The organism is Amycolatopsis speibonae, from assembly GCF_042647925.1.
Classification (GTDB): Bacteria; Actinomycetota; Actinomycetes; order Mycobacteriales; family Pseudonocardiaceae; genus Amycolatopsis; species Amycolatopsis speibonae.
Window position 1 is genome coordinate 26,616 of sequence record NZ_JBHRWK010000102.1, and the last position, 55,509, is coordinate 82,124.

Sequence of the window (55,509 nt, forward strand, 5' to 3'; positions counted from 1 at the left end):
GTGACCCCACGGAAGAATGTGGTGCGCTTCGCAGTGCTTGGGCTTCCGATGACAGCCCGGGAGGGAACATCCTCGGTCTCGCAGGTTCAGGGCCCGCCGTTGTCCGGGGGTGACGGTGCGGGCCGCGCGGCCGATGTCGAGCGGTTCACTCTCCGAACCGAGCACCGCGGGGATGATCTTGGCGTCGCAGGCCAGCATCCGCGCGTGGCGTGCCGTGATCCGGGAGACCCCGTCCACACACGCCATCCCCAGTCCTGAAGTCAAGGTGTCCAGCGGGATGGTGACCACGATGGTGGTGCGGTCCCCCGACAGGGTCGGGGCCTTGTCGTTGGTCATCGCGTAGTGGATCGCGTCGAACAACGCGTCCCCATTGCGCTCACCAGGAGTGCGGGGGTCGCGGTTGCCGTCTTCGTCGACGGGTCTTCGCTGTCCCCAGGTCTCGAACAGCGCGTTCGCGCGAGCCCCGAACTCCGGATCCAGCAGCCCGGTCAACCGCCACCAGCCATCGTCGCGTTTCCGCAGGTGTACTTCGCGTGACGGCGGTGTCAGGTCCTCGTCCTTCGGCTCGTTCCCGTCCGGGTCGAGATGGGCCAGCAGATCCGCTCCGGCGTTGGTGATCTCCTGCGGACCGGCGTGGCGGGCCAGGTCCACCAGGATCTGTTCCGCTCCTGACCGGTCTTCTGCTGAGGCCCCGTCGGGGATCTTCTTCAGTACCGCGAGGATCGGGTCCAGCTGCTGGTGGCCGAGGTCACCCACGGCCGCCGCGGCCCCCGCGATCGGGGCCTTCGCGGGGACGGGGGCGCCATCCAGATTCCGGCCCACGTTCACCGCCACCGCCCGCGCCACGGTGTCACGCGCTTCCTTGGGACTGATGCGGGCGGTCTCGGCGAACCAACCCGCCGTCGACCCATGCCCGAACAACTCCATCGGACCCCGGGACTCGATCTCCACCAGGAACTGCCCCACCTCCGCCAACGCCTGACGCGCCACCGACATACGCTCGACCACACCGTGCGCGAGCTCCCGCGCACCAGCACGCCACAACTCCCGCGGCGGCTCGAGGATTCGCTGGCTGGACACCCCGCAAGAATATCACCAATCGAACACATGTGCGAATAGTGGATATTGCATTCGCCGACAAGTATTGAATAAGTTTCGTATTCTGGTGCAGGTCTGACCGGACGCTCATCAAGGTGACGACGGATTCGGCCGACCACGTCAGAACTGAGGGACTTCACAACTCCCGCAGGAGGTAGCGCTGCAGTTTCCCGCTCGCGTTGCGGGGCAGTTCCTCGATGAACCGCACGCGCCGCGGGTACTTGTACGGCGCGGCAGTCGCTTTCGCGTGCTCCTGAAGAACCTGGACGAAGTGCGGGCTCTGTTCGACCCCGGGCCGGGCCACGACGAACGCCGTCACCACCGAGCCACGATCCGGGTCCGGCGTGCCGATCACCGCGCATTCCTCGACGTCCGGATGAGCGAGCAGGACTTCCTCGACCTCGGGGGCGGCGATGTTGTAGCCCGACGAGATGATCATGTCGTCGCTGCGCGCGACGAACCGGAAATAGCCGTCGGCGTCGCGGACATAGGTGTCGCCGGTGAAGTTCCAGCCGTCGCGGACGTAGTCCTGCTGGCGCGGGTCTTCGAGGTAGCGGCAGCCTGTCGGTCCCTTCACGGCCAGGAATCCGGGCGTGCCATCGGGAACGGGCGAACCGTCGATGTCGAGGACGGCGGCCCGGTATCCGGGCACGACTTTTCCGGTCGTGCCGGGACGCGCGTCGTCGTCGGCGGCCGAGATGAAGACGTGCAGCATTTCGGTGCTGCCGAGCCCGTCGATGAGCGGCCGCCCGACGACGTCGCGGTAGTGCTCGGCCACGGGAGCGGGCAGCGACTCGCCCGCCGAGACCGCTCGGCGTACTTCGGCCAGCAGTCCTCCTTCGCCCGCGTTCAGGATCGCCCGGTACGCGGTCGGGGCGGTGAAGAGGACCGTGACACCTTTGCCGGCGACGATGGCGGCGAGTTCCGCCGGAGTCGCGCGTTCGACCAGCAGCGTGGCCGCCCCCGCCCGCAACGGGAAGACCAGCAGGCCGCCGAGGCCGAAAGTGAAGGCCAGCGGTGGCGTGCCGCAGAACAGGTCGTCCGACGTCGGCCGCACGACGTGCCGGGAGAACGTGTCGGCGATCGCGAGCAGATCGCGGTGGAAGTGCATCGTCGCCTTCGGGGACCCGGTCGTGCCGGAAGTGAAAGCGAGCAGGGCGACGTCGTCGGCCGCGGTCGGGACGTCGGCGAAGGTCGCCGGATGCCGCTCCGCGCGGGCGGCGAGGTCCGTTCCGTAGGACACGACGGGCAGATCCGGCGGGAGTTCGGCCAGGAGGCGTTCGTCGCAGACGGCGATCGCGGGCTTCGCTCGGCCGACGATCTTGTCGAGTTCGGCGCGCCGCAGCATCGGCATGGTCGTGACGGCGACCGCGCCCGTCTTGAGTACAGCCAGCCACGCCGCCGCGAGCCAGGGCGTGTTGGCGCCCCGCAGGAGCACGCGATCGCCGGGAACCACACCGAAATCGGTGACCAGGACATGGGCGACGCGGTTGGCGCGGGCCAGGACTTCGCCGTATGTCCACGTTTCGGCGGGGGACAGCAGGCATGGCCTGTCCGGGCCGAACCGGGCAACGGTCTGGTCGAGCAGCGCGGTCGCGGCGTTCAGCCTGTCGGGATACCGCAGGTCCGGCAGGTCGAACACGAGTTCCGGCCACTGCCCGGCGGGCGGCAGCCGGTCACGGCAGAACGGGTCGACGTGCGCGCTGGGGGAAAGCCTCATCGTCGCCGCTCCTCGGTCCGCCCGGGCCCCCTTCCGCGAAGGTAGCACTTGTTACGACCGTCGAGAAGACGCGATGTCCTGCCCGTGACGACGGCACCGGGCAGGACAGGGGCGAAGAGCGGCAGAATGTCCGCTGTGGACGACGAGCCGCCCGAACACGTGCGCTACGCCGCCTATCGCCGTGGGCTGGCGGGAGTGGCGGACGCCGGGGAAGCCGCGCTGATGCTCGAAGTGCTCGGCGATCCGGATCGGGTGATGGCGGAGGCGGCATCGCCGGTCACCTCGACGACAGGGCGGCCGTGCTGAAGCTCAGCTCACGACCTCGGTGACCGCTCGCCGCAAGGTGGCGCGCACGGTCCCGGCGTCGTCGAGGTTCCCGCCGTGCAGCGCGCCGTCGCGGAGGAGGACGAGGGTGCGGGCGGCGTGGTCGGGGTCGGCATGACCCGCGTCGCGCGCCAGGTCGCGAAGAACGCCGAAGAACCAGTCCCGGTGGTCGTCGATGACCTGGCGGACGCGGTGCGCGGGATCGGGGTACTCGGCGGCGGCGTTGAGGAACTGGCAGCCGCGGAAGTCGTCGTCGACCGTCCGGTCGCCGATGACGCCCAGTGCGGCGAGCAGTGCTTCGCGGGCGGGTTTCCCGCTGGTCACCGCGCCGACGCCGACGCGGATCCGCTCGCTCGTGGTGCTCAGATAGGCGGCGACGAGGTCGTCCTTGGTGGGGTAGTGGCGGTAGAACGTCGCCCTGGTCACGGCCGCCTCGGACACCAGGCGCTCCACGCCGACGGCATGGATGCCCTCGGCGTAGAAGAGCCGTGACGCGGTCTCGAGCAGCCGGACCTTCGGATGTACGTCGCGGTCGACAGTCGGCATCTTTCAACTATAGAGAAAGAACGGTCATTCCACCAGGTCGCCTTCGTCACGTTGCGGAAGGCATCCCGGGGCACCATGGTTGAGGGAGAAAGACTGATCGTTCTCTCTAGCTCTGAAGGAGCCACCATGAGCAACCAGAAACCCACCATCGTCCTGGTCCACGGTGCTTTCGCCGACTCGTCCAGCTGGAACGGTGTCGTCCCGAAGCTGCGTGAGCAGGGCTATCGGGTGCTGGCCGCTTCGAACCCGCTGCGCGGGATCGAATCCGACGCGGACTACGTCGCCGACGTCGTCAACGGAGTGGACGGCCCCGTGGTGCTGGCCGGGCACTCCTACGGCGGCGTGGTGATCAGCCGCGCGGCCACCACCGCGCCGAACGTCAAGGCGCTCGTCTACATCGCCGCTTTCCAGCCGGAGGCGGGGGAGAGCGTGTTCGACCTGTCCGGCCGGTTCGGGGGCGGCAAGCTCGGCCCGGACACCACGAACGTCCTGGCGTCCCAGGGCGAGCTGTCGATCAAGCCCGAGAACTTCTCGGACGTCTTCGCGGCCGACGTCCCCGCGGAGACCGCCGACGTCATGGCGGTCACCCAGCGCCCGGTCACCGAGCGCGCGCTCGCCACCCCGTTCGACGGCGAGCCGGCGTGGAAGAACTTGCCGTCCTGGGCGCTGATCGCCGAGCAGGACCACGCGATCCCCGCCGCCGCGCAGGCGTTCATGTCCGAGCGCGCCGGTTCGGAGGTCACCAGGATCGAGGCTTCGCACGCTGTCTCGGTCTCGCGGCCGGACGCCGTCGCGGAGGTCATCCTCGCGGCGGCCGCCAAGGTCGCCTGACACCGGCGGCCTGCGGGGCCGCTTGACAGGTGAAACCTTCACCGGAGAGACTGCAAAAGCGTTTTTGCAGTCTCTCCGGGGAGAACCATGTGAAGGTCTTGGTGCTGGATTCGAGCCCGCGTCGTGAAGGCAATTCCTGGGCGCTGGCCCAGGCACTCGCCAAGGGCGCGGAAGAAGCAGGTCACACGGTCGGCTTCGTCCGGCTCTCCGATTTCGTCGGGTCGCCGCTGGGGGACTGCCGCGACTGCCGGCTGAGCGATCGGTCCTGCGGTATCGCGGACGACTACGAGCGGCTGCTGTTCGACCACGTGCTCCCGGCGGACGCGATCGTCTACGCGACGCCACTGCACTGGTACGGCATGACCGGACGGCTCAAGTCCTTCTTCGACCGGCTTTTCTGTTACACCTCCGGCAGTTCGCCGCATACCGCCGAGGTCGTGCCGGGGCTGATGAACAAACGCGCCGCGGTGCTGATCTCCTGCGAGGAGAGCTACCGCGGCGCGACTCTCGGGCTCGAGGCCCAGTTCCAGGAGCTCGCCCGGTACCTGCGTCAGGACCTCGCCGGGATCGTGGTCGGCGTCGGCAACAGCCGGGGCGAGGTGGAGCGCGATCCCGCCCGGCCACTGGAGGCCGCGGCGGACCTCGGACGTAGGCTGGGCGACGCCCACGTCACCGACTATCGGCTGGACACCGACCGGCCGAACCGCGTTTGGGGACCGCCCGTGGAGGCCTGAGTGTCGCCGACCATCCGTGACGTCGCCGCCGCCGCGGGGGTCTCGATCACCACCGTCTCCCATGTGCTCAGCGGGCAGGGACGGATCTCCGACGAGACGAGGCAGCGTGTCGCGCGGGCGGCCGCCGAACTCGGTTACCAGGCCAGCGTGCACGCCCAGCAGCTGGTCACGCGGCGCAGCCGCACCCTGGCGATCCAGCTAGCCAACTCGGTCGACGCGAGCAGCGCCTGCGCGCTCGTTCCCAATTCGGACTACTTCCTCGAAGTCCTGAACGGGGCGGCCGAGGCCGCGTCGAAACGGTCGTACGCCCTGCTCCTGACTCCAGCGGACGCCGACCTCGACAGGCTGAACGCCTTCGCCGTCGACGGCGCGATCCTGGTGGATCCTCGCGGGGACGAGCCGTTCTTCGCGACGGGCTGGTGCCGTGACCGGCCGCTGGTGACCGTCGGACGCGCGATGGCGGCGCCGTGTCCCGTGCAGGTCGTCGTCGACAACGACCTGGTCGCGGCCGCCCGGCTGATGCTGGATCACTTGGCGGGCAACGGTTATGAACGGCCCGCGATGATCACCACCGACACCAGCCGCTCCTACGCGGCGGATCTGGTCGCGGGGTACACCGGCTGGACGGAAGACCGGGGACTGGAGCCGGTGGTGGTCGAGATCGACGAGCCGCCGACCACCGAAGGCACAGCGGAGGCGCTGGGCGACCTGCTCGACAGGCGGGTGTGCCCGGACGCCGTCTTCACGACGTCGGAGAACCTCGCCCTCGGCGTTCTCCACGAGGCTCGCCGCCGCCGGCTCGCGGTGCCCGGCGGGCTCGGGATCTGCAGCGCGGTGGACAGTGGTTCCCTCCGGCTCACGTCGCCGCAGGTGACCGGCATGTTCGTGCATCCGCGCGAAGTGGGTGCCCGCGCCGCCACGGCGTTGATGGACCTCGTCGAGGGCGTCGCCCCGGGTGGCGAGCCGCGCCGGATCGAGGTACCGGTGCGGCTGAACGCGCGCGAATCGACCAGCCGCTAGGAACTCCGGCACTCCGCGACCGGCGCGTCCCCGCCGTCGTCACCGGTGGTCGCGATGAAGCCGAAGGTCGTCGTCGCGCCGGCGGGCAGTACCGCGTTCCAGTCCACTTCGGACACTCGGACGCGGTCGCCGTCCTGTGCCAGGGAACCGTTCCACAGATTGGCGATCCGCGTTCCCGGCGGCAGGGTCCAGCTGACCTCCCAGCCGGTGAGCCGGGTGCCCAGGGAGTTCCGCACGGACACCCGGATCTCCGAGCCGCCCGGCCAGCGGTTGGCCACTTCGTAGCGCGCTTCGCACACCGGCTTCGCCACAGGAGTGCTCACGATCGGCGCCGCCACCGGTGCTTCGGATGTCTCGGGTGAGTCGCCGTCGAACAGGAGGATCCCCGCCAGGACACCACCCGCCACCACCACGCCGCCCGCGACGGCGAACGGCCACCGCGCACGACGGGTGGGCGCGGGAAGCCGTTTCGTGCCGGACAGGATCGCCGGGCGGCCGTCGGCGACGGCGCTGAGCATCCGTTCGGCCTCGGCCATGTCCGGCCGCTCCCCGGGATCCCGCCGGAGCAGCCGCAGCAGGACGTCCGTGAGCGGACCGGTGGTCCTCGGCGCGGTGATCTCGCCGCGGGCGACCCGTTTGAGGAGCGCGATCTGGTTGCCGTCGGTGCCGAACGGCGGCGCGCCCTCCAACGCCGTGTAGAGCGTGGAGCCGAGCGAGAACACGTCCGACGGATAGCCGGGGTCCTCGCCGTCCGCGACCTCGGGGGAGAGGAACGCCGGAGTGCCGACGACGAGGCCGCCGCCGGTCATGGTCCCCTCACCCGCGGCGTGGGACAGGCCGAAGTCGGCGATCTTCGCCCCGCCGTCCCCGGTGATCAGGACGTTGTTGGGCGTGACGTCCCGGTGCAGGATCCCGTCCTCGTGGGCCGCGGCCAGCGCCGACGCGAGCTGCGCGCCGAGTTCCGCCACCCTCCCCGCGGGGAGCGGGCCGTCGTCGGCGAGGAGTTCCGTCAGTGGCCGCGACGGCAGGAACTCCATGACCAGGAACGGGGTCCCGTCCTCCTCGGCGACGTCGTACACGGTAACGGCGTGCGGATGCTTGAGCCGCGCGGCGACCCGGGCCTCCCGCATCGCGCGCACGATCGAGCGGAACGGGGCGTCGCCCGGCGAGGTGTCCGGCAGCAACTGCTTGACCGCGACCGTCCGGTCGAGCCGCTCGTCCCGCGCCCGCCACACCACGCCCATCGCGCCCCGGCCGACCTTGCGCTCCAGCCGGTAACGTCCGGCGACGAGATCGCCTTCACGTGTCACGCCGCCCCCTGATCTCCTGGAGTGCACACGGATGCGCAGGCATTCCGGTTCACGGGGCCACTGTATCCGTTAGGGCCGCGGCACTTCCTCGACCGGCGCACCGGCCGCCGCGAGCCAGGCTTCGGCGAGCAGACGGTGACCGAGCGGGCTGGGATGGACACCGTCCGGGGCCAGCGTCGCCGCCCCGTGTTCGGCCGCCGCGCGTGGCATGAACAGATCCGCGCGGATCAGCCGCGCGCCGAACTCGGTCGCCACGTCGATCGCGGTTTCGATCCGGGGAGCGAGATCGACGGCCCATTCGTGCTGCTCCGGCTCCACCGGCAGCAGGAACGGGGTGATCACGTACAACTCGGCCGGGAGGTGCTGCCGCGCGCTGGCCAGCAGCCGGGAGTAGGCGGCGCGGAACTTCCCGATCGGGCTCGGCAGGCCGCGGTCGAAGGTTCGCCAGGTGTCGTTGATGCCGATCTTCACGGTCAGCACCGTGGGGCGCGCCGCGAGGACGTCGGTGGTCCAGCGGGCTTCCAGGTCGTAGATCCGGTTGCCGTTGAGGCCCCGGTTGAGCACCTCCGGCCCGTCGCCGAGGAGGTCCGCGACCTGGCGGACGTAGCCCTTGCCCAGTGCCGCCGGATCGGCGCGGTCGCGGCTGGAGTCGGTGATGGAGTCACCGGCGAACAGCAGCCTGTCGGCTTCGGTGAACCTCACGCGCCCGCCTCGATCAGCTTGCGCAGGGAATCGGCCTCGCCGGGGATCAGGTCGGGATCGTTGTCCGGGACGAACTCCAGCAGCGCGTCGAGCGGCCGCCCGGCCTTCGCGAGCAGCCCGAACGCCCGCGTCCACAACTCGGTCCTGGCGGTGAGCGGACGCCGCTCGTTGCTGGGCCACCACGAGAACACGTGCACCGCGCGCACCTGGTCGAGGACCAGTGCCAGCCCCGCCAGCGCCTGCTCGTCGGGCAGGTCCTGCGGTGGCTGCCAGTAGGTGCCGAGATTGTCGCGGCCGACCTCTTCGAGCAGCCGGACGGTCGATTCGGCGGTGTCGGTCAGCGTCCCGCCGTGGAACTCCAGCGCGACTTCCAGCCCGTGTTCGTTCGCGACGTCGGCGGCCTCGCGGAGACCGGTGACGACCTGCTCACGCTCGTCGGGGTCGACATCCTCGGAACCGGCCTTGCCCGCCCACACCCGGATCCGCGAGGCGCCGAGCCGGACGGCGGTGGCGGCGATGTCGCCGAACTTGCCTGCTTCCATCGGGGTGGCGCGGAAGTAGGACCCGTACGAATCGCAGGTCAGCCCGTGCCGTGCCATGGCTTCGAACGCACGATCCGCCGCCCAGTCGTCGCCGGGGCGGACATGGACGTCGGCGCCCCACTCGATCACCTGCAGTCCCGCGTTCGCGGCACGGTCGGCGACCTCGTCGGCGTCCAGCCGCCGCAGCGTCACCGAACACAGTCCCGGGCGGATCATTTTCCCTCCAACGGTTGAGTGCTTTCCCGCAGTACGACCTCGCCGGTGATCGGCTTGACACGGGGACTGTCCGCGCGGTGGTCGAGGATGAAGTCGAGGGCCTGTTCACCCATCGTCTCGATCGGGACGCGCACAGTGGACAGCGAAGGCCTTATGTCGCGCAACGTGATGATGTCGTCGAAGCCCGCGATCGCGATGTGCTCCGGTACGTCGAGGCCGTGATCGCGGCAGGCGGCCATCGCGCCGACGGCCATGACGTCGTTGACCGCGAAGACACAGCCTCGAAAGCCGTTCTCCAGCGCTCGCACCATCGCCGCGTAGCCGCCGTCGCGGGTGAACTCCGCGTGCAGGACGTGGTTCGCGGGCAGGGAGACGCCGTGGTGGGCGAGGCCGTCGCGGAATCCCAGGACGCGATCGCGCGAGGTCAGCAGTCCGGGCGGCCCGGCGAGCACGAGGAAGTCACGGTGCCCGAGTCCGGTGAGCCGTCCGGCCAGCGCCGCCGCCCCGGGCCCGTTCTCCAGCATGACGGTGTCGAAAGGCAGTTTCCGCTGCCCGATCACCACGACCCGGCCGTCGGCGGCCTCGAAGGCCTTGAGTTCCTTGGTCAGATTCCGTTGCAAGGCACTGTCTTCGTTGCGCGACCCGGCCAGGATGACCGCTCGCGCCCGTTGCCCGCGCAACGTCGTGACGTACTCGAGTTCCTTCTCCGGCCGGTTCTCGGTGCTCGCGATGGTGACCGTCAGCCCGTGCCGGGCGGCGACCCGCATGACGCCGGACGCGATCGAGGAGAAGTACGGGTCGACGATGTCGTGCACCAGCAGCCCGACGACGTTGCCGCGGCCGCGGGCCATCGCCTGCGCGGGCACGTTCGCCGTGTACTGCAACCGTTCCGCGGCCCGCAGCACCGATTCGCGCAGATTCCCGCTGACCTGCCTGGTCCCGCCGTTGAGCGCTCTCGACGCCGTCGCGAGCGACACTCCCGCCTCACGGGCGACGTCGGCCAGGGTGGCCGAACCCGCTGCGCGCTGCGGCATGGGTTCCTCCTCGGTGGTGCGGTGGGCTCACGCCGGCGTGGGCTGACGCCGGCGTGAGCCCGGCTCTGTTGTCGACCGCCTGGCTACGGAGCGCCGGGGCCGACGTCCGCGGTGGTGAGCGGCCGGTTGGTGATGGCGGCCGTCGAGTACTCGTCCGCCCCGACGTCACGCTTGCTGCCGCGAGCCTGACCGTCGATGTCCACCGTGACCGGTGCGCCTCCCAGGGTCGCCGCGTCGATCGCCGGGCTGCCCGCGGCGAGCCGCGAGACCCCGTCGGTGCCCTGCACGAGCTTCGGGTCGACCCGCTGGAAAGTGCCCGCCGGGATGTTCCCGTTGCCGCCCGAACCCCACAGGATGTTGCCGGACCACGTGAAGTTGCCCGTAGTGCTCATCGAGACCAGGTCGCCATTGCTGCCGACGAAGAGGTTGTCCGAGATCGTGCAGTCGCGCGGTTCGATCGTCCGTTTGGTCTCGCCGGAGAGCGTGCCGCTGTTGTTCAGCAGCGTGTTGTGCGCGATGAGCACGCGGTCCGCCGCGTCGTTGCCGCGCCGTGATTCCTTTGATTCACCCGGGAAGTGGTCCCGAACGGAGCCGCTGCCGACGACCAGCGCGCTGCTGGACAGTCCGGCGATGTAGTTGTTGAGGATCTTGTGGTCGTTGCCGTAGATCCGGATGCCTTCCTTGCCGCCGATGATGAAGTTGGATTCGACGACGGTCTTGTTCCCGTGGCGCAGCACGATGCCGCCCAGGCTGTTCCGGATGGTGTTGTTGCGGATGAAGTTGCCCGACGACTTGACCGAGATCGCCTCCGGGTCGCCGTTGGCGCGTTCGAACAGGTTGTACTCCACCGTGGCGCCGGCGGTGCTCAGCGCACGCGGGCTGACGCCGAGCCGGATCGGCTCGCCGCCGTTGTCGCCGGGGAAGGTGTGGTCGGAGAAGTAGTTCCGCAAGACGTGGACGCCCGTCGCCATCTTGTCTTCGTCCGCGCCCTCGATGCAGAGCATGACGCCGAGCGTCGTCTTGTGGTGGAAGTGGTTGCGGTCGACCTTGCTGTAGTCGGCGCGGACCATCACCCAGTGCAGGCCTTCGATGTCGGCCAGCTGGAAGTCGTTGCGGGTCAGGCGGATCCGGGAACAGTTCGGCGGGATCTCCAGCGTGGTGCTCTGCCGGAAATTGAACCCGCTGATCGTGACACCGGTGGAGTCGTCGAAGACGAAGCTCTGCTCGCCGTTGAGCGTCACACCGCCGCCGGTCTGGGCGACGATGGTGATCGGCTGATCCTTCGTGCCGCGCCTGCCGGTGATGGTGATCGGCTTGCCCGTGGGCACGGTGTAGGTGCCGTTGTTCACGGTGATGACCGCGCCCGCGGCGGCCGAGTTGATGGCGTTCTGGAGTTCTGTCAGCGAACTGACGTTCAGAGCGCACAGACCGTTCGGCCTGGCCGACGCCGTTCCGGCGGTGACCCAGGGGACGGTGACCATTGCGGCGCCGAGAGTGGCGCCGGTGAGGAACCTTCTGCGATCCATGATGCCTCCGTGCTCAATCGGTGGGGAGGGTTTCCGCGGCGGCGGGGCTGGTGAGGAACAGTTCGATCACCGGGACCGGGGTGTCCGGTTTCCGGATGGGGAGCTTGAGGGTGAGCGTGCCTTCCGGCTGCCCGCCCATCTGGGTGTTCTGCGCGGTTTGCCCGGGTTCCGTGTGCACCTGCCGGATTTCAGAGGCGTCGTCGAGCAACTGGGCGTAGCGCACGCGCCCGGCGAGCCCCGGCAGGTGGACGTGGTTCATCGGCCAGCTGAAGAGGTGCAGGTACAGCCGGTCCCCGCGCTGGGTGTAGCGGCCGTCGGCGGGGGCGGTGAACTCCGAGGGGCCGCACCCGCGGATGGAACGTTCGTGCCGGTCCATCCAGCGGCCGAGTTCGGCGAGCACCTCGTGCGCCCGCGGGTCGATCTCGCCCCGGCCGTTGGGCCCGACGTTGAGCAGCAGGTTGCCGTCCTTGGACACACCGTCGATCAGCATCCGGAGGAGTAGCTCCGGGCTCTTGTAGTCGAGGTTGTCGCGGTCGTAACCCCAGCTGCCGTTGAGCGTCTGGCACGCTTCCCACACCACCGGGACACCGTCGCGGGTCATCGGCCCGGACGGCTGGTACTGCTCCGGGGTGATGAAGTCGCCGGGGATGCCGGTGCGGTCGTTGATCAGGATGCCGGGCTGCAGTTCGCGGATCATCGCGAGCAGGGCGGGGGAGTCCCAGTCGTCCGGCCCCTTGCCGCCCCACCATTCCTTGCGACCCTGGTAGGAGAAGTCGAAGAACAGGTAGTCGATCTTGCCGAAGCGGGTGAGCAGTTCGCGGACCTGGCCGTGGAGGTAGAGCTGGTACTCGGCGATGTCGGCGTACTGGTGGGCCGCGATGTACTCCTGGTCGTCACGGCGGGGATGGGTGCCGTCGACGGGGAACGCGGGGTGATGCCAGTCGATCAGTGAGTGGTAGAAGCCGACCTTCAAGCCTTCTTCGCGGCACGCGTCGACGAACGGCTCGAGCAGATCCTGGCCGTACGGCGTGTTCGTCACCTTGAAGTCGGTGAGATCGCTGTCCCACAGGCAGAAACCGTCGTGGTGCTTGGTGGTCAGCACGACGTAGGTCATGCCCGCGGCCTTCGCGGCCCGTGCCCACGAACGAGGGTCGTACTTGTCCGGTTCGAAATGGTCGAAGTAGACCCGGTACTGCTCGTCGGTCAGCTTTTCGCGGTTCTGCACCCATTCGTGCCGGGCGGCCAGGGAATACAGTCCCCAGTGGACGAACATCCCGAACCGGTCGTGCGTGAACCAGGCGGTGGAACTCACTTCAGGATCGCTCCTTGAGAATGGTGTGGGTCAGCCCTTCAGCGCGCCCGAGGCGAGGCCGCGGACGAACGAACGCTGGAAGAACAGGAACGCGGCGACCGAGGGCAGCAGCGCCAGCAGCGACGCCGCCATGATCACGCCGGGCGTGACGTCCGCGTCGATGCGCAGTGTGCGCAGGGCCAGCGGCAGCGTGTAGGTCGAGGCGTCGGACGAGACCAGCATCGGCAGCAGGTACTGGTCCCAGATCATCGTGAAGCCGAAGACACCGATCACGCCGAGCGCGGGCTTGCACATCGGCAGGATGATCTGCGCGAAGATCCGAAGATCCCCGGCGCCGTCGATCCGGGCGGCCTCTTCGAGCTCGCGAGGGACGTCCTTCATGAACTCGGTCATCACCAGGATCGAGAACGCCCACGCGCCCAGCGGCACGATCATCCCGGCGAGGCTGCCGATCAGGTTGAGGTGCACCAAGGGAAGATCCGACAGGATCAGCGACAGCGGGATCGCGAGGATCTCCTCCGGCAGCATCAGCGTCGCCAGGATCGCGACCAGCACGAAGGTCATGAAGCGGAACTTCTTGCGCGCCAACGCGTAGCCGGCCAGCACCGAGATGACGACCTGCAGCAGCAGGCCGAAGCCGACCACCAGGAACGAGTTGAGCAGGTACAACCCGACACCCTTGTCGAACGCGATGCCGAAGTTCTCCAGGGTGGGGCTCGACGGGATGACGCTCAGCGCCGTCGGGTCGGACACGTCGCTGAACGAGCTGACCAGCAGCGCCAGGAGCGGACCCGCGAACACCACCAGCAGCAGGGCGTACACGACGTACTTCAGGATCCGTCCGCCCGGCGACTTGACGGCGTCGAGGCCGAGCGCCGAATCGTTGGCCGCGGTCATGCGTCTCGCCTCCGTCGAAGCACCTGGACGAACAGTGTCAGCACGAGCGTCGCGAGGAACAGCAGGACCGCTCCCGCCGCGCCGACGCCCAGCCGGTTCTGTTCCAGGCCGAGTTTGTAGATCAGGGTCATCGCCACCTCGGTCGAGCCGTTCGGCCCGCCGTTGGTCAGCAGGAACACCTCGGTGAACACGCGCAGGCCGCGGATCGCCGCGAGGACGAACAGGATCGAGAACACCGACCGCAGGCCCGGCAGCGTCACGTGGAGGATCTTGCGCCAGCGGCCGGCACCGTCCACAGTGGCCGCTTCGTAGAGCCCCCGGTCGATGCCCGCCAGGCCCGCGAGGAAGATCATCATGTCGTACGGCGCACCACGCCAGATCCCGGTGACGATGACCGAGACCATCGACGTGTCGGGATCGTTGATGAAGCCCGACGGCCCCAGCCCGACCATGCCGAGGATGGAGTTCAGCATCCCGTCCTCGGTCGGGTGATACATGATCCGCCAGAGTTCGGCGACCACCGCGATCGGCACGACCACCGGCAGGAACGCCGCCGACCGCAGGAACTTCAGCCGCTTGCTCTGGCCCTCCATCAGCAGGGCGAGCGCGAGGCCGATGACCATCGACCCTACGGTCTGCCCGATCGCGATCACGACGGTGTGCCAGATCGCGGAGTGGAACGCCTCGTCACCGAGGACGGTGCTGTAGTTCTCCCCGCCGACCCACTGGTTGCCCAGGTACGGCTGGACGTCCTGGAACGACATCGTCACCGCGGTGATCATCGGGATGAACTTGAAGTACACGAACAGGATCAGGGCGGGGGCCAGGAACAGCCACGGCGTCCACCACTTCCCGTCGCGGTCGCTGCGCCTGCGGGCCTTCGGCGCGGACGCCCGCTTGGCGGCGGGACGGTCCGCGCCGACGGCCGCCGGCTTGGCGTGATCTACGGTCATGAGGCGCTGATCCCCTGTTGCTGCAAGGTCGCGGTGAGCTTGGTGTCGAGTTTGGACAGTTCCGCCTTGGTGTCGAGCTTGCAGTCGGCGATGAGCGCGCTGACCGTGTCGGCGGTGTCCTGGCGGACCGGCGTCCAGTTCGGGATGGACGGTGCGTAGTGGCCCGACTTGGCGTAGATCTCGGCGTAGGTCTTCCACCGCGGGTCCGAGCGGACCTGGGTGATGTCGACGTTCTTGTTCACCGGGAGCTGCACGATGAAGGCCGATTCGCCCTCCATGCCGATCTTCTGGCCCTCGGCCGAGATCGCGAAGTCACCGAAAGCGTCCTGCCCGGCCTGGTTCGGGGAGCCGGCCATCATGAAGATCGACAGGCCCTCGGCCAGGACGTCGGCGTTCTTGGCGCCCTTCGGCATCGGGACGACCTCGTACTTGTCCTTGCCGAGCGACTTGTCGAAGCGCGGCAACAGGTACGGGCCGACGACGTACATCCCGGCCTTGCCCGCTTCGAAGGTCTCGTTGGTCGCGGGGGTCGGCATGGTGACCGAACCGGGCTGGATGGCGTTGTCCTTGCAGCCGAGGTCGCGGAAATACTGCACCGCGGCCACGGATTCCGGCGTGCTCATCGACGGCTTGTACTTGCCGCCGCCTGCCTCGGTGATGAAGTCGCCGCCCCCTGCCCACAGGAAGTTGGAGAAGTACCAGGAGGCGTAGCCCCGCTTGGTCGACAGCGTCGCGTTCAGTCCCGCGGTGTCGTTCTTCCCGTTGCCGTCGGGGTCGCCGGTGGTGAAGGCCTTGGCGAGGTCCGCCAGTTCGGCCCAGCTCTGCGGGACGCTCTTGCCGAGCTTCTCGCGCCAGTCCTTGCGGATCAGCAGCGCCGAAGCCTGCGCGCTGTAAGGCAGGCCGTACAGCTTGCCGTCCGGGGTCTGGTTCGACTTGAGCGCCTGCTCGGTGAGCTCCGAGGCGTGCTTGATCTTGCCCTGGTCGACCTCGCGGACGAGACCCTGGCTCTTCAACGTGCCGACCTGCGTGACGTCGTTCATCACGATGTCCGGCAGGTCGCGCTGGGCGGCGCGCTGGGCCAGCTTCGTTTCGAAGTCGTCGAAGATCGCGGTGACCTGCACCTTGAATCCCGTGGCCTTCTCGAAGGCTTCCGCGAGCCGTTTGGTGGCCTGCTCGCCGGCGCCGCCGGGGGTCGTCCGGGTCCACAGTTCCAAAGGTGCCTTGGTGTCCTGCGCGACGTTCGTTCCGGCGGGGCCTGCCGAGCAGCCCGAAATGACCAGCGCTGAGACGGTGAGTCCCACGCCGATCCACCGCGATTTACGCATCGCTTCTCCTGTTCACTGTGGACCACGCTGTCTACTCCGGAGGGACGGTAAGCGCTTTCCCGGGGTGCGGTCAATGGTCCGATGATTACGAATTTCAATCGGCCGGGTTTGCCTCTGTGTGGGACTGGCCGCGCGTGGACCGGGTTAAGCATCCGATGTATGGTCGCCGACGGAGGTAGGGATGACCGAGCTGCAACACCGGCCGACGGCACTTCTCGTGATGGAGGAACGCCGCCGCGACGACGTTTACCCCGAGGCGGTGCTGAAGGAGATCGGAACGCTGGTGGACCTGCGTGAGCCGCTCACCCGTGAGCGGCTGGCGGAGGACCCGGCGGCCCTGGAAGGCGTCGAAATCCTGCTGTCCGGCTGGGGCGCCCCGGTGCTGGATTCCGTCCTCTTGGGACACGCGCCGGACCTGCGTGCCGTGCTGGTCGCCGCCGGATCGGTCCGACCGCTGACCACACCCGAGTTCTGGGCGCGCGAGCTCCCGATCGTGTCCGCCGCGGCCGCGAACGCCGTCCCGGTCGCCGAGTTCACCCTGGCCCAGGTCCTCTTAGGACTCAAACAGGTGCACCGGATCTCCCGCGAGATCCGCGAGCGGAAGGCCTACCCGCCGGACCCGAGGGTCGCCGGGGCCTACCGTTCGAGGGTCGGCCTGCTCGGCCTCGGCGAGATCGGTGCTCTCGTCGCGTCGCATTTGCGCGGTTTCGACGTGGAAGTCCTGGCGAGCGACCCCGTCGTCGACGCGGCGCGGGCAGCCGAACTCGGCGTGCGGCTGGTCGGCCTGGACGAACTGTTCGCCACGTGCCCGGTGGTCAGCCTGCACGCGCCGCTGCTCCCGGAGACCGAGGGGCTGGTGAACGGGGAGCTGGTGGGCAGGATGGGCATCGGTGCGACCCTGATCAACACCGCCCGCGGCGCCGTGGTCGACGAGCCGTCGGTCATCCCCGTGCTGGGCGAGCGCCCGGATCTCACGGCGATCCTCGACGTCACCTGGCCGGAACCGCCCGCGCCGGACTCGCCGCTGTACACATTGCCGAACGTGGTGCTCACCCCGCATCTGGCCGGCGCGCTGGGCGCCGAGCGCGCGCGGATGGGCGAACTCGTCGCGGAGGAGCTGCGGCGGTTCGTGCTCGGGCAGCCGCTCCAGTACGCCGTCGCGCCGGACCGGGCCCACCTGCGGGCCTGACCTGGCGAGGTGACGCTCGCCTTCCGAGAGATCGGTCCCCGGACCGGCGTACCCGTGGCCCTGCTGCCCGCCTTGGGCAGCGAATCCGGCACTTGGGACGCTTTCGCCGGTCGCCTGGGTCGCCGTGTCGTGGCTGTCGACCTGCCAGGACACGGCGACAGCGCCCACGCGGAGAAGTACTCGCTCGGGGCGATGGTGCGTGACCGTCCGTTCGAACGGCTCCGCGTTTAGTCCTCTGAATGCGAATGTATAACGCCCTATACCGCGCGGTGTCGGCCAGATCGCGGTCGAGGTGACCAAGCGTGACCGGTGTGTGGAAATAGGGACACTCAACGTCTCTAGTTCCACACACCTCTCGCCTTGGGCAAGGTCCGGGTTTCAGAGGCGGCCGGGATCGGTCGCCAGCGTGGTGATGGCGCGCTGCGGGTCTTGGGTCAGCCGCCGGGTCTTGTGGTCGAGCAGTCCCCAGGTCGACTCGATCCGCGCGGCGAGGACACCATCGGAGCGCAAGAAACGCTGGTGGACGCGCCAGGTCTTCCCGGAGCCGAAATCGGGCTCGACGGAGATCGTGACCTCGTCGCCGAACCTGACCTCGCTCAGGTAGTTGATCCGCGCTTCGAGCAGTACCGGACCGAAGTCGCCATCTCAGTGGTGTCCGCTTTGGGCGGTCACGACGAAGTTCACGGTCTTCTCGTCGAGGATCTTGTGCGTCGGGTCGGCCAGGCCGATCCACACCTTGTGCGGACCCGGCGGCAGCGACTGGATGATGAGCGGTTCGCCGCTGCCGTCCGCCCAGTGCCACGCCGCGTCGTCGACGGTCACGTGGATGTGGCCGATCCGGGGCGAGACGGCGAGGGCGGCGGGGCCGTACACCGGGACGATCCGGAGGTTCTCCGCCCGGTAGCGCAGTACGACCAGGCCCATCGCGAGCTGTTCGGGCAAGGGCGCGTCCACGACCAGCGAAGGCTTCGGCTGAGAGGGCAAGGGCACTACGGGGGCGGGTGACCAGTCGGCGGCGACGGCGGCCGGGGGAGCGGATGCTGGTGCGGCGGGCAGGGGAGCACTGCAGGCGGCGGACAAGACGACGGTGGCCAGCGTGGCGGTGAGGGCGAATTTCCCAAGGGCGGGCATGGAAATCACGCTAGGTCGGGCGACGGGACCGCGGCGCCCGTCGGGCGACGTCATCGCTGTACGTCGTCGTGACACTTTCCGGTGATCAGCAGGTGAACCACGGCGATCCGGGGAATATCAGGGACAACGAGCAGGGGCGGAAGAAAAGGAGAACACGATGAAGTCTCGCCTCGCCGCTTTGGCGGCCACCGTCGCACTCTTGATCTCCGCGGGTGCCATCGCCGCGTCGCCGGCCTCCGCGGACCCGGTTCCCGGCAGCCCGAACAAGTTCTACGCGTCGTGTGCCGTCGATCTGTTGGGCGTCCCGGTGGGCTGCCTGGAGACCGACGAAGTGCACGCGACCCATATCTGTCAGTACGTGATGACCGGATTCGGGCTGGGGCTCGACTGTATCCAGCGCTGAACGGGGAACCGGGTGGGCGTCCCTGCTAGGCACCCACCCGGCTCCCCTTCCCGGTGCGGCTCACCGGTCACCGCGCCGCGAAGATCACGCCCCGGTCACCGAGGCGATCCACTGCCGGTGTGCGACGACATCGGTGTAGATCGTGTCGCCGGTGCCGCACGACGGGCTGTTGTGGCCCGCGCGGCTCGTGGCGCCGGCCAGCATGCCCTGGACGACCAGCGGTCCGCCGGAGTCGCCGTAGCAGGCGGTCTGGTAGTTCGTGCTGTAGACGCACAGCTCGGACTGCCCCTGGATGCCCTGGCAACGGCTGTCCGGGTCGATGCGGGTGTTGAGCTGCTTCAGGTTCGACGGCGGCCTCGGCTCACAACCGCGCTGCGGGCAGGTCTGACCCCAGCCGTACAGCGTGACCCCGGTCCCGGCCGCGGGCGAGCTGTCCGCGATCTGGATCGGGGCGTTCTGCACCGGCTGCGCGAGACGGATCAGCGCGATGTCGTACGGCCCGGCCTGCCCGCTGTAGTTCGGATGTTTGATCATGCGCGACGCCGAGGTCAGGACACCGCCGGACTGCCAGGTCTTCGAACCGATGCGCAGCCGCAGTGCCTGCTGCGGGATGCAGTGCGCCGCGGTCACCACCCACTGCGAGGAGATCAGCGAGCCACCGCAGCCGTGGCTGCCGTTGACCTGGAGCGAAGCGATCCACGGGAAGTCGCCGGACGCCTGTCCGCCGCCGACGATGGCGGGGCCGACCTGCCCGGGTTCCTGGGCGGCGGCCACCGGCGACGACACGGACAGTGCCGCCGCGCCCGCGACCAGCGGGATCAGGGCGGCGCGCAACAGGGTACGCAGTCTCATGGGTGAGTCCTCCTCGACGTTGAAGGGGATGTGTGCGGTTCACCTTCGCCGCGCCGGGTCTTCCGGAGAACTCCCGGCTTTGTATAACGTTCGTCTATGGAACTGGGGTTCCGGCAGCTGCGGGTGGTCCGCGCCATCGCCGAGACGGGGACGCTGTCCGCCGCCGCGGCCGTCCTCGGCCTGACCCAGCCCACCGTCACCGAGTGCCTGCGCCGGGCGGAACGCGTCGCCGGCGGCCCGCTGTTCCACCGGGACCGGAGCGGCGCGCGGATCACGCCGCTGGGGGAGCTGGTGCTGAGCCACGCCCGCGGTGTGCTGGACGAGCTGGCCCGGCTCGAGTCCGCTTTGGACAGAAACCGGTACGGCACGCTTCCCGATCCCGTGCGGGTCTGCGGCATCCCCGGGCAGCTGGTGGGAAACCTCGCCGTGGCCGTGCCGAGGATGCTGTGCACCGGCGTCGAGGTCCGGGGCGCCCTGAGTGTCCCGGCGGCGCTGGACCTGCTCGCCGACCATCGGCTCGAAGCGCTCGTCGTGGTCGACTTCCCGGGCCATGTCCACGATCCGCCGCCGGAGGTCGGGCGGGCGACGGTCGCGACGGAACCGCTGTTCGTGGCCGTCGCCGAGCATCACCGCCTCGCGGGCCGCTCCGAGATCGCGTTGGAGGAGCTGGCCGGCGAGCGCTGGCTGAGCGTCGCCGACACCGCGGACCTCGACGACACGGAGTTCACCGGCTACCTCGACGGCGTGTGCCGGGCGAGCGGGTTCACCCCCGCGATCCGTACTCTGCCGGCGAGTGTCTGCGCCCAGCTGTGCGAACTGGGCGAGGCCGTCCTGCCGATGGTGCCCGCCGCCCGGCGCCGCGGCGGGATCGAGATCATCCCGTTGCGCGGCACCCCGCTGCGCATGACGACGCGGCTGTACTGGCACGAGCGCGGGCCGTTGTCCGACGACGCCGTCCGCGTGCTGTGGGAAGAACTCGTGCGGGCGCAACACGCCGTCATGGAGATCCCGGACCGGTACCGCGCCTGGCTCGCCGACAATCCACAATGGACGACCACTGTGGACTCGTTCGAAGAGGCGAGGTCAGGTGCCGAGCCAGCCGGGGTTGGCCGCCGCCCACTCCGGCAGGCGATGCCGGATCGCGGCCAGCTCGGCGATGGCGTGCACAAGGCCGCTGCGGACAGTGGGGACGTCGACCGATGAGCCGTCGTGCCACAGCAGGAGATGCCGGGTCCGCAGCGGTACACCCCGCAGGGCCACCACGGAACCGGGCAGCGTGGACCCGGAGTCGAGGGACTGGGCCAGCGCCACCGCGCGGGGATCACGCCGGACGGTCTGCCGCAGCACCATCGGTTCCAGCTCCTGCACGGTGATCGTGCCGAGGCCCGCCCTGGCGCACTGGTCCGTCAGGTGATCGTGGAACTCGTCGTCCCCGCCCGCCACAGCCAGCCAGGCCGATCCGGCGAGCTCCGCCAGCGACACCTCACCGAGCCCGGCGGCGGGATGCTCCGGGGACACGATCACGAAGACCGGCTCCGTCCCGACGGGGAGCAGGTGGACGCCGTCCGGCGGGACGATCTCCTGACCGGGGTGGTCCACGTACAGTGCCAATTCCACCGTGCCGTCGAGAAGCGCGGAGAACAACGCGGTCCTGCTGGTCATCGCGAGCAGCTCGACCGGACGGCCGGGGGCGGCCGCGGCGACCACGCCGCTCAACGTCTCGGCGAAGACCGTGGGAAGCGCGCCGATCCGGAGCAGGCCCTCGGACGGCGCGCGGTGGAACCGGCGGATCGCCAGGTCGAGATCGTCCGCCGCGGCCAGGACCCGCCGCGCGTGGTTCAGGAGCACCTCGCCCAGCGCGGTGGGCCGCACGCCGTGCCGGTCCCGTTCGAACACCGTCCGTTCCAGTGCGCGCTCGACCCGGTGGAGCTGCGCGCTCAGCGCGGGCTGGGAGAGCCCGAGGGCGGTCGCGGCCTTCGCGATGCTGCCCGCCGACGCGATCGCGTCGAGGAGGCGCAGATGCCGGACGTCGATTTCCACCGGCCAAGTATGGCCGTCCCCGGGTCCGATCAGGGGGCTGATCACAGGTCGTCCTCGCTGATGATCGTGCGGAGTTTGTGCAGGGCGCGGTGCTGGGCGACCCGGACCAGACCGGGGCTCACCCGCAGGACCGCGCCCGTCTCGGGCGCCGACATGCCGACGGTGATCCGCAGCCGGATGATCTCCCGCTGGATGTCGGGCAGGGCGCTCATCAGCCGGGTCAGCCGGTCGTGGCCGTCGGCGGCGAGGGCGTGCCATTCGGGTTCGTCGGGCTCGGGTGCCGTTCGGTCGGGCGGGTCGGGCGTGGGTTCGGATCTGTCCCGCGCTCGCCGCCGGAAGGCGGCGGCGACCTTCCGGGCGGCGATCCCGAGGACGGCGGTGAGGAAGGAACCGCCGGTGGCCCGGGCAGTGGGAAGCGCGGTGAGCACGGCGAGGCAGGTCTCCTGCGCGACGTCCTCGGCGGCGACCACCCGCACGTCGGTCCCGCCCATCCGGCTCCGGCAGTAGCTCGCGACCACCGGCTGGACGATGTTCATCAACTCGTTCGTGGCCACCGGGTCGCCACGGCTGGCGCGGGGGACGAGGGATTCGAGATCCGCTGTCAGCGCGCCGTCGTCAGGGGGCGGAACCGCCCCCGGCGAAGTGAGGTCACCGGGGGCGGTCCAGGTCAGGCGAGTTCCCAAAGCGCGGGCACGTTCGGCGGTTCCCAGCCGGGCATGGAGGTGTGCGGCTGGATCACCCGGTAGTTGCTGCCGCCGTAGGTGGCTGTCGCGCCGGAGCCGTAGTAGGTGTACGGCGCCCAGGTGCCGCCCGGCGGGTTCGACGTCGTCGGACCGGTCGGGGTGGTGGTCGTGGTCGGCCTGGAGGTGCTGGTCGGCTGGCCGCCGCTGACGGTCAACCGCAGGCCGTAGACGCTCAGGATCTCCGAGATCGGCTGGAAGTAGGTCGTGCCGCCGGAGCTGCAGTTGCCGGAGCCACCGGAGGTGACGCCCTGCGCCTGGTCGCCGCTGATCCACGAACCGCCGGAGTCACCGGGCTCGGCGCAGGCGTTGGTCCGGGTCAGGCCGGTGATGGTGCCTTCGGGGTAGGTGACCGAGGCGTTCTTCTGCAGGATGGTGCCGCAGTGCCAGCCCGTGGTGGAACCGGAACGGCAGACCGAGCCGTTGAGCGCGGCTTCGGTCGAACCGGCCACCGGCACGGTGCCCGGGTAGCGGTTGACCAGCGCGCGCGGGGTGTTGCCCGCGTCGGCGCGGACCCAGGCGTAGTCGTTGCCGGGGAAGCTCGAACCGGCGACGCTCCCGCTCGGGTTCGACGTGCGGGTCCCGGCGGTGCCACAGTGGCCGGCGGTCACGAACCCGCCGTCGACCGCGAAGCCGATGGAGCAGCGGCCCGAGCCGAACGTGTAGGCGTTGCCGCCGATGATGTCGATCAGCGCGCGCGGCTGCTCGGTGCTGGCCTCGATCCGGACCAGATCGGCCTGCACGCCGGATTCGGCGGCCCAGGACTTCGCGGCGGCCTCGCCACCGGCGTTGGCCAGCACGACGACGGAGTTGGTGACGACGTCGGTGTACCAGCCGGGCACGGTCTTCGGTGCCTTCGTGGACTTGGCGTCCAGCCGTAGTTTCGCCGAGTCGAGGTCGGCGGCGCTGCGGGTGACGGTCTTCGCGGTCGCGCCCGCGGCGCGCACCAGGTCGGCCTGGGCGGCGTCGGTGACGGCCACGGTGAGCGTGGTCCCGGAGGCGTCCAGCCAGGACCCGGCGTACGACGTGCCGAGCTGCCTCTTCAGCGTGCTGTCGGCGATCGCGGCGCGCTGCTCGCCCGCGAGCCGGAGCTTCGCCTGCTCGGGGCTGATCTTCAGGTCGCGGGACAGCGCGGCCAGCATTTCGGACTGCGCCTGGTCACCGGAGGTGGCTTGCTGACCGGCACTCGCGCTGGGGGTGAGGGCGATGGCGGTGATCAAGCCTGCCCCGGTTATGGCCGCTGCTGTCGCGGCTAAGATCTTTCTGTTCATCTCAACGCTTTCCTCGAAACGGGCGGGGGAGGGGGATTCGTCCCCGACCGTACGAGGCGCATCACTCGACTGGTACATACCATTTGGGTCATATCGCCCGGCTTGAGCGCTGGGTGATATGTCGGCCGGTTGTCCTGATCCAGTACGTGATTCCGTTGTGGCGCAGCGGTTTCTGTCGTCGTCCAAAGAAGATTCGGACATTCGCGCGATTCGGCTCGTCGCGGTGTCCCTCGTCGTCAATACCGTACTTTTGAGGGGTATGGCAAAGGGATCCCCGGAACTTCTCACAGAATGAGGAAGTGCCCGTCGTACCGGAGGGGGCGCCGGCACGACGGGCACAGGTGGGGAGGACCTCAGCGAGCCGTGCAGCGGTAGCTCGCGGCCACCGCGGGATCACCGTGGCCCCGGTACCGCGAGACCTGCGGATACGGGCAGAGATCGCGGGCGAGGGTCTGGTCGCTGTTCGCCGCGGGCAGGGTCGCCGGTGCCTTGCCGTGTTCGACCCAGTCGACGAGCGCGCCCAGCGCGTTCGTCGGTGCGGCGCCCGCGCCGCCGAAGCAGTGCGCGACACCCGGCGCGAGGAACAGCCGGTAGAAGTCGTCGACCCGCCTCGGGCCGCCCAGCTCCCGCTCCACCTCGCGGCGGTACTGGAGCGTGCCGCCCGGCGGGATCAGCTGGTCGTCTGTGCCGACGAAGGTGATCAGCTTGCCACCCGCCCGGCGGAAGTCCGACAGATCGGGATCCGAGGTGCCGATGACGTCGTCGTACTCCCGCACCGACTGGCGGAACAGCTCGGCGTACTGGCGATAGGTGAGCTTCTCGGTGTCGAACCCGGGCTGCTTCTTCAGGAACGTCCGCACCCAGCCCGTGGCCACCGGGAACCCCGGAGCGGTCGTCACCGGGCCGAAGTCCGCGCCCTTGGGGAGACCGGCCCAGAGCCGTCGCCCGTGCTCGTCGGTCGGCCCGGCCCAGATCTTGCGCACGACCTCGGCGTCCGCCGCGGTGACGGTGACCTCTTTGTCGCCGCAGAGGACCTTCGTGCCGATGAGGGAACGCGGGTCGTAGCCGCATTCGTCCGGCCGGTCCACGATGCCGTCGGTGACCCCGTCCCTGCCGTCGCAGGCCTTGATCGCGGCCTGCTGGAAGGCGGTGAAGACACAGGTCGCGGGGAAGGTCTTCTCCTGGTTCATCACGACTCGCGGCCAGAGGGTCGCGACCGCGAACTCCGCCCAGTGCACGGCGGGCGCGTTCGCCAGGACACCGTCGAAGTCCTCGGGATACTCCTGCGCTTCGGAGTAGCCCTGACGGCCACCGGTCGAGCAGCCGTTCCAGTACGAGTGGCCGACGGCCCGCTGGTAGAACCTCTGGGTCACGTCCTTCCCGATGACAGCGGCCTCGTGCACGGACCGGGTCGCGAAGTTCGTCACCAGCGGTTTGTCGATCTCGCCCTGGGGGGTGAGCGCCCACGAGGTGTCGAGGAAGGTCAGGGGGACACCGGCGTCGGTCGTCACACCGCTGTAGCCGTCCTTGACCGCCTGGACGAGCGGGGCGCCGAAGTCACCGGCGGTGTAGGCGCTGCCGCCGACCGCCTGGAGCCTGCCCGTCCATCCGGTCTGAGGGAGCGCGACGGCGACCTTGACGCGGTCACCCGCCTTCCCGTGGGTCAGCGTGACGGTGATTTCGCAGTACGCGGGCACGCCGGTGATCGGGGCGGGCGCCGAGAACGGGGTGGGCGGGAACGTGACGGTCCCGCCCGGTTTCCGGGCCGCTTCCACCGCCTCGATCCGCGCGCCCGCGGGCGCCGGCACGGGGACCGCCGCGCACGACGACGGCGACGTCGCCGCCTCCGCGGGCGCCGTCTGCGTGACCGAGGTCAGCACCAGCGGCAGCAAAACGGCCAAGGGTGCCGCCGCCAGGAACATCTTCTTGCGTCTCATCACTTTCCTTTGTCGGTCATCCGAAAGAACAGCCTGGGACCGAAGCTAGGCCGATCGTGTCGACACGCCGTCTACATCCTGTGGACGTCGCGGGTACGTCCTAACTGGACCGTTTGGGTATCGTCGGCTGGGCGGGCCGATCGGCCTGGGGGAGGAATGCCGCACCATGCCGCTTTTCGGACGGGAAGCCGAGCTGAAGGACCTGGGCGAGCTCGTCGACGGGCCTGCTGCGAACTGCGGAGGCGTCCTCATCCAGGGAGAACCCGGCATCGGCAAGTCCGCCGTCGTGGCCGAGGCCGTCGCCGCGGCGACTGTCGGAGGGCTGCGGCTGCTGCGCACGACCGGTGTCGAGGCCGAACGGAACTTCGCCTACGCGGCCCTGCACCAGCTGCTCCATCCGGTGCGGGCCGGCGCGGACACCCTGCCCGCGCCACAGCGGTCCGCGCTCTGGACGGCGCTGGGGCTCGCCGAGGCGGCGGAGCCCAACCCCTACTTCGTCGGACTCGCCGCGCTGACGCTGCTTTCGGAGGAGGCGGCGGCCAAACCGTTGCTGATCGTCGCCGAAGACGTCCACTGGATGGACCGGGAGAGCGCCGACGTCCTCGCGTTCGTGGCGAGGCGGATCGACACCGAACCGATCGTCCTGATCGCGACCGTCCGGGACGGGGAGCCGTCACCGCTGCGCGACGCGGGACTGTCCTCAATGGACCTCGAACGGCTGCCCGGCGATGTCGCGGCCGAGCTGCTCGACTCCGTCGCTCCCCGGCTCACTTCCCCGGTCCGGTCCCGGCTGCTCGCCGAGGCCGCCGGGAATCCGCTGGCCCTGACCGAGCTGCCGTCGGCCGTGACCGAGGGGCCCGATCCCGTGCTGCCGCTGACCGAACGGCTCGAGCGCACGTTCGGCGCCCGGTTCACCGCCTTGCCGGAACCGGTTCGCACGACGTTGCTGGTGGCCGCGCTCAACGAGACCGGTTCGCTCACCGAGACCCTCGCGGCGGCGGCCGCGTTGCTGGGCGAAGACGTCGAGCCGTCGGCTCTGGCGCCCGCCGTCGAGGCCCGGTTGATCGACCTCGAACCCCGGACCGTTTCGTTCCGGCACCCGCTGATGCGCTCGGCGATCCCCGCGTCTGTGTCGTTCGAGGAGCGGCGGCGGGCTCACCTGAGCCTGGCCGAGACCGTGCGCGAGCAACCGGACCGCCGAGCCTGGCACCAGGCGGCCGCGGCGACCGGCGCGGACGAAGACGTGGCCGCCGAGCTGGAGAACGCCGCCGACCGTGCCCGGCACCGCGGCGGGGTGACGGCCGCCGTCGCCGCGCTGGAACAGGCGGCCCGGTTGAGCGCCGATCCGGAGCGGCGGGCGGACCGGTTGCTGCGCGCGGCCGAGCTGGCCGTCGAGTCCGGCGGACGAGAGACGGCGGAACGCCTCGTCCGGGACGCACGCGCGGGAGCGCTCACGCCACGGCAACGATCGACGGCGAGCTGGCTGCTCAGCGGGTTCGAAGACGGTGTCCGCGAGGATCTCTCCCGGGTCGCGGAATTGGCACGGCTGGCCGAGTCGGTCGCGGAAGAGGGGCACCCGGATCCGGCGATGCGCGTCCTGTGGGGTGCCGCCATGCGCTGCTTCTGGGCCGAACCCGGCTCGGACACGAGGCGGACGCTGCTGGCCGTCGCGGACGGTCTCCCGGTCGAGAACTCGGACCCGCGTCTGGTCGCCGTCGCCGCCTACGTGGCGCCGTTCGAACGGGCCGAGTCCGTGCTCGGCGAGCTGCGAGGCCTCGCAGCCACCACTGGAGCCGATCCCGAGGTCGACCGGTTTCTCGGCAGCGCGTCGTTGCAGGTCGGCGCGGTCGAACTGGCCGCCCGGTTCTCGGCCGCCGCGGCACCGGGACTGCGCGCGCAAGGCAGGCTCGGGTTGCTGCCACGGGCACTGGCTGTCCAGGCGTGGAGCCGGGTCCGGCTCGGCGACCTCGCCGCGGCCGTCCCGGTCGCGGCGGAGGCGGCGAAATTCGCCAAGGAGACCGGGCAGCCGTTCATGTACGGCCTCGCCACCGCGGTCCAGGCCGAGATCGCCGCGCTGCGGGGCGAGCACAAACAGGCGAAGGCGCTGGCCGACGAGGCCGAACGGACCGGACTGGCCGCGGGCGCCCGGCCGGTGCTGGCGACAGTGCAGCTCGCGCGGGGGATCACGGCGTCGAGCGAGGGCCGCTTCGACGACGCGTTCGCCGACCTGCGGCGCCTGTTCGACCCCGCCGATCCCGCATTCCAGCTGGCGCTGCGCGTCTACTTCGTCGCGGACCTCGCCGAGGTCGCGATCCGGGCGGGCCAGGTCGAAGCCCTGCGCGAGATCGTCGAGGAGATGGAGCGGCTGGCCCTGTCGACCCCGGCGCCCGCCTTGCACCTCGGACTGCGCTACGCCCGCGCGGTGCTCGACCCGAGCGGCGAACTGTTCGAGACCGCGTTGGGAGCGGGGCCGGACGGCTGGCCCGCCGAACGCGGGCGACTGCACCTGGCCTACGGCGAATGGCTGCGGCGGCAGCGGCGCGCCGTGGACTCGCGGGCGCATCTGCGCATCGCGCGGGAGACGTTCGACGCGCTCGGCATGACCGCGTGGGCCGAACGCGCGCGCCGGGAACTGCGGAGCGCGGGGGAGTCCAGCCCCCACCGCGGCCCGGACGCGCGCGAGAAGCTGACCCCGCACGAGCTGAGCATCGTGCAACTGGCCGCGGAGGGACTGACGAACCGGGAGATCGGGCAGCGGCTCTACCTGTCCCACCGGACGGTGGGGACACATCTGCACCGGATCTTCCCGAAACTCGGGGTGAGTGCGCGCGCGGAACTCGCGGGAGCGCTCAAGCAAAGCGGGTCGTGAGTGGCAAGTGTCGTTCTAACCCCACTTGCCACTCACGAGGCGTCAGGCGACGGTCGCGTCCAGCGTGACCTCGATGTTGGAACTCGCCCGCGGCGGTGTCGTGGTGCAGAGTCACCTCGGCGACCACCGCGAGGTCGTTCAGGGCCACCTTCTTGACGCCCGCGACGCCGCGGACGGCGCCGACGAAGCAGGACGCCCAGCCCGCGGCGAACAGCTGCTCGGGATTCGTGCCGTCGCCGGCGCCACCGAAGGACTTCGGCACGGCGAGGCCCGACGTCGAGCACGCCGTCGTCGGAGGTCGCCCGGCCGCCGTTGCGGCCTTCCGCGGTCGAAGTGGCGACGGCGGTGTACGTGGTTTCAGACATGCCGCAACCGTAGGAATCCGACCGGGGCCGCGGCACCCGTCGGACGACGTCATTCCTGTACGTCATGGGCGGACGACGTACGCCGACGACGTCGTCCGACGGTCGCGGCGGCCGCCCGGGCCCGCCTACCTTTCCGCTCATGTCCTCCCTGCCGCAGGAAGTCCGGTACCGCTTCACCGTGCTCGGCCCGCCCGGATTCACCAGTGGCGGCACCCGGCTGGACCTCGGCTCGCCGCAGCAGCAGGCCGTCTTGACGCTGTTGCTGGCCAACGCGGGCAGCTTCGTCCGGACCGGCGAGCTGATCGACGGACTCTGGGGCGAGCGGGCTCCCGCGACCGGCGAGGCGGTCATCCGGACCTACATCTCCCGCCTTCGACGGCTTCTCTCCTTGCAAGGGCTGGGATCGGCGATCATCTCGCGGTCCGGCGGCTACCGGCTGGATCCGGATTCCTTCGAAGTGGACGCCGTCGAATTCGCCGGGCTGATCGAGAGCGCGCGTCAGGCGCGCACCGTCGATGCGGCGGCGAAGCTGCTGGAACGGGCACTCGGTCTCTGGACCGGCACGGCGCTGGCCGGCGTCCCCGGCGAAGCGGCCGAGCACGAGCGCTCGCGGCTGGAACGGCTGAAGCTGACCGCCACCCAGGAGCTGCTCCGGCTGCGCCTGGAACTCGGGGAGCACGACGAGGTGGTGGCCGAGATCCCCCTGCTCATCGAACGGAACCGCCTCGAAGAACCGCTGTACGAGATCTACCTCCTCGCCCTCCATCGTGGCGGGCGGCGGGCCGAGGCACTCGAGCTCTACCGGTCGATCCACGACCTGTTCGACGAAGAGCTCGGGGTCCGTCCGGGGCCGAAACTGCGGGCGCTGCACGAGAAGGTGCTTCGCGCCGAGGACGAGCAGACGCCCGTACTCCGAGAATCGGACTCGCTGTTCGTCGGCAGGGAACGCGAACGCGCCGAATTCCGGCGGTTGCTGGCGAGAGACCCCGCCAAGGGCGTGGAGGTCCTGTTCTTCACCGGCGCCCCCGGTATCGGGAAGTCGACACTGCTGCGGAAGTTCGCCGACGACGCGGCCGCCATGGGCAAGCCCGTACGGCTGGTCGACGCGTTCGAAGACCTCGCCGAGCCGGCGGAAGTCTTCCGCCGCCTGCCCGAAGGCGCCACTGTCGTGATCGCGGGCCGGAACGGTCCGGACGCCATGCTGCTCGTCGATCCGGCCTGGTCGAGGAGGATCAGGCTCCGAAGGCTCGAAGCCTTGAGCGAAAACGAATCCGTGGAACTGCTGGAAGCACGCGACGTCGAACCGGACCTCCGGATGTCCATTGTGGACTTCGCGGTGGGCAATCCGTTCGCGCTCTCTCTGGCCGCCGAGGTCAGCAGGTCACCGCGAGCGGACGCGGCGCGCTACGTGATCGACACCGTCTACGCGCATCTGGCGGGAAATCCGCCGTCGGAGGCACATCGGTGGGCGCTGTACGTCTGCGCACAGGCAAGCCACACCACCGAAGACCTGCTCCGGTCCGTGCTGCCGGGAGGGCGGTCGTCGGAGCTGTTCGACTGGCTCCGCGACCACCCCTGCGTCGAAGCCGCCGCCGAGGGCCTGGTTCTCGGCGGCGTGCTCCGCGAGGTGCTCGACAGGCATCTCCGGTGGCGTGACCCGACGGGCCGCGCACGGATGCGCGGCCGGATCAGCCGGGTCACGACCGGCCGGTGATCAGGTGCGCAGCCACACCGCCGTGTCCGTCGGGAGCTCACCGTCGACAGGACCACTGGCCATCAGCACCTCGCGATGAGGCGGCAGCGGCACCGGCGCGTCGGCGAAGTTCAGCACGAAGATGAACCCCGGTTCCCGGGTGAACGCGAGGACGCCGTCGCCCAGTGACAGCCACTCCAGTTCTCCCGGGCCGAGCGCGGGAAGTCCGTCCCGCAGACGCAGACCGGCACGGTAGAGCCGGAGCATCGACGCCGGTTCGGCCGCCTGCGCTTCCGCCGTGCCGGAGCGCCATTCCGCGGGCTGGGGCAGCCAGGTCCCGCCGGTACCGAAGCCGAACGGCGGGGCGTCACCGGACCAGGGGAGCGGGACGCGGCAGCCGTCCCGGCCGGGGTCGGCGCCGTTCGTGCGGGCCCACACCGGATCCTGACGGAGCTCGTCGGGGATGTCCTCGATCTCCCACAAGCCGAGCTCTTCCCCTTGGTAGACATACAGACCGCCGGGCAGCGCCATGGTCAGCAGGGCCGCCGCCCGTGCCCGGCGAGTGCCCAGTTCCCGGTCGACAGGGGTGCCGTGCAGCCGGTCGGCGAACGCGAAGCCGGTGTCGCCTTCGCGTCCGTACCGGGTCACGTGCCGGGTGACATCGTGGTTCGACAGGACCCAGGCCGCGGGCGCGTCGACCTCCCCGTGCGCCACCAGCGTCCGCTCGATGACCTCCCGGAAGCGCGCGGAATCCCAGGGGCACACCAGGAAGTCGAAGTTGAACGCCGCGTGCAGCTCGTCGCGGCGGAGGTACCGTGCGGCCCGCGACAGGTCCGGCAGCCACATTTCGCCGACCAGTACCCGGTCTCCCGGATAGCTGTCGGCGATCTTGCGCCACGACCGGTAGATCTCGTGCAGCCCCTCCTGATCGGAGAACGGCGTTTCGTCGCCGGGGTCGACGTCGGGCAGTCGTGGATCCTTCACCAGTCCGTCGGCGACGTCGATGCGGAAACCGTCGACCCCGCGGTCGAACCAGAACCGCAGGACGTCCTCGAAGTCCGCACGGATGTCCTGGTTGTCCCAGTTGAAGTCCGGCTGGCGCGAGCTGTAGAGATGCAGGAACCACTCGCCGTCGGGGACCCGCGTCCACGCTGAGCCGCCGAAGCGCGACTTCCAGTTGTTCGGCGGTTCGGAGCCGTCCGGCCCCCGGCCCGGCCGGAACCAGAACCGTTGCCGCTCAGGCGATCCCGGTTCCGCCGCGAGCGCGTCGGCGAACCACCGGTGCTCGTCGGAACAGTGGTTCGGCACGATGTCGATGATCACGCGGATACCTTTGGCGTGGGCCGCGGCGATCAGCTCCTCCGCCTCGGCGAGCGTGCCGAAGAGCGGGTCGATCTCCCGGAAGTCGGCGACGTCGTAGCCGCCGTCGTCCATCGGCGACGGATACCACGGGGTGAACCAGATCGCGTCGATCCCCAGATCGGCCAGGTAGTCCAGCCGCGCGCGGACCCCGGCGAGATCGCCGACGCCGTCGCCGTTCCCGTCGGCGAAACTGCGGATGTAGACCTGGTAGATGGCCGCGCTCCGCCACCATCCGGCGGACTGCCCCAATGCGGTCACGGAAAATGCCCTCCCCATCGTTTGCGGAAACCCGAGAGTCAGCCTTTGACGCTGCCTGCGGTGAGCCCGGCCAGGATGTGCCGCTGGAACGCCAGGAACAGCGCCACCATCGGCAGGCCGGCCAGCACCATGCCGGCGACCAGCACGTTCAGCGGCATGTCGATGGCCACTCGCTGCAGCATCACCGACAGCGTCTGCTTTCCGGTGTCCGGGAACACCAGCAGCGGCCAGATGAAGTCCTTCCACGCGGCCACCACCGCGAGGATCGAGACCACGGCCAGGATCGGCCGCGAGATCGGCAGGATGATGCGCCACAGCGTGCGCACCGGCCCGGCGCCGTCGAGCCGCGCGGCTTCGATCAGCTCGTCCGGGATCTGGTCGAAGAACCGTTTCAGCAGATAGATGTTGAACGCGTTCGCCGCGGCGGGCAGCCAGACCGCCGCGGGTGAGTTGACCAGGTTGACGTGCAGCAGCGGCAGATCGGTGATCGTCACGTAGGTCGGCACCAGCAGCGCCGCCGCCGGCAGCATCAGCGTCACCAGCATGAGTCCCAGCACGACGTTGCCGAATTTCGGCCGCAGTTTCGACAACGCGAACGCCGCGGGGACGTCGATGGCCAGCTGGGCCAGCCAGGCGCCTCCGGCGACGATGACCGTGTTGAGGAAGTACTTGCCGAGACTCAGCTGATCCCAAGCGTCGGCGAAGGTCTCCGGATGCCACTCGTTCGGAATGAACGTCGCGGGTGTCTGCACGAGCTCCTGCGGTGACTTCATCGCGCCCGTCACCGCCCAGTACAGCGGGAACAGGAACGCGATGACGAACAGGAGCAGGGTGCAGCCGAAGATGACGGCGTACCCGATCTTGCCGCCGGGACTGCGCAGGGCGCCGGGGGAGACGAGCGTCCTCATGACTGATCCGCCTTCCGGGTCAGGCGCACGTACAACGCGGAGAACACCCCGAGCGCGACGAACAGCAACAGGCTCAACGCGCTCGCCGAACCGAAGTCGTTGTAGACGAAGGCATAGCGGTAGAGCAGCAGGAGCACGGTGACGGTGGAGTCGTCCGGCCCGCCGCCGGTCATCACGTACGGCTCGGTGAACACCTGCATCGTCGCGACGACCTGCAGCAGCAGGAGCACCAGCAGCACGAACCGCGTCTGCGGCAGCGTGACATGGATCAGGCGCTTCCACAGCCCGGCGCCGTCGAGCTCCGCGGCTTCGTAGAGCTCGCCGGGGATCGTGCCGAGCGCGGCGAGGTAGATCAGCGTGGTGCTGCCCATGTTCGCCCACGTGGAGACGAACACCAGCGACAACATCGAGGTGTCGCTGGAGTCGAGCCACTGGCCGCCGGACAGGCCGACGGCGCCGAGCGCGGAGTTGAACAGCCCGGAGCCCGGGTCGTAGAACCACTTCCACATCAGGGCGGTGACCACCGGCGGCAGCATCACCGGCAGGTAGACCGCGAGCCGGAAGAACGCCTTGGCGTGCCGCAGTTCGTTGAGCAGGACCGCGGTCAGGAACGGCACCACGAACCCGAAGACCAGTGCGAGCCCGGTGAACAGCAGGGTGTTGCGCCAGGCGACACCGAACAGCGGGTCTTCGAACAGGCGGGTGAAGTTGTCGAACCCCACCCACGTCGGCGGGTTGACGAAGTCGACCTGCTGGAAGCTCAGCAGCACCCCGCGCACGATCGGGTACCAGGAGAACAGCGCGAACACCACGAGCGCGGCGCACAGCAGGCCGTACGCGGTGAGGTTCTCCTTGAGCTTGCGGCGCAAGCGGGTCCGGCGGCGGTCCGCCGCGGACGCGACCGGCCGACGGGCCCGCGACGACACCGTCGCGGGCCAGTCGAGGACGCTACTTGACCTGTGAGAGGACACTGTTGACCTTCGACTCGGCCGACGACAGCTGCTGATCGATGTTCGCGTTCCGATCGGTGAGCGCCGCCTGCATCACGCTGTCGAGAACGGCGTACACCTGCTGCGCGTTCGGCGGTTCGATGCTGCCCTTGATCCGCGAACTAGCGTCCACATAGGACTGGAAGTTCTCGGCGGGGACGTTGGCGTGCTTGCTCTTCAGCGCGAGCTGCTGATCGCGGACGGCGCCCTGCCAGATGTCCGGCGTCGGCTCGGCCGGCAGCCCGACCGGCTGCTTGCCGTCGACGTACTGCTGGACGTGCTTCTCGAAGCGCTCCGGGTTGAGGTACTTCCAGCGGACCCATTCCAGGCCCGCCTTGACCTTCTCCGGCGAGGCCTTGGGGTTGATCATGTACCCCTCGCCGCCGAGCAGGGTGCCCTGGCCGCCCGGCATCCCGGCGACGCCGTAGTCTTCGTACTTGCCGTTGAACTGCTTGACCAGCACCAGGACGTTGTCCGGGGCGGCCATGTACATGCCGAGCCGGCCCGCGCCCATCATGCGCTGCACGTCCTGGGCTTCGAGCAGCTGCTTGCTGCCCATGGTGTCGTCGTCCCACCGCATGGCGCGCAGCTGGTTCAGGGCGGCCTTGGCCTTGTCGTTGTCGAAGGCCGCGACCCACTTGTCGCCATCCTTGCGGGCGACCTCGCTGCCCATGGAGTAGAGCCAGCCGGTCAGATGCCAGCCGCCCTGGTTGTTCTTGCTGTAGTCGGCGTACCCGACGGTGCCGTTGCCCAGCGCGGCGATCTTCTTCGCTGCTTCGCGGACCTCGTCCCACGTCTGCGGCGGTTTGTTCGGGTCCAGCCCGGCCTTCTGGAACAGCGGGCGGCTGTAGAGCAGGCCCATGCTGTAGTTCATCGTCGGCAGGCCGTAGAGCTTGCCGTCGGCACCCCGGAAGTTGTCCAGTAACTCCGGCCTGATGTCGTTGAAATTCTTCAGGCTCTTCGCCGCTTCGGTGATGTCGGCGGCCTGGCGGCGCGAGATGATCTGCGCCGGGTCGGTGAAGTAGACGTAGTAGACGTCTTCGAGCTGCCCGCCGGCGAGCTTGGCGGAGAACGTCTTCGGGTCCATGAACCCTTCGTGCGGCTCGATGTCGATGCCGGGATGGGTCTCCTCGAACTCCTTGACGTCGGCGTCGAACACGCTGCGCTCGAACGGTTGGCTGGTCGGGGGCTGGCCGGTGACGGTGATCTTGACCTTGCCCCCGGCTCCGGTGCCTTCACCGGAGCCGGAACCGCAGGCGGCCACTCCCAGAACGAGCCCGCCCGCGGCGAGCAGGCAGAACATCCGGCGGCGCACGGTGGGGGACCAAGTGCTGCTCATCTTCAAGCCTCATCTCGGGATCGCGACGGCTGTCACGTGATTGCGGTCACTCTAAAGTGAAGCCCCGGAGTGACGCAATAACTGGATGAGAACGTGCAACTTTGCGACAGAGTGTGTCGCTGAACGCGAAGCAGGCGCCCTCCCGGAAGGGAAGGCGCCTGCTCTTGGAAAGCGGGTTACCGGCGGGCGGTGGAGCCCCGGACGACGAGTTCGGGTGCGAACAGCAGCTCCTCGGCCGCCACCTCGCCGCCGTTTATGCGCTTGACCAGCAGTTCCACCACGGCGCGGCCCATCGCCTCGATCGGCTGGCGGGTCGTGGTCAGCGGCGGGTCGGTGCAGTTCATCAGCGCCGAATCGTCGTAGCCGACCACTGAGATGTCGTCGGGCACCGACAGTCCCTGCCGCCGGGCCGCGCGGATCGCGCCCAGGGCCAGGAGGTCGCTCGCGCACAGGACGGCCGTCGCGCCGCGCGGGTACAGGCGGGCCGCGGCCGCGTGACCGCCTTCGATGGAGAACATGCCGTGCTCGATGAGTTCTTCCAGGACGGGGAGCCCGAGTTTCCCCGCGTAGGCGCGGAAAGCCTCGAGTTTGCGCTGGGACGGCACGTGGTCGGTCGGGCCGAGGACGAGGCCGATCTTCTCGTGCCCGAGCGAGCTCAGATGCCCGACGACCTGCTCGACGGCGACAGCGTCGTCGCACGAGATCTGCGGCAGTCCGAGGTGGTCGACGGCGGCGTTGATCAGCACCGTCGGCAGGCGGCGCTCGGCGAGATGGTGGTAGTGGGAGTGCACCGCGTCGGCCTGGGCGTACAGCCCGCCGGCGAACACAACGCCGGAAACCTGCTGCTGGAGAAGCAGTTCGACGTACTCTGCCTCGGAGACACCGCCCGCGGTCCGCGTGCACAGCACCGGGGTGAAACCCTGCTGGGCCAGCGCGTTGCCCATGATCTCGGCCAGCGCGGGGAAGATGGGGTTTTGCAGTTCGGGGAGGACCAGGCCGACCAGGCGGGCACGGTCGCCGCGCAGCTGGGTCGGTCGTTCGTACCCCATCACGTCCAGCGCGGTGAGGACGGCGGCCCGGGTGCTCGCGGAGACCCCGGACCGGCCGTTGAGCACCCGGCTGACCGTGGCTTCGCTGACCCCGACCTTGAGGGCTACTTCGGCAAGACGACGCGTCATGGGTGAAACTTTACCGCAAGCAAGCGCAAGAACTAGACACCCTTGATCGATGCGGTAGCGCGAAAGTCGCGCGAGGAGGGAACCAGCGCCGCGGCCGCAGGTGCGGCGAAGCAGACGACGGCGCACACCGCCAGCACCGGTGCCGCCCCGAATCCGTCGATCGCGGGCGCGATGAACGCCAGCCCGGCCGGTGCCAGGCCGTAGGAGAACAGGAAGTCCAAAGAGGACACCCGCGCGAGCTTCCCCGGTTCGACCTCCCGCTGGGTCGCGGTGAACCACGGGACGTTGAACAGCTCGATGCCCAGCCCCGCGACGGCGTAGGCGGCGATGACGAGAGCCGGGTGCACCGGGAACAGCAGGCTCAGCGGCGCGAAGCCGTAGCAGCCGAGTCCGATCAGCGCGGCCCAGCCTTGCCGCTTCGGACGCCAGCGCGCGATGACGACGGCGCCCGCGAGCGCGCCGAGCGTGTACGCGGTGAGCCCGCCGGCCAGGACGGCTTCGGTGTCGTAGCGGTCGCGACTGACCAGCGGCAGCACGACACCGGTGGCGGAGTAGCCGGTCGCGATCACAGCGGTCAGCGCGCCGAGCCCAGCCAGGAACCACGGGTGACGGCGAGCTTCACGGAGGCCGTCGGCGAACTCGCCGAAGAAGCGGGTCCTGGTGGCCGGAAGCGGGGCGAAGGTGCCTCGCGGCGGGATCAGCGCGACGCCCAGCCACAGCACCCCGGTGCCGATCACCAGGGCCGACGTCGAGGCGATTTGGGAGAGTAAAGCGGTGAGACCGGGCGCGACCAGGGTCGTGACCCGGACGGCCAGCGTCATCGCGGCGTTGGCCTGCTGACGCCGGTCCTCGGCGATCACTTCGGCGGTCAGTGCCTGGAACGCCGGGCGGCACGCGCCCTGCCCGATCCCGACGACGGCGGCCGCGACGGCCGTCAACAGGACGGACCGGCCCATGCCGACCGCGATCAAGGGCGTGGCGAGACCCGCGATGAGGCCCGCCCACAGCACGACCTGACGGCGGGAGTGCCGGTCGGCGAGAACCCCCGCCACCGGGACGGCCACGAGGAATCCCACGGTGCGGGCGGCCAGCACGATGCCGAGGTCCACCGCCGAAAGCGAGCGTTCGAGCACCGCGAGGCCGAGAATGAACGGAAGTGCCCAGGTCGCCAGCCCGGAGGCGGTGTTCCCGGTCCAGAGCCGGACGAACGGCAGGCTGGTGTGGTACTTCAAGCCAAATCCCTTCTTCTGACCCGCGACAGAAGGCCCGGTCGCGCTCTACTCTGCCTCCGTGCGCACGCCGGCCCCGAACCGAGGCCCGGCCAGGCGCTTCCGCGGCGGCGTCGTGGGGGTCCTGACCGGCGTTTTGGCGACCGGTGCCCACGTCAGCACCAGCGGGCGCGTCCCCGACCTCGGTGTGGTCCTGCTGCTCATCGCCCTGCTGAGCTGGGTGGCCTACGCGTTCGCGGGACGCCGTCGCGGTCCGCTCGCCATCCTCTGCCTGGTCGCCGGCGGCCAGGCGGCGATGCACGCTTCCTTCACCTTCCTGACCTGGGAGTCGCACTCCGGGCACGCCGAAACCCCGGGCAACGGCCTGCTCATGACGGCCGGGCACGCCACCGCGACCCTCGTGGTCGTCACGGCGCTGGCCGGCGCCGAGCGCGTCCTGTTCGCCCTCATGACGCTGATCGCTTCGGTCCTGCCGCGCCGCCTGGCGCCACGGCCCGCGACGGCGCCGCTGCGGATCCACGTCCCGCTCGCGGTGAAGTTCCCCGCGACCGAGGCGCTCCTGCGGGACGTGCTTTCGCGGCGCGGTCCGCCGGTGTCGTTCGCCTGATCCCCGAAACCCTGCCGGGACCCGTGTCGCGGCAGGGCTCAGCACGCGTGCCGTGATCACTCCGGCACGCGGCGAAGGCGCTTGCCTCCCCACCGACGCCTCAGGAGTTCCCGCATGGCAACACAAACCGAACCGACTACGAGCCCACCCCGAGCGTCCGCCTGGCGCGGGCTGTTCCTCCGGCTCCACTTCTACGCCGGCGTTCTCGTCGGGCCGTTCGTCCTCATCGCCGCGCTCACCGGCGTCCTGTACGCGGCGACGCCGCAGATGGAGTCCTGGGTCTACTCGGACCAGCTCCGGGTACCCGTCGGACTGAGCCACGCCTCGCTCTCCGACCAGGTCAAGGCGGCGCAGGCGGCCAACCCCGGCGGCGAGCTGGTCGCCGTCCGTCCCGCCCCCGAACCGGGTGACACGACCAGGGTGCTGTTCGCCGAAACCGGACTCGGCGAATCCGAACGCCGCGCGATCTTCGTCGACCCGGCCACCGCACAGGTACGCGGCGACCTCGTCGCGTACGGCTCGAGCGGCGCCCTACCGCTCCGGACCACTCTCGACCAGCTGCACCGCAACCTGCTGCTCGGCGAACCAGGACGGCTCTACAGCGAACTCGCCGCGTCCTGGCTGTGGGTGGTCGCGCTGGGCGGCCTCGTGCTGTGGGTGAGCCGCCGTCGTGCCCGCCGGAACGAGAAGGCGGAGAAAGCCGCGAAGACCGAGTCCGCGCGCGGGAAGTCCGTGCGCCGTCACGGAACCGTCGGCCTTTGGGTGCTGCTCGGCGCGCTGTTCCTGTCCGCGACAGGGCTGACGTGGTCGGCGTACGCGGGCGAGAACGTCTCCGTGCTGCGTGAATCGCTCGGCTGGGCCACCCCGGCGTTGAAGGTGACGGGCGCGGACGAACACGCCGGGCACGCGGGGCACGGGGAAGCGCCCGCCGCACCGGCACCCGCGCGGCCCGAGAGCGTGGACGCGATGCTGGCCTCGGCCCGCGCCGCCGGGATCGACGCGGCCTCGGTGGAGATCGGGCTGCCCACCAAACCCGGCGCGCCTTGGCAGGTGGCGGAAGTCGAGCGCGGCTGGCCGACGCAGGTCGACGCCGTCGCGGTCGACGGGACCACCGGGCAGATCCTGGGCGAGGTGCGGTTCGCCGACTACCCGCTGATGGCGAAGCTCGCCCGCTGGGGGATCGACGCGCATATGGGCGTGCTCTTCGGCTGGCCCAACCAGATCGCGTTGCTGCTGCTCGGCGCCGGTCTGGTCACGCTGGTCGTGCTCGGCTACCGCATGTGGTGGCAGCGCAGGCCGACCCGGGCGACCGGCCTGACCTTCGGGCGGCCGATCCCGCGCGGGCAGTGGCGGAAGGCGCCGCCCGCCCTCGTGGCCGGGCTCCTCGTCCTCGCCGCCGCGATCGGCTGGTTCGTGCCGCTGTTCGGCATCAGCCTGCTGGCGTTCCTGGTGATCGACCTGTTGCTGGGCCTGCGGTCCGGCCGTCAGTCCAAAGCGGATTCCGCCGACGTCACCGGGTGACCTCGGCGCCGGTGAGGCCGACGCTCGCCGCCCACACCCGGGCGGCGAGCTCGGTGTCGGCCGGCTTCCCGCGAACCGGTTCCCGACGAGGTTCACCACGCAGGCCGAACACCCGGGGGCCGTACATCTCGCCGCCGCGCACAGCGGGGTCGAGCACGGCACGGACGGCGGGCCAGGCTCCGGCTTCCTTGCCCTGCAAGAGAAGCCCGGCCGGGAACTTCCGCCCGTCCGGCGTCGGGTGCACCGGCCGCGACGGGGTCAGGGAGTCGAGTGCGCCACCGGGATGGTCGACGACGCTCAGCACCGTGCTCCCGGCCGCGCGCAGCCGCCGATCGAGCTCGAAGGCGAACAACATCTGTGCCAGCTTCGAGCGCGCGTAGGTGCGTTTGGGCTGGTAGTCCCGCTTGCTCTGCAGGTCGTCCAGGTCGAGCTCCGCGGACTTGCCCACGAAACTGCCCGTGGTGACGACGCGGCCGGCCTCCGCGGCTTCGAGCAGGGGCATCAGGTGGTGCACGAGGACGAAATGCCCGAGATGGTTGGTGGCGAACGTCAGCTCGTGACCCTCGGCGCTCTCGCGCCTCGGCTGGTTCTCCAGGAGCACGCCCGCGTTGCAGACGACGGCGTCGAGCCGCTCGATCTCCAGGCTGTCCACTGAGGACTCGATGGACGGCAGATCGGAAAGATCGAGCCGCAGGTGCCCGAGTTTCGCGTCCGGGACCCGGGACCGGATCGACGTCATCGCCGCGTCGGCCTTGGCGGCGTCCCGGCTGCCGAGGAGCACGGTGGCGCCGGTCCCGGCGAGCTGTTCGGAGGCGAAGTAGCCGATCCCCGCGTTGCCGCCGGTGACCAGGAAGGTCTTGCCGTCGGCGCGAGGCAGGTGGTGGACGTCCCACTGGGTCATGGCGCGCTCCTCAAAGTCGAAGTCACTCCGAATATACATCGACTGCGATTTCGGAGTGCATTCGATGTAAGGTGGGTCGCATGGGACAGGCCGAGCCGGGCAGGCGCGAACGCAAGAAGGCGGCGACCCGCCAGGCCCTGTCGGGGGCGGCGCGAGAGCTGTTCCTGGAACGGGGCTTCGACAACGTCACCGTCGCGGAGATCGCGGACGCCGCGGACACGGCGGTGTCCACGCTGTTCGCGCACTTCCCGGGCGGCAAGGAGGCACTGGTCCTCGGCCACGGGCACGAACGCGAAGCGGCTTTGGCCGCCGCTGTCCGCGCCCGGGCCGAGGGGGTTTCGATCCTGCAGGCGTTGCGGGACTTTCTCGCGACCCGTGGTCCGTTCGACCCGGATCCCGATCCGCTGTCACGCCGGGTCGCGGATCTGGTCGTCGCCACCCCGGCGCTGCGCGCCTACGCCAGGGCACTGTGGACGGGCTGCGAGGACGCGCTCGCGAAGGTCATCGCGGAGGAGACGGGCCAGGATGACTTCTCCGTGCGGCTGCTCGCCCGCTATGTCTTGGAGATCCCGGACCTGGCCGGTGTCGAACCGGATCCGGCGGCCGCGCTGGACGCAGCGTTCGTCTTCTTGCGGCGAGGCTGGCCGGGGTTCTGACCCAGTTCCTCTGTCGGGACATCGTGGGTTTCGCGCGCGGTGACCGCGGCGGCCGCGCTGAGCAGGCAGACCACGGCGGTGAAGACGGCGACGCCGAACCAGTCGTCCTTCCCGGAGCCGATCGCGGCGACCACGCTCGGGGCGAATCCGGCGATGGCGAACCCGATCTGCGTGCCGATCGCCATCCCCGAGAGGCGGACCTTGGCGCTGAACATCTCGCCGTAGAACGACGGCCACACCCCGTTGACCGCGCTGTAGGCGACGCCGAACAGCAGGATGCCGACGGTGAAGATCAGCGGATACGAACCATTCGAAATCGACCACAGGTACGGGAAGATCAGCACTCCGCAGGCGCGCGGAGGCGTTGCTCGCTCCCGTGCTGCCCCGGGAGCACGGGCCGGACGAGGCGGACCTGTCCGCCGTCGCCGCGCCGGACGGAACCGAGATCTTTTTCTGTGGCAACGATGAATGGCTGCGCGACTTCGACCCGACCGGCTCGACTCCGGCAGGGGTGGGGATCACCGGCATCGACCACATCGCCTTGACGCAGCCTTTCGATCACTTCGACGAGGCGACGCTGTTCTATCGTTCGGTGCTGGGCTTGCCGCCTGAAGCGGTCTCGGAGTTCGCGGCGCCGTTCGGGCTCGTGCGCAGCCGCGCGGTCGGCGATCAGGACGTCCGAGTGACGTTGGACAGCGCCCTCGTGCGGCGAGGGGAGTGGGCGCCGGGAGTGCCTTCGCCGCAGCACATCGCCTTCGCTTGCGAAGACGCTTTCGCCGTCGCGCGCGCCCTGCGGGAACGTGGTGCGCCTTTGCTGGCGATCCCCGGGAACTACTACGACGATCTCGACGCCCGGTTCGATCTGCCCTTCTCCGCGGAACTGCGGGAGAACTCGGTGCTGTACGACCGCGACGCGTCCGGTGAGTTCTTGCACTTCTGTACCGAACTGGTCGGGTCGCGGGTGTTTTTCGAGGTGGTGCAACGGATCGGCGAGTATCGCGGGTATGGGGTCGTGAACACTCCGGTGTACATGACCGCGCATCGGGAACGGCGGCTCAGTCTGGCCGGGTGAGGCTTGCGCCGTCCTCAGTATTGAAAGTCCTTGGTGGAAACGGAATCGATAGCGTGGATCCATTCTTGTCGGTGGCCGGTTGTAGGTTCGTTCCGTGGCTACTTCTGGGGCCGAGCTCTCGGCCGTTCTCGAGGAATTGACCGATCCGGATCGTTTGGAGGAGATCAATGCATTAGCGGGTTCCTTGGACGACAAGGACTCCCTACTCGTCGCGAAGGAAGTCGGTGTCGCGATCGCGCGGCTTGAGGCATTGCGGTATCGGGCACTGTCTCGGTTGAGCGAGGTAAGGGCTGGTGTGCGGAGCGTGGTTCAAGAGGTCGCGCTGGAACTGTCTCTTGTGGATGGTTTCGCCGGTTCTCTCGTGGCGACGGGAGTGGCGCTGACGTCACGGCTGCCGCGGACGTTGTCGTTGATGGACCGTGGCCAGGTGAGCGGGTTCGCGGCACAGAAGGTGGCCGAGGCGACCGCGTGGCTGTCGGATGAAGGCTCCCTGAAAGCGGATGCGGTGCTGGAGTCACGATTGCCGGAGAAGAACAGCGAGCAGGTCCGCAAGGCGGCGAGTTACGCGGCGATGAAGGCTGATCGATCCGGTGCTGAAAGACGGGCGACCGAGAGCAGGGAAGGCCGTCGCTTGACCATGGCCCAGGGTGAGACCGGAGTCGCCTCGATCGAGGTGGTGGACGGCCCCGTCGAGAAGGTCACGGCTGCCTATCAGCGAATCCACCGGGAAGCGCGGGCACTGCGGAACGAAGGTGACACGCGCACGATGGATCAGCTACGCGCCGACATCGCGCTGGACCTGCTCCTCGGCGGCCAGGGCGGTGTCTCCGAACGCACCGAGGTGTTCCTGTACATGGACCTCACCACGTATCTGGGGCTGAACGACGACCCGGTGAAAATGGCCGGGCACGGATACCTCCCGGCGGGGTTGGGCCGTCAGATCGCCACCGGACCGAACACCGTGCTCCGCCGCATCATCACGGACCCGCTCAGCGGCCAAGTCCGAGACCTGGGCAGAACGCGCTATCGCCCCGACGCGGCAACGGCCGAGTTCGTCCGCGTGCGAGATCGCGAGTGCCGAAGACCCGGTTGCACCCGGGCCGCCCACGCCTGCGAACTCGACCACTCGATCCCGTGGCAGTTCCAAGGCGAGACGAACGTGGCCGATCTCGTCACCTACTGCACTCGTGACCACCGGTTGAAGGACGAACCCGGCTGGATCTACCGCCTCGACCCCGACGGCAGCCTCACTGTCACCACGCCCACCGGACAGACCCACACCAGCACGCCGCCGCCACTGCACGAACCCCGGCCGGAGGTGCTGCCGTTTTGAGCCGTTGCCGCGAAACGGCGACGGGGCGTGCTTCGGGCGACGCCTGGTCACCTGGATTTGTGTTGGTGGCGGGTGCTTGTCCCGGCTGTTGCCGAAATGCGGCGACGGAGCCTGCCCCTGGCAACACCCGGACAGCTGGATTTGCGTTGGCGGTGAATACTTTGCCGATAAACGGCAATGAGCACGTGGTCGAGAAGAGGTGGTCGTTGACGCTGGTGCTGCCTTGATCGGGATGGTGGGGTCGTACCGGACCTGTGATCGGCTACCTTGCGGGAGTGGACATTCAGGTGCTTGAGGGCGCGCTGGTCGAGGCGCGGACGGACGCTGTCACGGGAATGGACTGGCGTGCGTTCGGGGAGTTCGTCGGGCCTCAGGGTGAACTGGCCTCGTACGCGCTCGGTTGGACTACCGGGGCGGATCCGCACGTCGCTCACCTGTCGGTCGGTATCGGCGCGGGCAACCCCGGTGGCGGGACCTTCCATGCCGTCATCTTCGAAAACGATGGCGGGCACGCGTTCTCGCTGACCGACGACCCGTTCGAGCGTGTGCCGCAGGGTGGCCCGGACTTGACCGCGAACGAGGCGCGCGCCCATGAGGACCTGCCGTTCGTCTGGTGGGTCACCGATCAGGTCATGCAGCGCGATCGGCGCGCTTGGTGGATGCGGCACTGGCTGCTGCGCACCACCAGCATCGAGACCGTCGAGGTCTTCGAGCGCCGCGAGCCGATCCTGCTCGTCCAGCATGACGCCGACGACGGCATGTGGCAGCTCATCGGCGCCTCCGACGCGGACTCCGGCACCGGGAAGATCGGGCACCTGCATCACGCCATCGACGAAGACCCGACCCTGATCGACATCCTCGACCTGCCACCCGGCGGCAGCGCGACACGTACGGGCGCCGGAAGTCCTTGGGCCGGCCGCTCCCGCTGAGCCCCTCATCTGATGGGGACGCTTCCCGACGTGTGCGTCCCGGACACCTCCGCGGCGGACTGGCAAGCGGTATTCGATCTGGTCAAGTCGCGCGGTTGGAAGTGGGAGTTCCGTCAGGGCGCCGCGACGTCGCCCTCGCCCCTGGCCGCAGAAGCGTTCGTTCGGCCGGTGGATGCCGAACTGGGGGAGCTCAAGGTCCCGTTCCGGGGTTCGACCCGGCGTTCGATCGAGCGCTGCTGCTGGCCGACCCGCTGAAGCGATGACAGCGACACAGCATCAGAAACCGATGGGCAGCCCCGCGTAGTTCTCCGCGAGCCCAGCCCGGCCGGCCTCGCTCCCGGCCAGCCAGCGCAGCTGCGAGAGCTGCAACTGCCGGTCGAACGGATCGCCCGATCGGTGCAGCATCGTCGTCATCCACCACGAGAAGTGCGTGCACCGCCAAACCCGGCGCAGCGCGGTGTCGGAGTAGGCGTCGGCGAGCGTGGAGTTCTTGTCCCGCACCAAAGCCGCCAAGGCGGGGGCGAGGAGGGCGACGTCGGCGACGGCGAGGTTGAGGCCCTTGGCGCCGGTGGGCGGCACGATGTGGGCGGCGTCGCCGGCGAGGAACAGGCGACCGTGCCGCATGGGTTGCTGCACGAAGCTGCGCATGGGCAGCACACTCTTGTCTGTGATCGGCCCGGGCGTGAGCGTCCAGCCGTTCTGGCCGTGGCCGAGCCGGGTCGCGAGCGCTTCCCAGATCCGGTCGTCGGACCACGTGCCGATGTCGGTGCCGTTGGGCACCTGTAGATACAGCCTGCTGACGGTGGCCGAGCGCATCGAATGCATGGCGAAACCGTCGGGATGCCAGGCGTAGATGAGCTCGTCGGTCGACGGGGCGACGTCGGCGAGGACGCCGAGCCATGAGTACGGGTAGGTGCGCTCCCAAGTCTGCTTCGCTGCCTCGGGAATGGCGGTGCGGCAGGGCCCGAAGGAGCCGTCGCAGCCGACAACGGCGTCGGCGTCCAGCCTCTGCTGCGTGCCGACCGGGCTGGTGAAGGTGACGTAGGGCTTGTCGGTCTCGAGGTCGTGCACGGCGGTGTCGGTGACCTCGTAGTGGATCTGCTGCCCGGCCGCCGCCCGCGCCTTGCCGAGGTCCTTGGTGACTTCGGTCTGGCCGTACACGGTGACGCTCCGCCCGACCAGGTCCACGAAGTCGAGATGGTGCCGTTCCTCCGGCCATTGCAAGTAGATACCGCGATGCTCGTCGCCCTCGCGGTCGAGCCGCTCGGCGAGTCCCGCCTCGCGGAGGAGGTCCACTGTGGACTGTTCGAGGATGCCCGCCCGGATCCGCGCCTCGACGTACTCGCGCGAGCGGGTCTCCACGATCACCGATTCGACCCCCGCCAGATCGAGCAGATGCGACAGGAGCAGTCCGGCCGGGCCGGCGCCGACGATGGCGACTGGGGTTCGCATGACCGGAGTCTGATCGCGCCTGGGCCGAACTGCTAGCGCTCGCTTCCACTCAGTGAAACTCGCAGGCTCCGGCCGATCCCGGCGGCCGCGACCTGGAGCGCGGAGACCAGCCGCGCCCGGCCGCGGCTCAGGTCCGGGACGACCAGGCCGAGCGCCGCGACGACGTCACCACCGGCGGACGGGCGGATCGGGACGGCGACCGAGCAGGCGCCTTGGCTCATCTCCTCGACGGTCTGCGCGAAGCCCTCCCGGCGGACACGCCGCAACTGCTCGCGCAGCCGCCCGGGCTGCGTGACGGTGTACGGCGTGACGCGGGTCAGCGAAGCGAGCACCTGCCGCTGCACCTCCTCCGGAGCCCAGGCCAGCAGGACCTTCCCGACGCCGGTGGCGTGCAGCGGCAGCCGCCCGCCGATCCGGCTGACCACCGGCACGGACGCGTTCCCGGAGAGCCGGTCGAGGTAGAGCACCTGGCCGCCGTCACGCTCGCCGAGATGCACGGTGGCACTTGTCGCGCCGTAGAGATCCTGGAGGAAGGGCGCGGCGACCTGCCGCAGTTCGAACTGGACGGGGGCGAGCAGGCCGAGATCCCACAGCCGCCTGCCGATGGCGTAGCGATCCTCGCGCCGCTCCAGCGCGCCCAAGCCCACGAGGTCCCGCGCCAGCCGGTGCGTGGTGGGCAGCGGCAGGCCCGCGCGGCTCGCGAGTTCGGTCAGCGACAGTTCGCGGTGGTCGACGTCGAAGGCGCCGAGCACCGCGAACGCCCGCGAGACGACCCCGGCGCCGGGGGTGGACAGGTTGCCGGGCATGCGCCCAGCTTCTCACTGAGTGGAAGTCAAGGCGAGTCCGAGCCACAGGCCGGCGACGGCGAGCACGATGGACGCCGGGACGGTGAGCAGCCCGAGCCGGGTGAACTCGCCCAGATCGGGCCGGGTGTCGTGCCGGTGCAGGATCCGCCGCCACAGCAGTGTGGCCAGCGAACCGACGTAGGTCAGGTTCGGCCCGAGGTTGACCCCGATCAGCACGGCCAGCACCACCGGCGTCCCGCCCGCTGTGGCGAGCGGCAGCAGCACCAGCACCGCGGGCAGGTTGTTGATCAGGTTGGCGAGCACGGCCGCCACCGCGGCGGCGCCGAGCAGGGCGAGGAACGTGCTTGAGGTCGGCACCAGGTGGCTGAGCGCCTCGTCCAGCCCGTTGTCGACGACGGCGCGGACCACGATCGCCAGTGCGAGCACGAACGCGAGGAAGGGGATGCTCGCCGACCGCACGATCGCGGCGGGGGAGGTCCGCCGCTGCGCGAGAGCGCGGACGGCCAAGACGGCGGCACCGGCGAAGGCGGCCCACGCGGGGCTGACGTCCAGCAGCGACGTGACCACGAACCCGGCCAGCGTCAGGCCGAGCACCACCAGGACGAAGGCCGGGACCTTCCCTGCCGGGATCGTTTTCCCGCCACGGGGCCGGGCCGCCAGGTCGGCGGCGAAGAACCGGCGGAACACCAGGTACTCGGTGAGCACCGCCGCGAGCCAGGGCAAGGTCATCAGCGCGGTGAACCGGAGGAACGAGATGCCGGTCGCGGCGACGGCGAGCAGGTTGGTCAGATTGGACACCGGCAGCAGCAGGGACGCCGAGTTCGCCAGATGCGTGCAGGCGTAGGCGTGCGGTTTGGCCCGCGCGCCCATCCGTGCGGCGGTGGCGAACACGACCGGGGTCAGCAGGACGACGGTGGCGTCCAGGCTGAGTACCACGGTGACCGCCGCGGCGACGGCGAACACCGCGGGCAACAGCCGTCGCGGCTTTCCCCGGCTGAACCGGGCCATGAGCGTCCCTGCCGCCTGGAACAGCCCTTCGTCGTCGCACAACTTGGCCAGCACGAGCACCGCGGCGAGGAATCCGACGACCGGGGCGAGCCTGGCCACCTCGTCGACGGCGTCGGGGAACGAGATCGCCCCGGCCACCAGCACGATCCCGGCGGCGGGGACGGCGGCGACCGCTTCCGGGAGGCCCCGTGGCCGGATCACCGCGAAGGCCAAGACGATCAGCAAGAGCGCGATGGACACCATCTCGCCGGGAAAGCCCGTCAGGGGAATCCTCCTCCGTGTGAAGCCGACTTCGGCAATCTAAGCTCGGTCTGGTGCGCGAGACGAACTGGGCGGGCAATCAGACCTTCACCGCGGAGCGGATCCTGCGTCCGCGCACGATCGAACAGGTCCAGGAGGCTGTCGCCGGAGCGCCCGCGGTCAAGGCACTCGGCAGCAGGCACTGCTTCAACGACATCGCGGACTGTCCTGGCGGTGTCCAGCTCGATCTGTCCGCGCTTGACGTCGAGGTCGAACTCGACGCGGAGGCCGCGACGGTCACGGTGCCGGCGGCGGCGCGATACGGCGACATCGCCGCCCAGGTGCAGGCGGCGGGGTTCGCGCTGGCCAACCTCGCGTCGCTGCCTCATTGCACGGTGGCGGGCACCGTCGCGACCGCGACCCACGGTTCCGGGCGGCGCAACCAGAGCCTCGCGTCGGCCGTGTCCGGTTTGGAGCTGGTCACCGCGGACGGCGGCCGGCGGACCTACGAGAGGCATGACGGCGTTGTCGTCGGCCTCGGCGCTTTAGGCATGGTGACTCGGCTGACGCTCGACCTCGTGCCGTCCTTCGACCTCCGCCAGGACGTTTTCGACGGCTTGCCCTGGGAGACGGCGTACGAGCATTTCGAGGAGATCCAGGACGCGGGTTACAGCGTCAGCGTGTTCACGAACTGGGCTCGCGACACGGTCGACCAGGTCTGGGTCAAGGGGCAGGGGCAGCCGGGCACAGACTTCTTCGGTGCGCGGGCGGCGGACGGGCCGCGGCATCCGGCCCACGCGGCGGGGATCCCGGCGGACAACTGCACGCGGCAGCTCGGGGTCCCGGGGCCGTGGCACGAACGGATCCCGCATTTCCGGCTGGACTTCACACCCAGCGTCGGGAACGAACTCCAGACCGAGTACTTCGTTCCCGTCCGGCACGCCGTCGCGGCGATGGAGGCCCTGCGCGGCATCGGGCACCGGCTGGCGCCCGCCTTGCTCGTCTCGGAGATCCGCACGGTCGCGGGGGACGACCTGTGGCTCAGCCCGTTCCACGGCGGTGACCGGCTGGGGCTGCACTTCACCTGGCAGCCGGACGAGGACGCGGTCCGCGCGCTGCTGCCCGTCATCGAGGAACGCCTGGCGCCCTTCGGGGTCCGGCCGCACTGGGGGAAGCTCTTCCACCACGCCGCGGACTATCCGAAGCTGGCCGATTTCCGGTCGCTGGCCGGGGAACTGGATCCGGACGGCAAGTTTCGGAGCCCGTTCGTACGGCGCCACGTCTTCGGGGAGCGCTAGTCCGATTGCGACCACGCGGCGACGGGCAGTGAGAGGTACACGCCGACGTCGTCGATCCCGGTCGCCGATTCGATGCTCGTGCGCAACAGGTCCACTCGCTCCTGGCGGTTGTCCGCTCGGCTCGGGAACCACTTCGACCGGACCTCGACCAGAAGGTCCAGTCCGAAGCGGTCGTACGGTCCCGGCTGCCGGAAGCGCAGCTCGACGTCGCCCGGCTGAAGGTCGCCGTCGTAGGGCTCCTCGGGGCATTCCACCGCGACGGACACGAGATGCGGCAGCACCGAACCCAGCTCACGCAGCTTGGCTTCGGGAATTTCGGGGGAGTAGGTGATTTCCACGAGAGGCACGAGCTCCAGCCTAGCTGCCATCGGGGTTCTCCCACGCCGGAACTGTTCGATGTGGACGGCCCGCTGCCGACCACTGTGGACGATCTGCTGATCACCACGGGTTCACAGCAGGGCCTGCAGTTGCCGAGCACCGCGTTGCTCGATCCCGGCGCCACCGTCCTGGTGGAAGAACCGGTGTACCTGTCCGCGCTGCAGTGCTTCCAGCTCGCCGAGGCGCGGATCGTGCCCTTTCCCGGCGACGAGGAGGGGCTCGATCCGGCCGCGCTGGACGAGATCGCGGCCCGGGAAAAGCCCTCGCTGCTGTACCTCGTCCCGACGTTCTCGAATCCGTCCGGCCGGACGACCAGTCCCGCGCGACGTCACGCGCTCGCGGAAGTGGTCGCGCGCCACGGGTTCTGGCTCGTCGAGGACGATCCGTACCACGAGCTGCGGTATCGCGGCGAACGCGAAGCGGGGCCCCGAGGAGATCCCCGCCCTCGCCGATGACCTGAAGTCACGCCCCGAAGATCTGCTCGCCCTCGGTGTCATCGACGGCATCGCGGGACCGGAACCGGTTTCGTTCGTGAGATAAGGGGTTCGAAATGCTCAAGCGGATACCCGCCGCGGTCCTGCTCACTCGCCCTCACTGACGTCACCTGCAGCGGCGCGACCACCGCGAACATCCTCACCGCCGGACAGGCCGGGCAGCCGCCACAGATCGAGGCTGTCACAGCTGAGACCAAGCTCGTCACGGTCACCATCGGCGGCAACGACGTCGGTAGCCTCTTCACCTACGGCTGCCAGAACACGGGTGGCGCGAACTGCGGCCAGGTCGACCAGAACGCCGTCCGCACGGCGCTCACCACGGTGCACGAGAAGATCGGCGCCGTCCTCGCGGCGTCCACCAGTGCGCGCCGCGGGCGCGGGTGCTGGTCGTCGCGGACCTGGTCACGGCGCGGATCCGCTAGCGGTCCGGGCGCGGAAGGTGCGGCGGTAACTGTCCGGCGGTACCCCGACGGTCCGGTTGAAATGCCGCCGCAAGGTGGTGGCCGTGCCCATCCCGGTGGCCTCCGCGATGAGGTCGACGCTGTCGTCCGTGCGCTCCAGGAGTTCTTGCGCGCGGCGGATGCGCTGGATCAGCAGCCAGCGCAGCGGGGTCGTCCCGGTCGCCGACCGGAAGTGCCGGGCCAGGTTGCGCGAGCTCATGTTGGCGTGCCGGGCGAGGTCCTCGACGGTCAGCGGCCGGTCCAGCCGTTCGGTGACCCAGGGGAGCAGGCCGCCGAGCGGATGGTCGTCCTGCTCGGGCACCGGGGCGGTGACGAACTGGGCCTGCCCGCCCGCGCGGTGCGGCGGGACGACCAGTCGGCGGGCGACGGTGTTCGCGACCGCCGAGCCGAGGTCGGAGCGGACCAGATGCAGGCACAGGTCCATCGCGGCGGCCTTGCCCGCCGAGGTGAGCACGCAGCCGTTGTCGACGTAGAGGACCTCCGGATCGACCTCCACCAGGGGATGGCGGGCGGCGAGGACGTCGGTGTGCGCCCAGTGCGTCGTCGCGCGGCGGCCGTCGAGCAGGCCGGCGGCCGCCAGTACGAACGCACCCGTGCAGAGGGACGCCACCCGCGCGCCCGCCTCGTGGGCGGCGCGGACGGCGTCGACGAGGTCGGCGGGCGGAGCGACGTCGATGTCGGCCCAGCCGGGGACGATGACGGTGTCGGCGCGGGCGAGCCGGCCGAGGTCGTGATCCGGTTCGAGGAGGAACCGGCCGACCTTCACCGGGGCCGGACCGCAGACGCTGAGGTCGTACCAGGAACCGAAACCCGGCAAAGGGGTGCCGAAGACTTCGTGGGCGATGGCCAGCTCGAACTGGAGCATTCCGTCCGTGGCGGCGAGCGCGACCGTACTCATGTCCGAAAGTGTACGCATGATGGCGTTCCGGACACTGTCGGCGGCGGATTCGCGTCGGCAGGATGGTCCACAGTGGATCAGTCGAGGGCAGGAGAACCCCATGGGTACGTACGACGTCGCGGTGTTCGGGGCTTACGGGCACACCGGGCGGTTCGTGGTGGAGGAGTTGCGTGAGCGGGGGTTCGGCGTGCTGGCAGTGGGCCGTGACGAGGCCAAGCTCCGCGCCTTGCCCTGGCCCGATCTGGAGATCCGGCAGGCGTCGGTCGACGATCCGGCCGCGCTGGACCGCGCGTTCGAGGGCGCGGACGCGGTGATCAACGCCGCCGGGCCCTTCGCCGACACCGCCGCGCCGGTGATCGAAGCGGCGCTGCGCGCGGGTATCCCGTACCTGGACGTCGCCGCGGAACTCGAAGCGAACATGGACACCTTCGCGAGGTTCGGCGACAAGGCGGCGGGCGCGACGGTGATCCCGGCGATGGCGTTCTTCGGCGGCCTCGGCGACCTGATGGTCACCGCCGCGATGGGGGACTGGACGTCCGCCGACGAGGCGCACATCGCCTACGGGCTGAGCAGCTGGCACCCCACGGAAGGGACCCGGGCGGCGGGCAAGGTCTCACGGGAGCGGCGAAACGGGAAGCGGATCCGGTTCTCCGGCGGCCGGATCGAGCACCGCGACGACGCACTGCCGGAGTCGGACTGGGCTTTCCCCGCGCCGCTGGGGACCCGTGCCGTGCTCGGCGAGTTCTCGATGGCCGACGTCGTCACCGTCCCGAGTCACCTCGCCATTCCCGAAGTGGTCACGTACATGACCACGAACGCGGCCCGCGAAGTGGTGACGCCCGAGACGCCGGCGCCTCCCGCCGGCGGCCCGTCCGCGCAGATGTTCGTCGTCGACGTGGTCGTGCGCTCCGGTGATGAGGAACGGCGGATCGTCGCGCAGGGGCAGGACATCTACGCGATCACGGCACCGCTGGTGGTGGAGGCGGTCCAGCGGGCGCTCGACGGGCGGACCAAGGCGACCGGGGTCGTCTCGGCCGGTGAGGTCTTCGACGCGGCCGACTTCCTGGCGGCGCTGGCTCCGCGGGTGACCGTCACCGGGTGACGCCCAGCCGCCAGCCGGGGTGGGGCAGTCGCGCGGGCGGCGCCTCGCCGGGCCGGTACTCGAAATGCCACCATTCGTTGTCGTAGATCCGGTAGAGCGCGAAGCGGGCACCGTGATCCTCCAGCCACTGCGCGCCTTCGCGTGGCCGCACGTCCAGCGCGGTACCCCGGACGTGCGCCGAATCCTTCGGCGGCAGGACGCGTTTGTCTCCTCGCTCGGTCTCGTCGAGGAACAGGCGGAGCTGCTCGGCGGCGTCGCGGTGTCCCGAGGTGAGACCGAGCAGCGTGCGGTGCCGCCAGAACGCCTCGGTCCTGGCGGCGGTGAACGCGGCCAGGGTCCCGCCGGTGAGCCCGGCGAGGTTCTCGGCCGGGAACCGCAACGCCAGCGCCCAGCCGCAGGCGAGTCGCCGGGCGTGGCCGGGGGACCGCAGCCACGCCGGGATCAGCAGCAGTACCGCGAGGACGCGGGTGACCGCCGCGAAAACGAGTTCTTTCATGCCGTTCACAGTCGCCGCCGCTTGTGCCGGGCGGATCGCGGCGACGTGCGCGGACGCCGACGAAAATGTCACCGTTCCGCACGGTTCGCGTCGTGACGCGACGATGACAGTCCGCGGACGTTCCGCGGAAACGGGACCGGCACCATGACGTGTCATGGACGAGCGGATTCCGTCCGGCGCTGCGATAGTCGTCGGCATGCCCAGGGTGCTGCTCATCGAGGACGACCAAGCCGTGCGTGACGGGCTGAGCATGGCGCTCGGTGGCCGCGGCCACGCGGTCGACGCGGTGGCCACCGGTGAAGAAGGCCTGGCCAGGCTCGCGTCGCGGACGCCGGACATCGTCGTACTGGACCTGATGCTGCCCGGGCTGGACGGCTTCGAGGTCTGCCGTCGGATCCGGGCCGCGGGTGATCTTCCGATCATCATGCTCACCGCGCGCAACGAGGACATCGACGTGGTGGCCGGGCTCGCCGCCGGCGCCGATGACTACGTTGTCAAGCCCGCGAGGGCCCAGGTGCTGGAGGCGCGGATCCGCGCGGTGCTGCGCCGCACCGCGCAGCCGCCGCCCCCGGTGCCCGCGCAGGCCGAGATCGAGCGGCACGGTGACCTCGGCGTCGACCGGGCCGCGCTGACGGTGACCAAGGGCGGCAAGCCCGTCGCCCTCGCGCCGACCGAACTGCGGCTGCTGCTGGAACTGACCCAGGTGCCCGGCCGGGTGCTCAGCCGCCAGTACCTGCTGGAAAGTGTGTGGGAACACGGCTATTTCGGTGACTCCCGGGTCGTCGACGCCTGTGTGCAGCGGTTGCGCGCGAAGATCGAAGCAGACTCTTCCGCGCCGGTATACGTGCAAACGGTCCGCGGGTTCGGCTACCGGTTCGGGCCGCTGTGAAGCTCGGTGGTCTGCGCACCCGGCTGTTGCTGGCGTTCAGCCTGCTGGTCGTGATCACCGCGGCGACGGTCGCCGGCGGCATCTACGTCCAGTCCCGCACCGTGATCCTCCGGCAGGCGCAGGACGCCACCGCCCGCGTCCTGGTCGACAAGGCCACCGCGCTGTACCCGCTCGGCCCGCTGCCGCCGGGTGACGGGACGCTGAGCCGGATCAGCGGTGAACTGTCCGACCGCGACCTGAGTTCCTTGGTCCTGTACGAGGACCGGTCGAGCGGGAATCAGCAGATGCGGGCGCTGATCTCACCCGAGCTTCGCGAAAAGGTCCAGTCGGGAAACGTCGCCTGGCAACGGGTCGACGCCGCGGGCACGCCGATGCTGGTGGTGGGCACCAGGTTCACCGTTCAGCTTCCGGGCGGGCAGGAGCGGGCTTCGGGTATCGAGGCCTACATCGCCCGGAGCATGGTCCCGGAGGAACAGAGCATCGACGAACTCGCCACCCGTGCCTGGCTGATCGGCGGGGCGGCGCTCGTTTTCGCCATCGGACTGGCACTCCTGGCCGCGCGCGGCGTCCTGCGGCCGGTCCGGGAGCTGGGCGACGCGGCGCATCGGCTGGGAGCGGGTGATCTGCGGGCCCGGATCAACGTTCGCGGTTCGGACGAACTGGCCGGAGTGGCGCGGACGTTCAACGAGACGGCCGAAGCGCTGGAGGGTCACGTCGGCGAGCTGAAACGGATGGAAGCCGACGCGCGGCGGTTCGTCGCCGACGTCTCGCACGAGCTGCGGACCCCGCTGGCCGCGATGACCGCGGTCGCGGACGTGCTCGAACAGGAGGCGCCGCGCCTTTCCGGGGACGCCGGTCGTGCGGCACGGATGACCATCGACGAGACGCACAACCTGACGCGGCTGGTGAACGACCTCATCGAGGTGTCCCGGTTCGACGCCGGGGCCGCCGCCCTCGCGCCGGAAGAGGTCGACGTCGCCGAGGTGGTCACGGCGAGCCTGCGCATCCGGGGCTGGGCGGACGAGGTGGAGGGCGACCTGCCCGCCGGGATCTTCGCCGTGCTGGATCCGCGGCGGCTGGACGTCATCGTGGCGAATCTGGTCGGGAACGCGTTGCGGCACGGGG

54 protein-coding genes and 2 pseudogenes (1 of these 56 cut by a window edge) are annotated in these 55,509 nt (G+C 69.8%); 22 read left to right on the forward strand and 34 right to left on the reverse strand.

What is annotated here, in order from left to right:
- A partial coding sequence (locus ACFOSH_RS40270) for an HNH endonuclease signature motif containing protein (protein WP_378246390.1) occupies window positions 1-1,080 on the reverse strand: 1,080 nt, incomplete at its 3' end.
- A gap of 154 nt (window positions 1,081-1,234) precedes the next feature.
- Complete coding sequence (locus ACFOSH_RS40275) at window positions 1,235-2,818, reverse strand: AMP-binding protein (RefSeq protein WP_378246392.1); 1,584 nt, start codon at window positions 2,816-2,818, stop codon at window positions 1,235-1,237.
- A gap of 126 nt (window positions 2,819-2,944) precedes the next feature.
- On the opposite strand from ACFOSH_RS40275, the gene ACFOSH_RS40280 reads away from it, so the two are divergent.
- Window positions 2,945-3,124 (forward strand): hypothetical protein, encoded by a 180-nt coding sequence (locus ACFOSH_RS40280; RefSeq protein WP_378246394.1) that lies wholly within the window; start codon window positions 2,945-2,947, stop codon window positions 3,122-3,124.
- Between the two features lie 3 nt (window positions 3,125-3,127).
- On the opposite strand, the gene ACFOSH_RS40285 is transcribed toward ACFOSH_RS40280, so the two are convergent.
- On the reverse strand, window positions 3,128-3,688 hold the full coding sequence (locus ACFOSH_RS40285; protein WP_378246396.1) for a TetR/AcrR family transcriptional regulator: 561 nt from the start codon (window positions 3,686-3,688) through the stop codon (window positions 3,128-3,130).
- Between the two features lie 126 nt (window positions 3,689-3,814).
- On the opposite strand from ACFOSH_RS40285, the gene ACFOSH_RS40290 reads away from it, so the two are divergent.
- The 3 genes from ACFOSH_RS40290 (at window position 3,815) to ACFOSH_RS40300 (ending at window position 6,273) form a co-directional block, all read left to right on the forward strand.
- Window positions 3,815-4,519, forward strand: a complete 705-nt coding sequence (locus ACFOSH_RS40290) for an alpha/beta fold hydrolase (protein ID WP_378246398.1) — start codon at window positions 3,815-3,817, stop codon at window positions 4,517-4,519.
- Window positions 4,520-4,608: 89 nt separating this feature from the next.
- Window positions 4,609-5,253 carry a flavodoxin family protein gene (locus ACFOSH_RS40295; protein WP_378246400.1) on the forward strand — a complete coding sequence of 215 codons (645 nt, stop codon included), beginning with the start codon at window positions 4,609-4,611 and terminating at the stop codon, window positions 5,251-5,253.
- On the forward strand, window positions 5,254-6,273 hold the full coding sequence (locus ACFOSH_RS40300; RefSeq protein WP_378246402.1) for a LacI family DNA-binding transcriptional regulator: 1,020 nt from the start codon (window positions 5,254-5,256) through the stop codon (window positions 6,271-6,273). It abuts the gene before it with no gap.
- Here the strand turns inward: ACFOSH_RS40300 and ACFOSH_RS40305 are convergent.
- The 9 genes from ACFOSH_RS40305 to ACFOSH_RS40345 form a co-directional block, all read right to left on the reverse strand.
- The gene (locus ACFOSH_RS40305) at window positions 6,270-7,583 is read right to left on the reverse strand and encodes a serine/threonine-protein kinase (protein ID WP_378246404.1); all 1,314 of its coding nucleotides are present in this window, start codon (window positions 7,581-7,583) and stop codon (window positions 6,270-6,272) included. The genes ACFOSH_RS40300 and ACFOSH_RS40305 overlap by 4 nt on opposite strands.
- A 69-nt stretch (window positions 7,584-7,652) precedes the next feature.
- A complete protein-coding gene (locus ACFOSH_RS40310) occupies window positions 7,653-8,285 on the reverse strand; it encodes an SGNH/GDSL hydrolase family protein (RefSeq protein ID WP_378246406.1) in 633 nt (210 codons plus the stop codon).
- The gene (locus ACFOSH_RS40315) at window positions 8,282-9,043 is read right to left on the reverse strand and encodes a sugar phosphate isomerase/epimerase family protein (RefSeq protein WP_378246408.1); all 762 of its coding nucleotides are present in this window, start codon (window positions 9,041-9,043) and stop codon (window positions 8,282-8,284) included. Before ACFOSH_RS40315 ends, ACFOSH_RS40310 begins: the two co-directional genes overlap by 4 nt.
- Entirely contained in the window at window positions 9,040-10,077 is a 1,038-nt protein-coding gene (locus tag ACFOSH_RS40320) for a LacI family DNA-binding transcriptional regulator (protein ID WP_378246410.1), read from the reverse strand. The genes ACFOSH_RS40315 and ACFOSH_RS40320 overlap by 4 nt, the downstream gene beginning before the upstream one ends.
- A gap of 83 nt (window positions 10,078-10,160) precedes the next feature.
- Window positions 10,161-11,603 (reverse strand): chondroitinase-B domain-containing protein, encoded by a 1,443-nt coding sequence (locus ACFOSH_RS40325; protein ID WP_378246412.1) that lies wholly within the window; start codon window positions 11,601-11,603, stop codon window positions 10,161-10,163.
- A 13-nt stretch (window positions 11,604-11,616) separates the two neighbouring features.
- A complete protein-coding gene (locus tag ACFOSH_RS40330; RefSeq protein ID WP_378246414.1) occupies window positions 11,617-12,915 on the reverse strand; it encodes an alpha-L-fucosidase in 1,299 nt (432 codons plus the stop codon).
- 30 nt (window positions 12,916-12,945) lie between these two features.
- Window positions 12,946-13,812 carry a carbohydrate ABC transporter permease gene (locus ACFOSH_RS40335; protein ID WP_378246416.1) on the reverse strand — a complete coding sequence of 289 codons (867 nt, stop codon included), beginning with the start codon at window positions 13,810-13,812 and terminating at the stop codon, window positions 12,946-12,948.
- Entirely contained in the window at window positions 13,809-14,765 is a 957-nt protein-coding gene (locus ACFOSH_RS40340; protein WP_378246418.1) for a carbohydrate ABC transporter permease, read from the reverse strand. Before ACFOSH_RS40340 ends, ACFOSH_RS40335 begins: the two co-directional genes overlap by 4 nt.
- The gene (locus ACFOSH_RS40345; RefSeq protein ID WP_378246420.1) at window positions 14,762-16,090 is read right to left on the reverse strand and encodes a sugar ABC transporter substrate-binding protein; all 1,329 of its coding nucleotides are present in this window, start codon (window positions 16,088-16,090) and stop codon (window positions 14,762-14,764) included. The genes ACFOSH_RS40340 and ACFOSH_RS40345 overlap by 4 nt, the downstream gene beginning before the upstream one ends.
- A gap of 181 nt (window positions 16,091-16,271) precedes the next feature.
- Here ACFOSH_RS40345 and ACFOSH_RS40350 point away from each other — a divergent pair, with 181 nt between their 5' ends.
- On the forward strand, window positions 16,272-17,279 hold the full coding sequence (locus tag ACFOSH_RS40350) for a hydroxyacid dehydrogenase (protein ID WP_378246422.1): 1,008 nt from the start codon (window positions 16,272-16,274) through the stop codon (window positions 17,277-17,279).
- A 9-nt stretch (window positions 17,280-17,288) separates the two neighbouring features.
- Window positions 17,289-17,510, forward strand: coding sequence for an alpha/beta fold hydrolase (locus ACFOSH_RS40355; protein ID WP_378246424.1), 222 nt, complete (start codon window positions 17,289-17,291; stop codon window positions 17,508-17,510).
- 147 nt (window positions 17,511-17,657) lie between these two features.
- Here ACFOSH_RS40355 and ACFOSH_RS40360 read toward each other — a convergent pair whose 3' ends face one another.
- Window positions 17,658-17,903, reverse strand: a complete 246-nt coding sequence (locus ACFOSH_RS40360; RefSeq protein WP_378246529.1) for an acyl-CoA thioesterase — start codon at window positions 17,901-17,903, stop codon at window positions 17,658-17,660.
- A 21-nt stretch (window positions 17,904-17,924) separates the two neighbouring features.
- Window positions 17,925-18,410 (reverse strand): DUF6130 family protein, encoded by a 486-nt coding sequence (locus ACFOSH_RS40365; protein WP_378246426.1) that lies wholly within the window; start codon window positions 18,408-18,410, stop codon window positions 17,925-17,927.
- A gap of 157 nt (window positions 18,411-18,567) precedes the next feature.
- Between ACFOSH_RS40365 and ACFOSH_RS40370 the strand changes: the two genes are divergently transcribed.
- The gene (locus ACFOSH_RS40370; RefSeq protein WP_378246427.1) at window positions 18,568-18,813 is read left to right on the forward strand and encodes a hypothetical protein; all 246 of its coding nucleotides are present in this window, start codon (window positions 18,568-18,570) and stop codon (window positions 18,811-18,813) included.
- 84 nt (window positions 18,814-18,897) lie between these two features.
- Here the strand turns inward: ACFOSH_RS40370 and ACFOSH_RS40375 are convergent, their stop codons facing one another.
- Window positions 18,898-19,665 carry a S1 family peptidase gene (locus ACFOSH_RS40375; protein WP_378246429.1) on the reverse strand — a complete coding sequence of 256 codons (768 nt, stop codon included), beginning with the start codon at window positions 19,663-19,665 and terminating at the stop codon, window positions 18,898-18,900.
- Window positions 19,666-19,761: 96 nt separating this feature from the next.
- Here ACFOSH_RS40375 and ACFOSH_RS40380 point away from each other — a divergent pair, with 96 nt between their 5' ends.
- Window positions 19,762-20,868, forward strand: coding sequence for a LysR family transcriptional regulator (locus ACFOSH_RS40380; RefSeq protein WP_378246431.1), 1,107 nt, complete (start codon window positions 19,762-19,764; stop codon window positions 20,866-20,868).
- On the opposite strand, the gene ACFOSH_RS40385 is transcribed toward ACFOSH_RS40380, so the two are convergent.
- The 4 genes from ACFOSH_RS40385 to ACFOSH_RS40400 form a co-directional block, all read right to left on the reverse strand.
- Window positions 20,749-21,705 (reverse strand): LysR family transcriptional regulator, encoded by a 957-nt coding sequence (locus ACFOSH_RS40385; protein ID WP_378246433.1) that lies wholly within the window; start codon window positions 21,703-21,705, stop codon window positions 20,749-20,751. The two genes, ACFOSH_RS40380 and ACFOSH_RS40385, sit on opposite strands and share 120 nt — an antisense overlap.
- A gap of 41 nt (window positions 21,706-21,746) precedes the next feature.
- Complete coding sequence (locus tag ACFOSH_RS40390) at window positions 21,747-22,388, reverse strand: sigma-70 family RNA polymerase sigma factor (protein ID WP_378246435.1); 642 nt, start codon at window positions 22,386-22,388, stop codon at window positions 21,747-21,749.
- On the reverse strand, window positions 22,373-23,716 hold the full coding sequence (locus ACFOSH_RS40395) for an alpha-lytic protease prodomain-containing protein (protein WP_378246437.1): 1,344 nt from the start codon (window positions 23,714-23,716) through the stop codon (window positions 22,373-22,375). Before ACFOSH_RS40395 ends, ACFOSH_RS40390 begins: the two co-directional genes overlap by 16 nt.
- Window positions 23,717-24,069: 353 nt before the next feature.
- Entirely contained in the window at window positions 24,070-25,653 is a 1,584-nt protein-coding gene (locus ACFOSH_RS40400) for a tannase/feruloyl esterase family alpha/beta hydrolase (protein ID WP_378246439.1), read from the reverse strand.
- Between the two features lie 166 nt (window positions 25,654-25,819).
- Between ACFOSH_RS40400 and ACFOSH_RS40405 the strand changes: the two genes are divergently transcribed.
- The gene (locus tag ACFOSH_RS40405) at window positions 25,820-28,522 is read left to right on the forward strand and encodes a helix-turn-helix transcriptional regulator (RefSeq protein ID WP_378246441.1); all 2,703 of its coding nucleotides are present in this window, start codon (window positions 25,820-25,822) and stop codon (window positions 28,520-28,522) included.
- Here the strand turns inward: ACFOSH_RS40405 and ACFOSH_RS40410 are convergent.
- On the reverse strand, window positions 28,503-28,784 hold the full coding sequence (locus ACFOSH_RS40410; protein ID WP_378246443.1) for an OsmC family protein: 282 nt from the start codon (window positions 28,782-28,784) through the stop codon (window positions 28,503-28,505). The two genes, ACFOSH_RS40405 and ACFOSH_RS40410, sit on opposite strands and share 20 nt — an antisense overlap.
- A gap of 242 nt (window positions 28,785-29,026) precedes the next feature.
- On the opposite strand from ACFOSH_RS40410, the gene ACFOSH_RS40415 reads away from it, so the two are divergent.
- Window positions 29,027-30,601 carry a BTAD domain-containing putative transcriptional regulator gene (locus tag ACFOSH_RS40415; protein WP_378246445.1) on the forward strand — a complete coding sequence of 525 codons (1,575 nt, stop codon included), beginning with the start codon at window positions 29,027-29,029 and terminating at the stop codon, window positions 30,599-30,601.
- On the opposite strand, the gene ACFOSH_RS40420 is transcribed toward ACFOSH_RS40415, so the two are convergent.
- The 6 genes from ACFOSH_RS40420 to ACFOSH_RS40445 all read right to left on the reverse strand — a co-directional run bounded on the left by ACFOSH_RS40420 (window position 30,602) and on the right by ACFOSH_RS40445 (window position 37,846).
- Window positions 30,602-32,218 carry a glycoside hydrolase family 13 protein gene (locus tag ACFOSH_RS40420; RefSeq protein ID WP_378246447.1) on the reverse strand — a complete coding sequence of 539 codons (1,617 nt, stop codon included), beginning with the start codon at window positions 32,216-32,218 and terminating at the stop codon, window positions 30,602-30,604.
- A 20-nt stretch (window positions 32,219-32,238) separates the two neighbouring features.
- Complete coding sequence (locus ACFOSH_RS40425; protein WP_378246449.1) at window positions 32,239-33,108, reverse strand: carbohydrate ABC transporter permease; 870 nt, start codon at window positions 33,106-33,108, stop codon at window positions 32,239-32,241.
- Window positions 33,105-34,079 carry a carbohydrate ABC transporter permease gene (locus ACFOSH_RS40430; protein WP_378246451.1) on the reverse strand — a complete coding sequence of 325 codons (975 nt, stop codon included), beginning with the start codon at window positions 34,077-34,079 and terminating at the stop codon, window positions 33,105-33,107. The genes ACFOSH_RS40425 and ACFOSH_RS40430 overlap by 4 nt, the downstream gene beginning before the upstream one ends.
- Window positions 34,057-35,436 (reverse strand): ABC transporter substrate-binding protein, encoded by a 1,380-nt coding sequence (locus tag ACFOSH_RS40435; protein WP_378246453.1) that lies wholly within the window; start codon window positions 35,434-35,436, stop codon window positions 34,057-34,059. The genes ACFOSH_RS40430 and ACFOSH_RS40435 overlap by 23 nt, the downstream gene beginning before the upstream one ends.
- Window positions 35,437-35,612: 176 nt before the next feature.
- Window positions 35,613-36,614, reverse strand: a complete 1,002-nt coding sequence (locus ACFOSH_RS40440) for a LacI family DNA-binding transcriptional regulator (protein WP_378246455.1) — start codon at window positions 36,612-36,614, stop codon at window positions 35,613-35,615.
- A 32-nt stretch (window positions 36,615-36,646) separates the two neighbouring features.
- Complete coding sequence (locus ACFOSH_RS40445; protein ID WP_378246457.1) at window positions 36,647-37,846, reverse strand: MFS transporter; 1,200 nt, start codon at window positions 37,844-37,846, stop codon at window positions 36,647-36,649.
- Window positions 37,847-37,904: 58 nt separating this feature from the next.
- Between ACFOSH_RS40445 and ACFOSH_RS40450 the strand changes: the two genes are divergently transcribed.
- Together ACFOSH_RS40450 and ACFOSH_RS40455 are read left to right on the forward strand one after the other, a co-directional pair.
- Window positions 37,905-38,450 carry a hypothetical protein gene (locus ACFOSH_RS40450; protein ID WP_378246459.1) on the forward strand — a complete coding sequence of 182 codons (546 nt, stop codon included), beginning with the start codon at window positions 37,905-37,907 and terminating at the stop codon, window positions 38,448-38,450.
- 114 nt (window positions 38,451-38,564) lie between these two features.
- The gene (locus tag ACFOSH_RS40455; RefSeq protein WP_378246461.1) at window positions 38,565-39,971 is read left to right on the forward strand and encodes a PepSY-associated TM helix domain-containing protein; all 1,407 of its coding nucleotides are present in this window, start codon (window positions 38,565-38,567) and stop codon (window positions 39,969-39,971) included.
- On the opposite strand, the gene ACFOSH_RS40460 is transcribed toward ACFOSH_RS40455, so the two are convergent.
- A complete protein-coding gene (locus ACFOSH_RS40460) occupies window positions 39,961-40,872 on the reverse strand; it encodes an SDR family NAD(P)-dependent oxidoreductase (protein ID WP_378246463.1) in 912 nt (303 codons plus the stop codon). The two genes, ACFOSH_RS40455 and ACFOSH_RS40460, sit on opposite strands and share 11 nt — an antisense overlap.
- 80 nt (window positions 40,873-40,952) lie before the next feature.
- Here ACFOSH_RS40460 and ACFOSH_RS40465 point away from each other — a divergent pair, with 80 nt between their 5' ends.
- Entirely contained in the window at window positions 40,953-41,528 is a 576-nt protein-coding gene (locus ACFOSH_RS40465; protein WP_378246465.1) for a TetR/AcrR family transcriptional regulator, read from the forward strand.
- Here the strand turns inward: ACFOSH_RS40465 and ACFOSH_RS40470 are convergent.
- A pseudogene (locus ACFOSH_RS40470) lies at window positions 41,426-41,881 on the reverse strand (MFS transporter); the annotation flags it as partial. The gene ACFOSH_RS40465 and the pseudogene ACFOSH_RS40470 overlap by 103 nt on opposite strands.
- Here ACFOSH_RS40470 and ACFOSH_RS40475 point away from each other — a divergent pair.
- The 4 genes and pseudogenes from ACFOSH_RS40475 to ACFOSH_RS40490 all read left to right on the forward strand — a co-directional run.
- Window positions 41,878-42,600, forward strand: a pseudogene (locus tag ACFOSH_RS40475) (VOC family protein); the annotation flags it as partial. The pseudogenes ACFOSH_RS40470 and ACFOSH_RS40475 sit on opposite strands and share 4 nt — an antisense overlap.
- Before the next feature lie 154 nt (window positions 42,601-42,754).
- Entirely contained in the window at window positions 42,755-43,933 is a 1,179-nt protein-coding gene (locus ACFOSH_RS40480) for an HNH endonuclease signature motif containing protein (protein ID WP_378246531.1), read from the forward strand.
- A gap of 275 nt (window positions 43,934-44,208) precedes the next feature.
- Window positions 44,209-44,862: a hypothetical protein gene (locus tag ACFOSH_RS40485; RefSeq protein ID WP_378246467.1), complete on the forward strand. Its 654-nt coding sequence runs from the start codon at window positions 44,209-44,211 to the stop codon at window positions 44,860-44,862.
- A 12-nt stretch (window positions 44,863-44,874) separates the two neighbouring features.
- Window positions 44,875-45,117 (forward strand): hypothetical protein, encoded by a 243-nt coding sequence (locus ACFOSH_RS40490; RefSeq protein ID WP_378246469.1) that lies wholly within the window; start codon window positions 44,875-44,877, stop codon window positions 45,115-45,117.
- A 21-nt stretch (window positions 45,118-45,138) separates the two neighbouring features.
- Here the strand turns inward: ACFOSH_RS40490 and ACFOSH_RS40495 are convergent, their stop codons facing one another.
- From ACFOSH_RS40495 to ACFOSH_RS40505, 3 genes are read right to left on the reverse strand one after another with little or no spacing between them, the layout of a single operon-like run.
- On the reverse strand, window positions 45,139-46,314 hold the full coding sequence (locus ACFOSH_RS40495) for a 4-hydroxybenzoate 3-monooxygenase (protein WP_378246471.1): 1,176 nt from the start codon (window positions 46,312-46,314) through the stop codon (window positions 45,139-45,141).
- Window positions 46,315-46,346: 32 nt separating this feature from the next.
- Entirely contained in the window at window positions 46,347-47,120 is a 774-nt protein-coding gene (locus ACFOSH_RS40500) for an IclR family transcriptional regulator (RefSeq protein ID WP_378246473.1), read from the reverse strand.
- A gap of 12 nt (window positions 47,121-47,132) precedes the next feature.
- On the reverse strand, window positions 47,133-48,371 hold the full coding sequence (locus tag ACFOSH_RS40505) for an SLC13 family permease (RefSeq protein ID WP_378246475.1): 1,239 nt from the start codon (window positions 48,369-48,371) through the stop codon (window positions 47,133-47,135).
- A 71-nt stretch (window positions 48,372-48,442) separates the two neighbouring features.
- Here ACFOSH_RS40505 and ACFOSH_RS40510 point away from each other — a divergent pair, with 71 nt between their 5' ends.
- Window positions 48,443-49,666, forward strand: coding sequence for an FAD-binding protein (locus tag ACFOSH_RS40510; RefSeq protein ID WP_378246477.1), 1,224 nt, complete (start codon window positions 48,443-48,445; stop codon window positions 49,664-49,666).
- Here the strand turns inward: ACFOSH_RS40510 and ACFOSH_RS40515 are convergent.
- Window positions 49,663-50,013, reverse strand: coding sequence for a hypothetical protein (locus ACFOSH_RS40515; RefSeq protein ID WP_378246479.1), 351 nt, complete (start codon window positions 50,011-50,013; stop codon window positions 49,663-49,665). The genes ACFOSH_RS40510 and ACFOSH_RS40515 overlap by 4 nt on opposite strands.
- 51 nt (window positions 50,014-50,064) lie before the next feature.
- Here ACFOSH_RS40515 and ACFOSH_RS40520 point away from each other — a divergent pair, with 51 nt between their 5' ends.
- Entirely contained in the window at window positions 50,065-50,499 is a 435-nt protein-coding gene (locus ACFOSH_RS40520) for an aminotransferase class I/II-fold pyridoxal phosphate-dependent enzyme (RefSeq protein WP_378246481.1), read from the forward strand.
- Window positions 50,500-50,940: 441 nt separating this feature from the next.
- Here ACFOSH_RS40520 and ACFOSH_RS40525 read toward each other — a convergent pair whose 3' ends face one another.
- A complete protein-coding gene (locus ACFOSH_RS40525) occupies window positions 50,941-51,897 on the reverse strand; it encodes a helix-turn-helix domain-containing protein (protein WP_378246483.1) in 957 nt (318 codons plus the stop codon).
- Window positions 51,898-51,997: 100 nt separating this feature from the next.
- Here ACFOSH_RS40525 and ACFOSH_RS40530 point away from each other — a divergent pair, with 100 nt between their 5' ends.
- Window positions 51,998-52,999 carry a saccharopine dehydrogenase family protein gene (locus tag ACFOSH_RS40530; RefSeq protein ID WP_378246485.1) on the forward strand — a complete coding sequence of 334 codons (1,002 nt, stop codon included), beginning with the start codon at window positions 51,998-52,000 and terminating at the stop codon, window positions 52,997-52,999.
- Here the strand turns inward: ACFOSH_RS40530 and ACFOSH_RS40535 are convergent.
- Entirely contained in the window at window positions 52,989-53,495 is a 507-nt protein-coding gene (locus ACFOSH_RS40535; protein WP_378246487.1) for a D-alanyl-D-alanine carboxypeptidase, read from the reverse strand. The genes ACFOSH_RS40530 and ACFOSH_RS40535 overlap by 11 nt on opposite strands.
- A gap of 154 nt (window positions 53,496-53,649) precedes the next feature.
- Between ACFOSH_RS40535 and ACFOSH_RS40540 the strand changes: the two genes are divergently transcribed.
- The gene (locus ACFOSH_RS40540) at window positions 53,650-54,384 is read left to right on the forward strand and encodes a response regulator (protein ID WP_378246489.1); all 735 of its coding nucleotides are present in this window, start codon (window positions 53,650-53,652) and stop codon (window positions 54,382-54,384) included.
- Window positions 54,381-55,509, forward strand: partial view of an ATP-binding protein gene (locus ACFOSH_RS40545; protein WP_378246491.1) — the 5' portion only. 278 nt of this gene lie beyond the right edge of the window; 1,129 of the gene's 1,407 nt are visible here — the first part of the coding sequence; it begins with the start codon at window positions 54,381-54,383; the stop codon falls past the right edge of the window. Before ACFOSH_RS40540 ends, ACFOSH_RS40545 begins: the two co-directional genes overlap by 4 nt.

Bases quoted from the DNA above. Each gene is read 5' to 3' on its own strand.
- ACFOSH_RS40500 (WP_378246473.1), bottom strand. From the start codon at position 47,120: ATGCCCGGCAACCTGTCCACCCCCGGCGCCGGGGTCGTCTCGCGGGCG.
- ACFOSH_RS40465 (WP_378246465.1), top strand. From the start codon at position 40,953: ATGGGACAGGCCGAGCCGGGCAGGCGCGAACGCAAGAAGGCGGCGACC.
- ACFOSH_RS40275 (WP_378246392.1), bottom strand. From the start codon at position 2,818: ATGAGGCTTTCCCCCAGCGCGCACGTCGACCCGTTCTGCCGTGACCGG.
- ACFOSH_RS40375 (WP_378246429.1), bottom strand. From the start codon at position 19,665: ATGAGACTGCGTACCCTGTTGCGCGCCGCCCTGATCCCGCTGGTCGCG.
- ACFOSH_RS40490 (WP_378246469.1), top strand. From the start codon at position 44,875: ATGGGGACGCTTCCCGACGTGTGCGTCCCGGACACCTCCGCGGCGGAC.
- ACFOSH_RS40420 (WP_378246447.1), bottom strand. From the start codon at position 32,218: ATGGGGAGGGCATTTTCCGTGACCGCATTGGGGCAGTCCGCCGGATGG.
- ACFOSH_RS40365 (WP_378246426.1), bottom strand. From the start codon at position 18,410: ATGCCCGCCCTTGGGAAATTCGCCCTCACCGCCACGCTGGCCACCGTC.
- ACFOSH_RS40280 (WP_378246394.1), top strand. From the start codon at position 2,945: ATGTCCGCTGTGGACGACGAGCCGCCCGAACACGTGCGCTACGCCGCC.
- ACFOSH_RS40455 (WP_378246461.1), top strand. From the start codon at position 38,565: ATGGCAACACAAACCGAACCGACTACGAGCCCACCCCGAGCGTCCGCC.
- ACFOSH_RS40315 (WP_378246408.1), bottom strand. From the start codon at position 9,043: ATGATCCGCCCGGGACTGTGTTCGGTGACGCTGCGGCGGCTGGACGCC.
- ACFOSH_RS40285 (WP_378246396.1), bottom strand. From the start codon at position 3,688: ATGCCGACTGTCGACCGCGACGTACATCCGAAGGTCCGGCTGCTCGAG.
- ACFOSH_RS40290 (WP_378246398.1), top strand. From the start codon at position 3,815: ATGAGCAACCAGAAACCCACCATCGTCCTGGTCCACGGTGCTTTCGCC.
- ACFOSH_RS40460 (WP_378246463.1), bottom strand. From the start codon at position 40,872: ATGACCCAGTGGGACGTCCACCACCTGCCTCGCGCCGACGGCAAGACC.
- ACFOSH_RS40505 (WP_378246475.1), bottom strand. From the start codon at position 48,371: ATGGTGTCCATCGCGCTCTTGCTGATCGTCTTGGCCTTCGCGGTGATC.
- ACFOSH_RS40535 (WP_378246487.1), bottom strand. From the start codon at position 53,495: ATGAAAGAACTCGTTTTCGCGGCGGTCACCCGCGTCCTCGCGGTACTG.
- ACFOSH_RS40335 (WP_378246416.1), bottom strand. From the start codon at position 13,812: ATGACCGCGGCCAACGATTCGGCGCTCGGCCTCGACGCCGTCAAGTCG.
- ACFOSH_RS40320 (WP_378246410.1), bottom strand. From the start codon at position 10,077: ATGCCGCAGCGCGCAGCGGGTTCGGCCACCCTGGCCGACGTCGCCCGT.
- ACFOSH_RS40415 (WP_378246445.1), top strand. From the start codon at position 29,027: ATGTCCTCCCTGCCGCAGGAAGTCCGGTACCGCTTCACCGTGCTCGGC.
- ACFOSH_RS40395 (WP_378246437.1), bottom strand. From the start codon at position 23,716: ATGAACAGAAAGATCTTAGCCGCGACAGCAGCGGCCATAACCGGGGCA.
- ACFOSH_RS40440 (WP_378246455.1), bottom strand. From the start codon at position 36,614: ATGACGCGTCGTCTTGCCGAAGTAGCCCTCAAGGTCGGGGTCAGCGAA.
- ACFOSH_RS40370 (WP_378246427.1), top strand. From the start codon at position 18,568: ATGAAGTCTCGCCTCGCCGCTTTGGCGGCCACCGTCGCACTCTTGATC.
- ACFOSH_RS40540 (WP_378246489.1), top strand. From the start codon at position 53,650: ATGGACGAGCGGATTCCGTCCGGCGCTGCGATAGTCGTCGGCATGCCC.
- ACFOSH_RS40435 (WP_378246453.1), bottom strand. From the start codon at position 35,436: ATGAGCAGCACTTGGTCCCCCACCGTGCGCCGCCGGATGTTCTGCCTG.
- ACFOSH_RS40350 (WP_378246422.1), top strand. From the start codon at position 16,272: ATGACCGAGCTGCAACACCGGCCGACGGCACTTCTCGTGATGGAGGAA.
- ACFOSH_RS40325 (WP_378246412.1), bottom strand. From the start codon at position 11,603: ATGGATCGCAGAAGGTTCCTCACCGGCGCCACTCTCGGCGCCGCAATG.
- ACFOSH_RS40525 (WP_378246483.1), bottom strand. From the start codon at position 51,897: ATGAGTACGGTCGCGCTCGCCGCCACGGACGGAATGCTCCAGTTCGAG.
- ACFOSH_RS40495 (WP_378246471.1), bottom strand. From the start codon at position 46,314: ATGCGAACCCCAGTCGCCATCGTCGGCGCCGGCCCGGCCGGACTGCTC.
- ACFOSH_RS40405 (WP_378246441.1), top strand. From the start codon at position 25,820: ATGCCGCTTTTCGGACGGGAAGCCGAGCTGAAGGACCTGGGCGAGCTC.
- ACFOSH_RS40400 (WP_378246439.1), bottom strand. From the start codon at position 25,653: ATGAGACGCAAGAAGATGTTCCTGGCGGCGGCACCCTTGGCCGTTTTG.
- ACFOSH_RS40345 (WP_378246420.1), bottom strand. From the start codon at position 16,090: ATGCGTAAATCGCGGTGGATCGGCGTGGGACTCACCGTCTCAGCGCTG.
- ACFOSH_RS40340 (WP_378246418.1), bottom strand. From the start codon at position 14,765: ATGACCGTAGATCACGCCAAGCCGGCGGCCGTCGGCGCGGACCGTCCC.
- ACFOSH_RS40425 (WP_378246449.1), bottom strand. From the start codon at position 33,108: ATGAGGACGCTCGTCTCCCCCGGCGCCCTGCGCAGTCCCGGCGGCAAG.
- ACFOSH_RS40530 (WP_378246485.1), top strand. From the start codon at position 51,998: ATGGGTACGTACGACGTCGCGGTGTTCGGGGCTTACGGGCACACCGGG.
- ACFOSH_RS40380 (WP_378246431.1), top strand. From the start codon at position 19,762: ATGGAACTGGGGTTCCGGCAGCTGCGGGTGGTCCGCGCCATCGCCGAG.